Raw genomic sequence first — 57,671 nt, 5'->3', positions numbered from 1 at the left:
TGTTTCTTGGAATATTATTTCGAAATTCCTGCCTTATGTAGATCATTGGTTAGTAGACTTGAAGTTTATCAATGCAGAGAAACATAAAAAATGGACCTTTACAGATAATCAAAAAGTGTTGTCTAACATTACACTGTTGGATAATCAAAAAGTGAGTTATGAATTAAGAACTCCTTTAATACCTACTGCCAATAACATTAAAGAAGAGCTTGTTGCCATCAATGATTTTGTCAATCAGCTTTCTAACTGTAAGCAGTTTAAGCTCAATCCTTATCATAAACTAGGGGAGCAGAAATATAAAAACTTGGGTTTGGAATATAACCTAGCACACATAAATGAAATGAGTCATTCTGAGTTCCAATATTGGTCTAGTTTGATAAAGAAATAAATGGAAATGAAAGAATATTACTTACAAAAAATTGAGAACCTGAAAAGAGCGAAAGCACTTCAAACCAAGGAGAAAATTCGAAAAGAAGGTCTTTTGGATGAAGATGATTATGGCAGAATTGCTGTACCTGACAAGGGGTGGGAGATTATCCCAAATCACAGTGATGGCTCTTTTTATGGCATACAAGGTTGGACGGATAACTTCTGTGATTTGATGGACAACCATCCAACTTATATTGATGGGAATGATGCTTTTGCAGGACGCTGGATTTATTTCATGTCAAAAATGCGTCCCAACAAATGGAATCCATCGTACCCTTTTACCCATCTTATAGCAAATCAAGAAAAGTATGATATTATTCATGGCATTGGCGATGATGCTCACTTTGCACCTGATTTTGAATTAGGCTTGCAATTAGGTTGGGGTGGATTATTAAAAAAGATAGAAACTTCTGCGGCCATAAATCAAGGAGAAGAGCAAGAAGTATTTTATCAAGCCCATAAAAGAGCAATTGTCAGTATTCAAGGTTGGATCAAAAGACATATTGATGAGTTGGCATTGATGATACAAAAGGAAGAAGATCCTTTGTCAAGAGAAAACCTTCTCAAGATGCGAGAGACCAATAGAGCTATTCTTCATCATCCACCAAAAACATTGCGTCAAGCTTGCCAATGGATTATTTGGTTCCACCTTGCCTCAAGGACGTACAACCGAGATGGAGCCGGTGGACAAATTGATACGCTTTTACAGCCGTATTTTGAAAATGATATAAAGAATGGAATCATTGACAAAGAAGAAGCTATTTATTATTTGTCATGTTTTCTAATCAACGATCCTATTTACTGGCAATTGGGAGGGCCTGACGGTAATGGAGGCGATGTATCTTCTGAGATTTCTTTTTTAATTCTTGAAGCAGCAGACAAGATCAATACCTCATTAAACATTACTGTTCGTGTGCATGATCATATGAATCAAGAATTGTTTGACCGATCATTGGACTACTTGATTAAGCATAAAAATGCCTGGCCACGTTTTTCAGGGGACAAAGGATTGATTAGTGGCTTTATGAAAAATGGATATTCAGAAGAGTTAGCAAGAAAAAGAATTGCAGTGGGATGTAATTGGATGTCTTTGCCGGGTTTGGAATATACCATGAATGACCTTGTGAAAGTCAATATGGCTAAAGTATTTGAGGTGGCTTTTGAGGAAATAATGGCAACTTCAGAAGTCAAAAGTACTGCTGAACTTTGGGGTAAATTTACAGCTCATTTAGCCAAAGCGGTAACTACGGCGGCTGATGGAATTAAGCATCATTTGAAGTATCAAAAATACAACGAGCCTGAACTGATTCTGAATTTATTGTCTTACGGACCTTTGGAAAAAGGGAGAGATGTCAGTGATGGTGGTGCAATGTATTATAACCTCTCCATTGATGGAGCTGGAATAGCAATTGTTGCCGATTCATTTGCAGCTATTGAGCAAAGAATTGAAGAAGAAAAGCGTTTGAGTTGGGAAGATTTACAATCTCATCTCAATTCTAATTTTGAAGATGAAAATGGGGAGAGAATTCGAACATTGCTTCAAAACAGTGAAAGATATGGGCAGGGAGACACCAAAGGTGACAAATGGGCAAGTTTAATTGCAGAACATTTTTCAGCCTTAGTTAAAAATGAATCAGATGCAGAGCAAAACCATTGCTTTATTCCAGGGCTTTTCTCTTGGGCCAATACCGTCGGTCTTGGCAAAAAAGTAAAAGCAACTCCAAACGGAAGAAAAGGAGGAGAGCCAATCAATCATGGAGCGAACCCTACACCTGGTTTTGTAGTGGATGGAGGCTCACTCGCTTTAGCGTCAGCAATTGCCAAAGTGCAACCGGGGTATGGAAATACGGCTCCAATGCAATGGGAATTGGATCCATCTTTAGCCAAAGAAGAACACGCAGAGATCATAGGTGCTATTATTAAAACCCACTTTGAATTGGGAGGAACTCTGATCAATGTGAATATTATGGATAAAGAACAAGTATTGGCCGCACACGAAAATCCTGATCTATATCCTGATTTAGTGGTGAGAATTACAGGTTTTACCGCTTATTTTGCGATGCTTTCTAAAGAGTTTAGACAGCTTGTTGTAGACAGAATATTAGAGAATTAAGTATGAATATTACAGAAAGATATACACACGAATCAGAAGGTTATAATCCTTTCCTGATTCGAGAAGGTTGGCAAGTAGCTCAATTGAATTATTCAGAAGGAGCAAAGCCCGAGAATATCAAAAAATTGGATATTCATTACCAAACGGATGAAGCTTTCTTATTAATAACAGGAAAAGCAATTTTGGTAGCCGCTTCTATCGAAAATGATAGTATCCATTATGATATGGAAGAGATGAAAGAAGGTGTGACCTATAATATTCCTAAAAATGTATGGCATACCATCGCATTGCAAGAAGGGGCAAAAGTCTTAATTATTGAAAAAGATAACACACATTTGGGTGACTTTGAGTTTTATGATTTTAATGCATCACAAGAAGCTCAATTCTTAAATGAGATCAATAAAATTTGGAAATAAATTATCTACTTAAGTACTCGTACTTATTATAACCATTATCAAGTAAGGAAAATGAAAACTACCATCAAAAAATCATTAGTAGCCTCAATTTTAGTGGCATCAACTACACTTTTAGGAACTTCATGTACAACTGCTACTAGTGTTTCAAAAGAAACAGTTACAGAGGAAATTTCATCAAAGGAGAAACAGCAATACCAAGAGAGAGTTAAAACGGCATTTAAAAAAGGGTGGAGAGCCTATATGAATTATGCAAAAGGATTAGATGCGGTGAACCCTATATCAGAAAAAGGGCATAATTGGTATGCAGAGTCGCTATTAATGACGCCTGTAGATGCTTTTTCTACCATGTACTTAATGGGATTAGAAGAGGAAATGAAAGAATGTAAGGATTTAATTTTCTCTGAATTAGATTTTGATAAAGATTTAGACGTACAACAATTTGAAATTGCAATTCGAATTTTAGGCGGTTTACTTTCTTCATACCAATTGGATGGTGATCCTAGATTCTTAGAGTTAGCCAAAGACCTTGGTGATAGAATGATTCCTGTTTTTGATTCACCTACTGGAATTCCTTACCGTTTGGTAAACCTTCGTACAGGTAAAGTAAGTGGTCAGGGCACAAACCCATGTGAAATTGGTTCAATGCTATTGGAATATGGTGTTTTATCGAAATTGACGGGAGATGATAAATACTATGAATTGTGTAAAAGAGGTATCAAAGCTTCTTATGATCGAAGAGGTAAGACAGGATTGCAAGGTTCGTGGATTGATCAAGATACAGGAGAATGGGCAGACACAAGAGCTCATATCTCAGGAGGTATTGATGCTTACTATGAGTACTTATTAAAGGGTTATTTGTTGTTTGGTGATGAAGACTTATTGGAGTGGTACAACGTTTCAAGAGATGCAGTCAACAAATATTTAGTCGATACAACTTCTGTAGATGGTGAGTTCTGGATTGGTTGGGCAGATATGAATTCGGGGGAAAGATTGAGTACTCGATTCGGTGCATTGGATTGTTTCTGGAATTTATGTTATGTATTGGATGGCGATTTAGACAGAGCCGAAAAGTTACAAGCATCTATCAATAAAATGTGGTTCAAAGACGGCATTGAGCCAGAGGCTGTAGATTATACTACAATGCAACCATTTTATGAAGGAGCTGAATACTATATGATGAGACCAGAGGCAATTGAGTCTACTTATTATGTATGGAGAGGTACTGGCAATGACAAATACTATGAGCAAGGCAAGAAGATGTTTGAAAGCATTGAAAAGTACTGCCAAGTTGAAAATGGTTATGTTCAGCTGAAAGATGTGAAGACAAAAGAGAAATGGGATACTTTGGAAAGTTTCTTCTTTGCGGAAACCATGAAATATTGTTACTTATTCTTCGCTCCATCAGAAGTATTTGACTTAGAAAAATATGTGTTGAATACGGAAGCACACCCATTAAAAAATACTTGGGATAAAGGATGGAAAGGAAATAAAATTGGTTTGAAATAACCCTTTATTTTCTAATCAATGGAAGAGCTAAGCTGTTAAGGTTTAGCTCTTTTTTTGTGTTCAATGGACTGTTCCTTAAAATTAAAACGTCTATATTCGCAGTTAACTATTACAACAAACAAGATGACCAAAGAAATCATATTAAGTAGAGGTCATTATTTTTCGACAATTAAACCAACTGAAATTGAAAAATACTTCCGCATTCCGATCACCGATGTACAAGTTTTTGCTTGTCCTATCTATTGCAACAGCATTAGGTTTTCAAGGCTGGCGTACATTGTTCAATAATTTTGCTGTCGATGAAATTGGCTTAAATGGTTTTGATATTGGAGCCATACAATCTTTCAGAGAAGTTCCAGGTTTTCTTGTCGTGACAGCCTTATTCTTCTTGATGTTTATTAAAGAAGACCGATTTGCTTCTATATCTATTATTGTGATGGGAATTGGTGTTGGACTGACAGGGTTATTTCCTTCATTTTGGGGATTGATGATGACCACTTTGATCATGTCAATTGGTTTTCATTACTATGAAACTTCTAATCAGTCACTCACATTACAAAGTTTTTCAAAAGAAGACAGTCCCCATGTTTTGGCAAGACTGAAAAGTGTTATGGCATTTACGAATATCGCTATTGGTGGAGCTATCTATGGGTTGACTTTTGTGGCTTCGTATGAAATTATTTACTTGTTGATTGGTGTTGTTGTTGTATTGGCAGGAGTTTGGGCATTGTTTCAAAAACCAATTGAGGAAGACGCAGTTATGCAACATAAGAAGATGATATTAAAGTCGAAGTACTGGCTTTTTTATGTTTTGAATCTTCTAAGTGGTGCAAGAAGACAAGTTTTTGTAGTATTTGCGGTATTGCTTTTGGTGGAAAAATATAATTTCTCTATTAAGGAAATTACCATTTTGTTTGTTTTGAACAACATTGTTTCGATGTATTTCAATCCAATTATTGCAAGAATGCTCAATAAATATGGTGAACGAAAAATGTTGAGTTTTGAATACATTAGTCTTACAATCGTTTTCCTGGCATATGCATTAATAGAAAATCGATGGGTAGTGGCAGGACTTTATATTATAGATCATATTTTCTTTAGTTTTTCAATTGGCATCAAAACATATTTCCAGAAAAATGCAGATCCAAAAGATATTGCTCCTTCAATGGCAGTAGGATTCACGATCAATCATGTAGTGGCGGTATTCCTTCCGTTATTAGGAGGTTGGATTTGGTTAAAAGACTGGACGATGCCGTTTTATGGAGGTGCAATTCTCTGTGTTATCTCCCTTATTTTTGCTCAATTTGTTAAGGTTCCTTCCCTTAAGAAATAATTTCATTGTATTATATCAAGTAATGTGAACGATCTATGAAAAAATTGAGCTATAGAATAAAATAACTGCCTTCATTTTATTAATTTAATATTTAAGTTTTACAATATTATCATTGTTAAATGAGGCAATACATTAATTATATAATCAACCTAATCATTCAATTATTCGTATGGCAGAAAACCAAACTGTAGCACAAGAGTATATCGATAATGCTTTTACTTATGAAACATATAGAGAAGCACTGGATAACCTATTATCTGATGAACCTACAATTATCAGCTACGATGATTCTCAACTAGTAGATTATACTCGTTTGAATGTTACAAGAATGCAAAGGATTGACAAAACCAATCGTCTTTTAGATCCTTTGAGAGTGGCAGGAAGAGCGGTAAACACAAGTGTTTACTGGCTGGTATTGACTGAAGGGTGGTGTGGAGATGCTGCTCAAAGTATACCAATCATTGCTGAGGCCGCTCAGGTTTCACCAAAAATAGAATTGAGATTTTTATTGAGAGATAATAATCAAGACCTTATGGAGCAGTTCTTGACTAACGGTTCAAGGTCTATTCCAAAATTGATCATGATCGATCAAAAGACGAATGAAGTGTTAGGAGAATGGGGACCTAGACCGGAAGAGTTGACAGCCTTAATTCCAGAATTCAAGAAAGAAGTAGGAGAGGATAAACAGCAGTTTTCAATGAAAGTCCAAAAATGGTATAACAAAGACAAAGGGAAAGCTATTATGAAGGACCTGCAGAAATTATTGGAAACCTTGAAATAAATCTCAAAAAATGCCATAAATTCGATACTGTAATTTATGGCATTTTTTTGTTTTACTATTTTATGTCTTCACATCACATTGTCAGAGATGATCAGGAACCTGCCGTTTTAGTGGGCAAGGTAGATGAATCTCAATTTCCACTTTTATTTTCATTGTTGGAATGGAGTCCAATTGTAATTGCTACAGCACAGTCTTATGAAAAATTATTATCCTTGGATATCAAGATTGATATTATCTTTTATCAAGAGCATAAAGAAGAAATCAATAAAAATATGACAAGGCAAAATGAATTTTTTGAGTTGGTGCATTACCATGACGCATTGTTGGAGACGGTACTGAAGTGGTTGTCATCCCAAAAACACTTTGCATTGAATTATATCACCAATGTATTGGATACCTCAAGCCAAGAACTGCTGAAAGACCAAGAGTACATCAATACCCTTGTAGTTTTTGCTGATGATTTTAAATACGTATTAAATAAAAATTCCCCTTTTGAAAAATGGATACCAAAGGGCGTTGAAATAACTTTTGATGGTGCCGTTCAGGAGTCTGAAAATATTGAATTACAAAAAGAAGGAAAATATACAGTCATCAATGATGGAATCATAAAAGTTATGCATCAAAACAAACTTATCATTGGTGAAAAAATGAAAGTGGCATATGACCGATAAATAGTGTTTTGATAGTGTCAACTATTGTTGAAACAAATATTTTTTAGTGATTCACTATTTTTTTTCAAAACATCCATTAAATTCGTAGGTCGAAGAATAATAAACACAATGAATACTTACAAAATTCCATTCGAAACAGCCGGTTTATACGGAAAAATGTTTCTAGATTACCTTTCAGAAAAAGAAGAGATTAAACCTTTATATCAATACTCACCCCAATTATCATCATTTGATCAAATTATTGAAAATCGAAGTGATTTTACGGATGCATCGAGACAAAGGTTAGTACAATCTTTACATGATCAATATAGTAAAATAGAGGATTATCCATCAGCACAAGTTGATTTACTTTTAGATAAAAATACATATACAATTATCACAGGACACCAATTGAATATCTTCACAGGTCCTTTGTTTTTTGTATATAAAATTGCTGCCACCATTAATTTGTGTAAGCAGCTGAAAGAAAAGTACCCAGATAAGAATTTCATTCCGGTGTATTGGATGGCAACGGAAGATCATGATTTTGAGGAGATTGCCTCATTTCAGTTAGGAGGAAGGAAATATACTTGGGAACATCCTAACCCTTCCGGACCTGTAGGAAGGTTGTCGTTGGAAGGAATGGATCAGATTCTTGATAGAATCAAAGATATGCCAGAGTTATTTGTGAAGGCATATACGGAAAGTGAAAATCTCACAGAAGCTACTAGAAAGATCGTTAATACGCTTTTTAAGGAATTTGGATTGGTTTGTGTAGACGCGGATCATAAAGCTTTAAAAGAGCCTTTCAAAGAAATTATCAAAAAAGAGCTTTATGAAAGTGTGAGTTTTGAGAAAGTGTCTAAGACCAATGCTTTAATTGAAAGCCAAGGGTATAAAACGCAGATCTTTGCAAGAGAGATAAACCTTTTCTTTATGGAAGATGGAGTCCGTTTGCGATTAGAAAAAACAGCAGAAGGATTTCAAACTGTGGGAGGTGAATTTTCATGGACTTCAGAAGAAATGGACGTTCTAGTAGAGGAGAGTCCAGAGAAGTTCAGTCCTAATGTAGTATTAAGACCTGTTCTTCAAGAAGTCTTATTACCTAATTTAGCTTATTTAGGAGGGCCTGCAGAAGTAATTTATTGGTTACAGTTGAAAGAAGCTTTTGAGGCTTACAATGTTCAGTACCCAATGGTATTACCAAGGGGTTTTTGTTTGGTTTTAGACGGACATTTCAGTGAGAAGTGGCGTAAATCAGGTTGGCCTTTAGAAGAACTTCTTCAACCGAAAAGAGCTATTGAAGAACAGATTCTTGATGGAAATGAAGATGTTGATACAGATATTACAGCGGAGTTGGCAAAGATTGAGCTGGCTTACAGTGAAATCTTAACCAAAGCCAATGCTATTACTCCTAATCTTAAAAAGCATGTTGATGCTGAAAGAACACGAATGTTGAAACGTGTAGAGCATACCCAAAGTAAGCTGAGAAAAGAGGGTAAAAGAAAAATCCAAGATGATATTGAAAGAGTGCTATGTATAAGGGAATGTTTATTGCCAAATAACGCTCCGCAGGAAAGAATTGTCAATTTGATGGAGTTTTGGCCTAAAAATGTGAATTTTATTCACGAACTTATAGGAGAGTTAGACCCATTATCCTTTAGTTTAAATGTGATGGTGGGTGATTAATCCTTTAACCCTTACATAACTATTTTATAATGGATATTTCTTCATCTTCAATTAATGAAAAAAAATCTAACGAAAAGAAACTATTTAAGAACCCTATACTAGAAAAACTTACCCATACACACGCAGCAGTGCCCATATCAATGTATCTCATTTTTGGAGCAGGCTTGCTTGTGTATGGTCTTTATTATCAACTCGTAACATTAAGTCTCACTATTGCTCTTTTTCTTGTAGGATTGTTACTTTTCACTTTGGTGGAATATGTTATGCATCGTTTTGTATTTCATATGAACCCTACCACACCTTTAAAAAAAGATATCACGCACAAATTCCATGGGGTGCATCATCATCACCCTAAGGATAAATCAAGGTTAGCTATGCCTCCTATCGTTAGTGTCTTATTGGCTTCTTCCTTTTTTTATCTGTTTTATTTAGCATTAGATGACTATTGTTTCCCTTTCACTGCAGGTTTTCTAACAGGATATGCCTTATATTTGGGAGTCCATTATATGATTCATGCTATGCACCCTCCAAAAAATTTTTTAAAGATTTTATGGATCCATCATAGTATCCATCACTATAGAGATGACACTAAGGCGTTTGGAGTCTCATCACCCTTATGGGATTTCATTTTTGGAACAATGCCTGATTGATTATTAATCAGTTTGACTTTTTAAATACATATAACATGACTAAGTACATCGAGGAGAATAAGGATAGATTCCTATCTGAACTTTTTGATTTATTACGTATTCCTTCTGTAAGTACCGATGTGGAATATCAACCTGACATCAAAAAAGCTGCGGCATTTATTGCACACAAACTAACAGAAGCAGGAGCGGATAAAGTTGAGATTTGTCCAACAAAAGGTAATCCTGTGGTTTACGGAGAAAAAATTATTGACTCTTCATTACCAACTGTAATTGTATACGGACACTATGATGTACAACCTGCTGATCCATTAGATTTGTGGGACACTCCTCCATTTGAACCTACTATCAAAAACGACAGTATTTATGCAAGAGGTGCATCAGACGACAAAGGTCAGATGTATATGCATATAAAGGCTTTTGAGTCAATGATGAAAAACAATACATTGGCTTGTAATGTGAAGTTTATGCTGGAAGGTGAGGAAGAAATTGGTTCTGTAAACTTGGGCGATTTCATCCGTGAGAGAAAAGAAGACTTGAAAGCAGATGTAATTTTGATCTCTGATACAGGGATGATCTCTGTAGATACACCTTCAATTACTGTAGGTCTGAGAGGTTTGAGCTATATGGAATTAGAACTAACAGGACCTAATAGAGATCTTCACTCAGGTATGTATGGTGGTGCTGTTCAGAATCCATTGAATGCTCTTTCTGAAGTGTTGGCTGCATTAAAAGATAAAGACGGTCACATTACAATTCCTGGCTTCTATGACAAAGTTGAGGTATTGACAGAAGAGGAAAGAGCTAAAATGGCTAAAGCTCCTTTTGATTTAGATGCTTATAAAAAAGCATTGGATATTGATAAAGAATTTGGAGAGAAAGGATTCTCAACAAACGAAAGAACAAGTATCCGACCTACTTTAGATATCAATGGTATGTGGGGTGGATATATTGGCGAAGGTGCTAAGACTGTTATTCCGTCAAAGGCATACGCTAAAGTTTCTATGCGTTTGGTGCCTCACCAATCATGGGAAGAGATTTCTGACTTATTTGCAAAACATGTTGAGTCATTGGTTCCTGACGGTATCAAAGTGAAAGTGACAGCACATCACGGAGGAACACCAGTAGTAATTCCTACAAATTCTACTGAATATCAAGCAGCAAATGATGCATATGCAGAGGCATTTGGTAAGGAGCCTATTCCAGTAAGAAGCGGTGGATCTATTCCAATTGTTGCACTTTTCAAAGAAGAACTAGGATTGGACTCTGTTATGATGGGATTTGGTTTAGATTCTGATGCGATTCACTCACCAAACGAAAAATTTGGAATTTTTAATTTCTTGAAAGGAATTGAAACAATTGAATTATTTTACAAGCATTATGCAAAATTAAAAAAATAATGCTTTCAAAATATTGAAGATTAGGAGCAGTTAGGCGTTACGCTTAATTGCTTTTTTTTATGAAATAGATAGATTAAAGAGAGCCTGTTAGGTGTTTTGAATCAACAATAAAAAAGGGTTATCTAGAAAGACAACCCACAATTATTTAAATTCTTTAAATAAGTTAAGGCTAAGGTATACAGTCATGAAAAAAAATACCCATAGTAACACAACTTGAGGCGGAGTTGTGTTAGCAACTTTAACGTTTGTAAATATAATTATTCTAGTGTATAAATTGCATTTAATGTAGTTTTTTTTTCAAATTTCTGTAATAATCATCTTTTTAAAAGAATTGAGAAACTTTTTGATGCTAAAACTCAACTTTCTGAAATTTATATCTTAATTTTGCAATTTAGAACCATACTAAATAGTGTTGTGGACTTTTTCCATTTAAAATAGTAGGTTTCTAATGAACAAATCAGTTATGTTTTCAGTTATAGATGGAAACATATCAAATACAAAGTAGAAATTAGACAACGTAGAAAACGTTTTACATAATGAGTGCAGATCAGGATAATAAAATATTAGAAGACTTTACGTCCAAAGAATATGAGCACGGTTGGACTGTTGACATTGAAGCAGATCAAGCTCCCAAAGGACTAAACGAAGAGATTGTAAGATTCATTTCTGCTAAGAAAGAAGAGCCAGAATGGTTGCTAGAGTGGAGGCTTAGTGCTTTCAGAGAATGGCAAAAGATGGAATGCCCAGAGTGGGCTAATGTTGTCTATGAAAAAGTAGACTACCAAGACATCATTTACTATTCTGCTCCAGTACAGAAAAAGGCTATCGAATCATTAGAAGAAGTAGACCCTGAACTATTAGCTACTTTTGAAAAATTAGGTATTTCTCTTGACGAACAAAAGCGTTTGACAGGAGTAAAGGATTCAAACATTGCAGTTGATGCAGTTTTTGATTCAGTATCCGTTGCTACTACTTTCAAAGACACTTTAGCAGAGAAAGGAATTATTTTCTGTTCTTTCTCAGAAGCAGTTAAAGATCATCCAGAGTTAGTGAAAAAGTATCTTGGATCAGTTGTTCCAGTAAAAGATAATTTCTTCTCGGCGTTAAACTCAGCTGTATTCTCTGATGGTTCATTCTGTTACATTCCAAAAGGAGTTCACTGTCCAATGGAATTGTCAACTTATTTCAGAATTAATGCATCAGGTACAGGTCAATTTGAGCGTACTTTAATTATTGCTGAAGATTCTTCTTACGTATCTTACTTGGAAGGATGTACAGCTCCTCAACGTGACGAAAACCAATTACACGCAGCGGTAGTTGAAATTTTTGTTCATGAAGATGCTGAAGTGAAGTACTCAACAGTACAAAACTGGTACCCTGGAGACGAAAATGGTAAAGGTGGTGTTTACAACTTTGTAACTAAGCGTGGTATCTGTGATGGTAACAACTCTAAGTTATCATGGACGCAAGTTGAAACAGGTTCTTCTGTAACTTGGAAGTATCCTTCTTGTATCTTGAAAGGTGATAACTCAGTAGGAGAGTTCTATTCTGTGGCTGTAACAAATAACATGCAACAAGCAGATACAGGTACTAAAATGATTCACATCGGTAAAAACACTAAATCTAGAATTGTTTCTAAAGGTGTTTCTGCTGGTAAATCTCAAAACTCATACAGAGGATTGGTGAAAGTGAACAAGAACGCAACAGACTCAAGAAATTTCTCTCAATGTGATTCATTGTTGATGGGTGACCGTTGTGGTGCTCATACATTCCCTTACATTGAAGTAGATAACCATACATCAAAAGTAGAACACGAGGCAACAACCTCTAAAATTGGTGAGGACCAAATCTTCTATTGTAATCAAAGAGGTATCGACACAGAACAAGCTGTCGCTCTAATTGTAAACGGTTACTGTAAAGAAGTATTGAACAAACTACCAATGGAATTTGCTGTGGAAGCTCAAAAATTATTGGCTTTATCACTAGAAGGTTCTGTAGGTTAATCGTTCTACAACAAGAATTACACAAGGCCACCTCTGCAAAGGGGTGGTCTTTTTGTATAATACAATGTGCATAATTCATTACACTATTTTAGGAATCTTGATAAGCAATGATTGAAAGTACATCAAGATTTAGTATTTTAAATAAGTGGTAGAAAAGTAAGTAAGGAGATGTACTTCTTAAGAATCTCATTGATTCGAATATTACAATTACACCTTGTGAAATTGACTGTAACTATCACAATACTATTTTGAAAAATTATTATCCCTACTAAATGTTTAACCTAAAAATCAAAAGTCAGTACAAGACATTCTACAAATTGTGAATTCAAAAAGAATACATAGAGAACAAAGAGTAAGTATAAAAGACCTAAGAATATTTGTTGATGCTATACCCACACCTGTTGTGATGCTTGATCAATCAAAAAGAATTGTAGCATACAGCAATATGTGGCCACAATTTTTTAATATCAATGAAGATATTCGTGGTGATGTATTCACATTTCATTTTAAAGATTTACAGTTAGATGAAAAAATTGATCAAGCCTTATTGCTTGTAGAAACGGTAGTCATTCCTTCCTTTGAATTTCATATTAATGGAGTTTTAAAATATCTACATATCAAAATCAATCCTTGGACAAGTGCAGAAAACGATATTGGTGGAGTGATGATTATGCTGGAGGATATAACAGAGGTAAAAGAGAAAGAGATTGCACTGCAAGAACACAATAATGAACTGAAGCAGTTTGCTTATATCACTACGCATGATGTGAAAAGTCCAATTACCAATATTAATAGTTTTTTACACTTTTTGAAAGAAGATACATCAATCAATGATCCCTCTTCATTGCAGGCTATTCATTGGATTGAAAAATCAATAGATAAAGCAAATACTAAAATCAATGACTTAGTGAAAGTGATTGAGCAAAGGGAATCCTCTGTTCTTTTAGAAAAGATTGAACTAGAACCATTAATTGAAGACCTTAAAAAGAGTATTACAGTGGATGAACTCTCTTTGAACGACTACCTAAAAGTTGAATTTTTAGGAGAACCTTACTTGAAGAGTTCTCAGAAACAATTAATTACTATCTTAGAAAACCTTTTAACTAATGGCTTGAGGTATAGAAAAAATACAATTATTCCTCAGCTTAAATTATCAATTGATACCACATCTGATAAACAAACAATAATCAGTGTTACTGATAATGGTGTGGGCATCGACTTAAGTGTACATAAGCAACGTATCTTTGGAATGTTCAAAAGGGCTAATGATGTAATTGATGGAAACGGTTTGGGATTATATTTAGCCAAACAAGCTTGTGAACAACTTAAGGGGAAAATAGAGGTGATAAGTGAATTGGGAGAGGGAACAACTTTCTTTGTCTACTTGCCAAAATAAAATTAAACTATGAATATTCTTTTAATTGATGATGATGAAGCATCTAATGCTTACACTGAAATTATATTAACTAGGTCAGGACTTTTATCAACACTTAATGTTTTCAGAAATGGAGAGAAAGCTTTAGGCTTTATTCTTGAAGAGGCTTCACGCCAAATCGATTTAATATTGTTGGATATTAATATGCCTGTTATGAGCGGACATGAGTTTTTGGAAGAATTGCATCAAAATAAAAAAAATATTGCTGTGGTGATGTTAAGTACTTCCATTATTGAAGAAGATGAACAAGCGGCATTGCAATACTCTTTTGTAAAAGGGTATATGAATAAACCTATTTCTTTTGAAAATCTTCAAAAGTTGATCTAAACGAGCGTATGATGTTGTAGGAAGTGTGCACTTAATACAGCACCACCATATCCACTGAGCAAGCCAATCAGTGCTCCGGCTAAAATTTGATAATAGGTGTGTGCTTTTAAATACAATCTTGCTGTCATTGCTACTCCAAGTAAAATAATACTGAATCCAAATGCATCAAACAAGATGATATTGGGTTCCGCTTCTGCTTCTCTAATAAAATAGTATAGAATGCCAGTCAATCCGGCTAACCCCACCGAATGAAGACTGATTTTATCTACAAAATTGGCAATGTTGGCATTGATCAGTGTTATAGTGACAGCGCAAAACGAAATGCTTAATGCTGTACTGACATTGATTTTTACGATAAGTAAATAGCACAATATTGCCACTGATAAAATCATGATTGATAGTGCAAAAGCACGTTCTTCTCTATGGTGCATTTGCGGACTTTTAACCACTCCAAACCTTTGCATGATTAAAAGACAACTAATAGGCATTAAAGTGGTGATGGTGGAAATCAAGCTAAATAATGACCATCTTGCTTTGGCATCTAGCCAAGGGGCTTCATTTACTCCAAAAAGAAATAACCCCGCAATAATGCAGGGTATAAATATGGGATGTAAAAGAACTGATATAATCTGAAATACTTTTTTTGTTTCAAGCATATTAAAGTTCTTTTCTCATTCTTGCTACTGGGATGTTCATTTGCTCTCTGTATTTCGCTACAGTTCTACGTGCAATGTTGTATCCTTTAATTCGAAGTAATTTTTCAAGTTTGTCATCAGAAAGAGGTTTTTTCTTATCCTCTGTTTCAATCATCTCTTTCAAGACAGATTTTACTTGTTTGCTACTTACATCTTCTCCGCTTTCTGTAGAAATACTTTCAGAGAAGAAGTATTTTAATGGATAAATACCAAAGTCAGTCTCAACAACCTTACTGCTTGCTACTCTTGAAACGGTAGAGATATCCATTTGAATAATCTCTGCGATATCCTTAAGAATCATGGGTCTCAACTGCCCTTCATCTCCACTGAGGAAAAATGGCATTTGATAATCCACAATGGCTTGCATGGTTCTTAGTAAAGTATCCTGACGCTGTTTGATGGCGTCAATGAACCATTTGGCAGCATCAAGTTTTTGCTTTACAAAACGCACTTCCTCTCTCATTTTCTTCGTTTTCTTAGGCGTTTTGTCGAAAGCATCAATCATATCTCCGTACTGACGGCTTACTCTCAAATCAGGAGCATTTTTACCGTTCAGAGAAATATTGATTCTACCATTTACTTCTTTTATAATAAAATCGGGAGTTAAGAATTGAGCAGATGCGGCGTTGCTATTCACTCCACCAGGTTTTGGATTGAGGTGAATAATCATTTCGATGGCATCTTTCATTTGCTCATCATCAATTCCCAGTCTTTTCTGAATTTTAGTGTAATGTTTCTTCTTGAATTCCTCAAAACACAGCACAATCATTTTGATAGCAATTTTGACAATAGGGTCATGCGTGTCTTTTTTCTTGAGTTGTATTTCAAGGCACTCCTGTAAAGTTCTAGCCCCAATACCTGGAGGGTCAAACTGCTGGATTTTCTTTAATACCGCTTCAACATGATTGAGGTCTGTTTCTACATTCTGCAAAAACGCAAGGTCATTGACAATTGCTTCTAGCGGCCTTCTAATGTAGCCGTCACTTTCAATACTGCCAATTAATTGTTCTCCAATCTGTTGTTCTACCTCATTTAGATTGAGGAAGCTCAGCTGTACGAGTAGAGAATCACCTAAAGTGTCCATCATTGGGATAGGGAGTTCTTTTTCATCAGAAACATCACCATCACCATACATTTTATAACCTGCTACATCATCTCTATTGACGTAGTCATCTAAATTTACTTCATCTATTGGGTCAATTTCAGGAATATCATCAAATTCGTCGTTGGTGTCGTCAGTAGTTGAGGCGTCATCACTTCCGAACTCTTGTTCTTCCCGGTCAGACTCCTTCCCTTCTTCAAGAACGGGATTTTCTTGAAGTTCTTCTTGGATTCTTTTTTCCAGCTCTATAGTAGGCACCTGCAAAAGTTTAATAAACTGAATTTGCTGTGGTGATAACGTCTGTGTCTGCTTGAGCTTCTGCGCCTGTTTTAACATGGTACTTGAAGTCAGTAATTAAAAAAATACATTTCAATACTTATATCAATAAGCAAAGAAATAATAACATATTCCTGATCAGTAAAGATCATAGCTTTTACCTAAAATTTGCACAAAAATCTATTGATTCATTAACTTGTGAAAACTTTAAACACTATGGTTATAGGTATAAGTCAATTATAGTACACGAAAAATAACATATTTTGTTGTGGAAATGAAATTAAAATCGTGCCATAAAATTATTTATACTGAAAATCAGTTATTTATATTTTTAAAAAATAATTTCTAATGAAAAACTTCTTCATCTTACTTTTTGTCGGAATTACATTTTTTTGTGCTTGTAGTAGAGCTGTAAACAATGAGCCTCAAGTGTCAGTGTCTGATTTTGTGAAAGTTAGGCAAGAAAATCCAAGTTCAGTTCTCTTAGATGTAAGAACTCCAGATGAGTTTAATGCAGGAACCATGGAAGATGCAATTAATATAAATGTAATGGGAGATTCCTTTTTGGAGGAAGTTAAAAATTTAGACAAAGAAACCACAGTTATGGTTTTTTGTAAATCTGGCGGGAGAAGTGCTAGAGCAAAACAAAAATTATTGGATCTAGGTTTTACTAAAGTAGTAGACCTTGAAGGCGGAATTACAGACTGGAAAAAGGCAGGAGGAAAAGTGATTGTTCCTCAACAATAAAAAAGGTCTATTGGTGCATAAACTTTTTTGATTGGACTAAGTGTACAATCAATCGTAAATTGCATTTAATTAATACAGAAAAAACAATATAAAGATATATTATTATGAAGTTAGTGGTTTCCCCGGCAAAGAGTCTAGATTATGAAACTCCATTTTCAACTGAGATTGTTTCTAATCCAAGATTTATGGATCAATCTGAACAACTGGTCAAATCATTAGCCAAGTTATCTTCTGAGGATATTGGGAAATTGATGAACATTAGTCCAAAGCTGTCAGATTTGAATAAAGACAGATTTATGGAATGGAAGAAGGAATTTGATCCGAATAATGCACGTCAAGCTGTTTTTGCTTTCAAAGGTGATGTGTATGTTGGTTTGGATGCTTATTCTTTAACTGGAGATGAGCAAGAATATCTTCAAGATCATTTGAGAATTTTGTCTGGACTTTATGGAGTATTGAAACCAATGGATTTAATGCAACCTTATAGACTTGAAATGGGGACTAAATGGGGTGTAGAAGATCACAAGAACCTTTATTCATTTTGGAAAGAAACGGTAACGGCTTCTTTGAATGAAGAATTGGAAGAGGGGGAGATGTTAGTAAATTTGGCTTCAAATGAATATTTTAAAGCTGTAGACAAGAAGAAATTAAAAGCGGATATTGTAACACCTGTATTCAAAGACCATAAAAATGGTGCTTATAAAGTCATAAGTTTCTTCGCGAAGAAAGCTAGAGGTTTGATGGTAAGATATATTGTTGACCACAAAATTGAAAGTATAGAAGGGTTGAAAGGGTTTGACTATGAGGATTATACTTTCAATGAAACATTGAGTAAAGGAAACGAACTTGTTTTTACAAGAGGATAAAAAATGTTATATCATTCATAAAAGCCACTTTAGATTATTCTAAGGTGGCTTTTGTACTTATATTTAGACTAATGAATAAGCAATGGTTATTTTCTAAGAAACTAGACCTCCTTTTTTTATATCTGCCCATTTTTATAACCTGGGGTTTATGTTTTCAGTTCGACAGCACATTTACAGATATGAAAATCCCGCTTCTGGTATGGGTGTTTTTTGTGTTAGGAGTAGATGTGTCACATGTCTGGAGTACTATCTTCAGAACCTATTTGTCAAAAGAGGAACGGAATAATTACAGTGGTATCATAAAATTGGCACCCATTATTGCTTTCCTTTTCACTTTTATTTTTTCATGGTATTCAGAAAGCCTTTTTTGGAGGGTTTTGGCCTATTTTGCTTTATATCATTTTATCAAACAACAATACGGCTTTTTAAAACTCTACAAAATCAAATCATCAATCAACGGGAAAATCTTTAAGGATGAGGTCATGATCTACCTAGGTACTTTGTATCCAGTATTTATTTGGCACTTTTTAGGAGATCGAAAGTTCAATTGGTTCAGCACCGATGATTTTATCACCTTTCCAATTCTTTCTACAACAATCGTAGAGATACTCAATGTCATTTATTTTGGTGTTTTGGTAGCATGGGTTGTTGAATTACTTCTTCTATCAAAGAATAGAATCAAGGAATTTCCGATAGGTAAAGTACTTTGGGTGTTCTCAACATTTGGTACATGGTGGTTAGGAATTGTGTACTTCAATTCAGATTTTTCATTTACCATTACCAACGTGATAGCACATGGCATACCGTATATGTTTTTAGTGTTTTATTATGTTGAAGAGAAAAAAGTAATACAAAATAATGATAATCAGTCCTTTTCAAAGGTTTTTGTGAGTGTGTTATGGATGTTGCTGATCTGTTTATTTTTAGGATCTTCAGAGGAATTGTTCTGGGATATTTTCATCAACAATGAAAGAGTAGACTTATTTGGAAATTGGCCTAATTTATATGTAGATCATCAGTTTTTTAGAGCATTAATTATTGCCGTTTTATCCCTTCCTCAAATCACACATTATATATTGGACGGTTTTATATGGAAAGGAAAAGATAACCCTTATCTCAAAAATATTTTTACAAGATAAATGAAAAGAAGACATTTTCTTCAGTTGTCCTCCACTGCGTTATTAGGAGTTCTTGCCGGTTGTAATACCAAAGAAGAAGACTATTTGTTTGAGATAGAAGTAAGGTCTGACGATAAAGTAGGGCACTTGGTCTATCAGAGTAAATCTTTTCCTAAAGAAACAGCAGGAAAGACAAAAACAATTATCATTGGTGGTGGTGTCGCTGGCTTAACTTCTGCTTATCGATTAAGAGAGAAAGATTTTTTATTATTTGAATTATCCGACCGATTTGGTGGCAGTTCGTCTTCAGAAACACACGGTTCCACTGTTTTTGCTCAGGGAGCTCATTATGATATGACTTATCCTGAAAAATTTGGTGGAAATGTGATGCAGTTATTAGAAGAACTGGATATTACTGAAAAGAATGGAGCCTTCTATCAATTTAAGGAAAAGGAGTATATAATTCCCGAATCATTTCTGACGACCTCAAAATATAAGGGAGAGTATTATAATGAAGTTCTTTTTTCAACGGATGAAACCAAGAAATTTTATGATTTAATTCAGCCATTCTATTCCAAAATAACGTTACCTTCAAGACTCTCAGCAGAAGAAACAAAAGTATTGAATAAAATAGATTTCAAGACCTGGCTTTTGGAGCAGGGGATCAACTTGACTGAACAATTAGTTACGGGATTGAATTATCATTTGATTGATGACTTTGGTGCTGGAATTGAAAAGGTTTCAGCTTTTGCTGGAATAGCCTATTATGCTGTGAGGCCAGAGTTTGGTGAATGCTGTGCTACTTTTTCTCCTCCAGAAGGAAATTATTATTTCATTAATAAGTTCTTAAAACATATTCCATCTGAGAAATTGAAGGAAAATCATCTTGTGACTTCTATTGAAAAAAAAGAGGGGCAATTTGAGATTACAGTTGTGGATGTTGCTGAAAAGAAAATTAAAGTACATCACGCAGAGGAAGTTATTTATGCAGGGCAAAAACATTCATTGAAATATATTTTAAAAGGTAAACAACCAGCTCTTTCAAACCTAGAACAAGCTCCTTGGATGGTAGTGAATATTCTATTGAAAGAGGGAAATACTATTCCTTTTGGTGCTTGGCAAAATGAAGACTTATCCAATGAATCAGAATTTATGGGTTTTGTAGATTCTACAACTCAAACCTCAAAAGGAGATAGAGTCCTGACAGCCTATTATTGTTTTGCTTCCTCTGACAAGCATCAATTGACTAAAGTTCCAGAGCTTAGGAAAGAAATTGTAGCACAAACATGTCAGAATATTTCTTCCTTTTTTAACCTCAAGGATGAAGAATTAATTTCTCAAATTGAAAAAGTATACATAAATTTAATGGGGCATGCAATGCCAATTCCAATACCTGACTACCTTTTTAATGATCTGAATGACAATAGAGAACATGAAAAGCTAGTGTATGCAGGAGTGGATAACGGAAGATTGCCCTTTTTAACTGAAGCCATTGATTCAGGTTTAAAAGCTGTTGAATTATTAGGGCATAAATAATCTTATTGATTCCATAAAACTAGACAATTATGAAAGAACTACTATTAGAAATTCTCACAGAATGGGGAATGAGCTGTATCTACATCCTCATTTTTGCCGTGATCCTTTTAATTTCAAAATTCCTCAAAAAAATCATTTACAAAGATAATGTAGATGTACAATTGACAGAGAAAGACAATGTGGCGTATGGAATTTCAATAGGAGGTTATTTTGTAGGTGTTTTTGCCATTTATATTGGAGCTTTAGTAGGTCCTTCGGTAGACCTTCTTCATGATATTATGAATGTAAGTATCTACGCACTTGGCGGAATTGCTGTTATGTTTCTATCCTCATGGATCAATGATCATTTGATTTTCAGAAGAGTATCAGTTCGGAAAGAAATTAAAGAAAAGCATAATATTGCGGCAGCTATTGTTCAGTTGGCTTCATTACTGGCTTCAGGTTTGATGATTGCAGGTGCCATTAAAGGTGAAGGTGGTGGACCTTTGCAAGCTTTTGTATTCTATTTTATTGGGCAGATATTTCTTATTCTATTTACAAAAGGATATATCAAATTTATGTCTTATGATATACAAAACCAGATTCATGAAGGCAACATCGCTGTAGCGTTTAGTGTGGCTGGTAAAATGATCTCAATTGGTATTATTGTGATGATGGCAATTGGTCATGATTTTCTGGGTTGGAATAAAACCTTTATCATGATTTGTATGGATGGAACGATTATGATTTTCTTACTACTTATTGTAAGTTATTTCTTTGATAAATTGATCATTCCAAAATCAGACCTTGATTATGAGCTGGTGGAAGATAAAAATATAGGAGTGGGAGTGCTGGATTTTTGTGTCAACTTAATGGTATCCCTACTTGTTCTATTTCTTTTTTAAAAGAAGATAGTTGAAGACATTTGAAGCACAATGGTGAATTTATTCGTCATTGTGCTTTTTTGTGTTATTGAAAAATAGTTAGATTTCAAATAAAATAAAATTCTCTTAATTTTTTCGTGGAAATATTAAAATATTCAATGTTAATGGTAATGTCATTTAATGGTGCTTACTGAGTAAGTGAATCTGACGTAGTTTTATATCAAACTAATAAATGTATTGATCCGTGAAAGACTACCTTTTTGTAATATTATTATCTTTTGGTTTAACCACCATTACTCAAGCTCAAGAAAGCGACATTACAACACAGAATACTAATTCCAATGACCGTTATGAAATTGGAGTTAATATTAAGATTGTAGATGGTAATGCTTTGGACGCTTTACAATTAATTCCAGCTGTAGATGTGGATGCCGATGGTATTGTTAGCTATAGGGGAAGTGAAGGTGTTCAGGTGTTTATCAATAACAGGCCTGCTAGCCAGTCAGGAGAATACGGGCCTATTTTGGAGCAAATCCTCATTCAAGACATAAAATATATTGATATTATTTCCAATCCGTCTGCTCGATATGACGCTGACGGTACTGCTGGTATTATAAATATTGCAACGAATACTAATAACCTGAAAAACACTTCAGCTAATGTAATGCTAGGATACGGTAGTGGTGAAAAGTATGATGGTGGAATCGGTTTTCAAAAGCAAGAAGGAAAATTGTCGATCAATTCATCTTATACTTTCAAAGAAGAAAATCGTTACACTTCAATGGATGCCAATCTTCAAAACTTTGGAGAAGATGAGCCTTTCAAAAATACAGATCAAGGTTATTATGGAGACAATAATTTCAAAAAGCATAATTTCCAATTAGGTGGGCAATATGACTTCAATGAACACAATAACCTTAGTGTTTCAACCAATATTGTAAAAATTGACTGGTTAAGAGATGGTGACCTTTGGACAGAAGTAACAGAAGAAGGAAATATGCCTCATAGGTCTATACAAACTAATACTGTAGATGGAAGTAAACTGAAAGGTGAAGTAAGAATGGATTACTTACATACAACCGACCGGGAAGGCGAAGAACTGGCAATTAGCACAGCTTATGCGGCAGGAGATGTAGGAATTTTTAAGGAGTTAGGAGTATTAGAACAAAACTATAAGGATGCCACTTTTTCCAATTTTTCGTTTCAAACTGATTATGCCAGACCAATTGGAAATCTCACATTTGAAACGGGTGTTAAACAGACAGTAAGAACAAAAACAGAAGGGTTTAATGTTTTGAATTATGATGAGAATTCAGACGATTTCTTACCAAATGAAGCAAGAAATAATATTTTCCATTACAATGAATATGTATCTGCAGGTTATGTGATGATTTCTGGTGCACACCGAAAATTTTCATATCAGGCAGGAGTGAGAGCTGAACAGACATTTATTAGAACAAATTTGGCCTCTGATCCAACGGACATTTATGAGAATGATTACTTCAAATTATATCCCAGTATCAATCTAAAACAGGGACTTTCGGAATATGATAATGTATTCTTCACCTACACCAAAAAAGTAGAACGACCAAGTATGAGAATGATTAACCCTTTCGAAGATCATTCAAATCCCAGTTATATTAATAAAGGAAATCCGGAGTTAGATGCATCATTTATCAATTCATTTGAATTAGGATATAATTTGAATAAAGAAAAAGTAAGCTTCAAAGGTTCTTTATATTATAGACTTTACCAAGACCCTGCAAGGTGGTACACTACTGAAGGTGACGATGGTGTAATGGTCAATTCTGTAGAGAATATGGATAAAGGTTCAGATGCTGGGGTTGAATTTATTGTAGATACTGAGTTAAAGAAATGGTGGAATGTCAACGCCAATGTCAATGTGTTTTATAATATGATTGATGGCAGGAGTATAGATCCCAACGTCTATCAGACAAGTCTCAATTGGAGAACAACAGTTACTTCGAATATGAGGTTATGGAAAGGGTCTCAGTTCATGATTGCAGGAACTTACCTTTCTCCTCAAAAAAATCCACAAGGAGATGTAGCTGGAAGGTATTTTATTAATGCCTCTATTTCACAATCTGTATTAAAAGGAAAAGGAAGTTTAGTGTTGGTCTTGGATGATATGCTAAATACACAAGAATATATAATGACTAGAGATCAACCAACTTTTTCAGAGGATAAAACTTATGGTTGGGAGTCAAGAGTAGTCAGATTGACTTTCAGGTATAGAATAGGAAATGCTTCATCAAGCAAGAAAAAGGCCTCTAGTGTATCAGAAGACGCCACTGATTCAATTTTTAATTAAAATATCGTTACTGTAACTGTGTAAAATATTGTTAATGTTTAAACTTAAACAATATAAATGCGGTATAACATAATATACGTCATAATGAAAGGTGCATATTCTAATGAATACACCTCGTATTACTACTATTATTTATACTACATTGATATTGATTATGAAAATTCAAGAACTATTAAAATTTATAGCTTTAAATATTTTAGTTTTAGCATTATTCTCATGTTCACATGACGAATTGGATGATTCACCATCCACTTTACCTATTCAAGTAAATACATTCGCAACCTATTCTATAGCATCATTTTCAAAAAGTGGCCGAGTGGACATTGAAATGGATGAAAATGATAAAATTATTGTTAGAGTAAATCTCAATCAAGCTGTTACGGAAGAGAATGCTGTAAAAATATACAATGGCTTATTTGATGGGACAGAACAAGAAGTTTATCTTACTTTAAACCCAATTCCAGCAGGTCAGACCAGTAGTGTTACGGAAGTACACCAAAGTGATAATGGGGAATCAATTCAGTTTGAAGACCTTGTTAAAGCCAATCGCAACCTTAGAGTGTTACTGAATAGCGAAGAGCCTTATTCAATTAATGTTTTTACTGATTTGGGTGAAAATGCTTTTGTTCAGTCTGGTGAGAAGAATTACCCACTTTATGATAAAGATTCAAGTATTGTAGCAGAAACAGTAATGTTGCCTCGTGAAAATGCAAGTCAAATGTTGGTTGCAGTGAAACTTATAGAAAAAGAAGACAGTAAAGAATATTACCCAAGTATTATTACAGGTAGTGCCGCAACAGGTTCGCTCATTAATGAAGTAATTGTAAGTCTGCCTCCTATTTTAAAATTTGGGAATGAGACAACGGGAAATATTTCTTTTGCCAATCTTTCTGACTTCACTGACCCTATGGCTATTGACAATGGTTTTATGACCGTTACTGAAGAATCAACTGCTGGATTAGAAATCGGCAGGGGAGATGTAGGTGGTAACGAATTGACTGGTAGTTACAATGATTATGTTTTTGACAACGAGAAAAATAAAAGCTACAAAGGTACGGTCCGCTTGCAGGAAAGAAGAAATGGTTATACTCTGATTGGATATCAAATGCATTCAGGTGATCATAACCCTTCACAAAACTCTTCAGTAGGATTGTATATATCAAATCATATTCAATACAACGAAGGTGAGGTGACGCAATTGGTCGAATATCAATCTAAAAGTGAGTCGGTTTTTTACTCAGATGTTCGTCAATTAAAATACAATGAATTATTAGTTTCTGATTACCACATCAGAATGTTCCAAGGAACAGAAGATAAAGGTGGAGATTACTATGTTGTATCCAATATTGGTACTGCTGCTTATACAGGAACAACATCTGAAACTTCTATCACTTATTTTGAAGATATTATTGCGGAACCTTTAAAAGTAAAATTGAAGCAGAGAGTTAATGGACAAACAGAAGGTGTAATTGAATTTGCTTCTTCTATTAATCCAGAAGAACGTTATGAAATCACAATTTATAAAGGCACTGATATCAATGAAGAGCACCCAACTGCTTTGGTCAATTTACTATCTGTAAAAAGTTCGGATGGTAATGTTTCTTACAGAGATCTACATTCAGATGCTAATGGAAATTCAATCGATTATATTGATATGGTAGGTGGTCAAAACCATTATAGAGTGAAAAGAAAAATTGATGGAGGAACTTATGAATATATCGGTTATGGTATAGTAGAATAATCAGTTCCCAAAAATGTTTGAAGGGTTATCATTATTGAATGGTAGCCCTTCATGTTTTTAAAAAATCTTCTTGTTATATTAGCTTTTCGTTTTAATTGAAAATGCTTAATTGATGAATAAACCCTACAAAATTATAACCACTACTGTTGATGCTGTAAAAGGGGAACTAGCATTGTTGGACGGTGAGGAATTGAAACGTTATAAAAGATTTATATCTGATATAAAAAGAGAAGAGTTTTTGACTGCCAGGACTTTTTTGAAATATACGCTTGCTAAAGAATTAGGCGTTGAACCCAAGCAGATCTCATTGTCTTATTCTGAAAATGGAAAGCCATTCCTTTCAAAAATATACGGAGAATTTTACTTTAATTTATCTCATAGTAATGGATACATTGTTTTAGCAATTTCCAATAATGAAGTAGGGGTAGATTTAGAGCCTATTTCTGCATTAGATGAAGAGAAATTAAAATGGTTTTTATCGACGCAAGAATTGAAAGAAGTAAAGTCAATAAAAGATGACGCACAGAGAAAACTTGCCTTATTTCAATTATTTACCATGAAAGAAGCCTTCATCAAAGCAACAGATAAATCGTATTTGCTTGATACATTTACTTTTTGGTATATAGATGGACAATGGGTGCTTCAAATAGATGGGGAGAATCATTGGAAGTTTGATTTGAAAACAATAGGAAATGAACTGGTTGTTGCTATTTGTTTTCAATAAAAATCATCCTAGAAAAATAATGGATGAAATCCTAAATATGAAACCATAATCTTGGCAATACTGGCCAATAAGAAAGTTGTGATTAAAAATGAAAGTGCCACAGCTTCTAACTTATCTAAACCTAGATATTTGAATAAAGAAGTAAACTGTATAGTTCCTAAACTAAGCAATGTGAGCACAATTAAGCCAATGATGAATTTTTCCATTTATTTATAATAATGAATCCTAAAACTGTTACAATTACAAAAATAAAAAAACGATGTTACTTAAATTTTACTTTTCTATAGTATTTTTCATTTCTATTAACATAAGATTGCATTGTAGCTTGTTATAGAGATGATTTTTGTTTCGGATGATGAATTTTTGGCTTGAAATAGAAATGCGAACAATAGCTATGTCTACTGTAAAAACCGATGAACGAGCTTCGGTTACAGGTATTTCTTTAGGATGTTTAAAACAAAAACTTTAATTAACAATGATGATGCTTATAAGATAATTTATTATTAACTTCTACGTTAGAAAATAAAGAATCAATCTATTACTGCTTTTCAAGAGGTTTATCTTGAATTTAAATTACTAATTGAATAAACTACTAGCATGGAGAAAATTAAAGTAATCATTACAGGAGCTACAGGGATGGTAGGCAAAGGCGTTTTATTAGAATGCCTTGATAGTAATGATGTCGAAAAAGTTTTGATTATTGTTAGAGAGACAACAGGAATCAAGCACCCAAAATTACATGAAGTAATCCATAAAGATTTCTCAGATTTTTCATCTGTCATCCCACATATGTCAGGCTATAATGCTTGCTATTTTTGCTTAGGTATTTCATCGGCAGGTATCTCCAATGAAAAGTACCATCAAGTGACATATGATCTTACACTTCATTTTGCAGAAATTGCCTTACCGCTTAATCCAGATATGACTTTTTGTTATGTTTCTGGAGCTGGAACCTCAACGGAGGAAAATTCATCAATGAATTGGGCCAATGTGAAAGGTAAAACTGAAAATGCAATTTTAGAAATGCCTTTTGAGAAAGCATTTATGTTTAGGCCTGGGTTTATACAACCTGAAAAAGGAGTATCTTCTAAAGTACCGTTGTATAAAATGATTTACTCATTTATATCACCTTTCTTTCCTGTATTGGATAAACTATTTCCAAGCAGTATCACTACAACATCTAGATTGGGTAAAGCGATGATCTCAGTAGTGAAAAATGGGTACTCAGCAACTCATTTAGAGAATCATGATATCAACAAAGCAGCCTTATATTAGGTTGAGAATTTTTGGTGGAAAAAAAGGAAGTCGGCCGGGTTGTAATTATTCTAGCAGTGAAAAGTTGGCCAACATTCCTTTTTTGTGTGTAGTTATCAGATTATTAAAAGTTCCAAGGGGGAGGTTAACTTGCTTTTTCAATCTCATTAGCCGCCTCTTTCATTATATTCGTCAAAACCGAAAAAATATTACTCCAAGCATCATCAACTTCACTTGTCCACTTCTCTTGAAGTACGGTTTGTAATGCATAAAATAAAGCCTTTTGGACAGCTTCATAATGTTTTTCCTGTATATTATATTCTACATGAGTTCTTCCGAAATCCTGCAGGATAGGTATTATCAACTCAAAATCTACCAGGCCATTTACAACAGCAGACAACATAGGAATGAGTCTGCGTTCTTGGTCCTTTGGGTCAACCATTAACGAAGACTCCAAAGAACTGTCAATTTTAAATAGCTTTGAGAAAAATAATTCTGAAACCTGTCCTCTATGTGGTGTTATTAAAGTAAAAGAGTTTTGAACGAGTTCAATCTGTTTATTTGAAACTAAATCTTTTGGACTGTTCTTCTTTTTCCCTAATAGTGAGCCTATAAAACCCATGTTATTAGTTTATTAAAGTAGTGAGGAATCTTAATTTATGCCGTAGCTTGACTGATTGAAGGAATATAGACAGCTTGATTAAAATTCTCCGTGAAATAATGGGTTTCCTCACTAATAATACTTTCTACTTGCGGGATTGTTCTTTTCCTTTTTAGAATAGTATGATCCGTCTGCTGTCCTAAATCATCCACGTTTAAAAGCTTTGTACCTAAACTGCAGATCTCAGTGGAAACGGTTCTAGGAGAACAAAGGTCAATTACAAGTTGAGGTGGTTTATTATTAAAGTGTATTGATTTATAAGAATGGGCCTGCTGACGAGCAGTGGTCAATACAATGTCAAACATGTGGAGTTTTTTGGAATGTAAACCATAATCAATACAATTAAAACCATAAGTTCTGCTCATTTCCTTAGCTTTTTTCATAGTTCTATTTGTAACCCACACATTTTTAGTGTTGAATTTGTTTAAGAAGTAACAGACATCACTTCCCATTTCTCCCACACCAATAATTAATACTTTCTTATTTGAATTCTTATTGTACTCCTTCTGAATAATATTAGCCGCTGCGTACGAGTTGGAAGTTATACCATAATTGTACTCTGTTTCTGAAGATACTCTCTGGTAGAAATGAATAAAACGATCCATCAATCTGCTCAACACCACTTTGCTCATTCCTTCTTCTTTGGCTATTTCAAAAGATTTTTTGAGTTGACCAAAAACTTGATGATCACCCAATAAAGTAGAGTTTAAGCCAATACCAGTACACAACAAGTGTTTGACAGTATCTTTACCTTCTTTCACTTCTACGTATTCCTTATACTTCTCTGAAGGAATAAGACATTTATACGCACAAAGTACTTGTAAAATGTCATTGGTTTTTAGGGTATCAGAACTGTAATATATCTCAGTACGGTTACACGAACTATAAATCATTGCTTCATTAATGGAAAGAACAACTTTCAGCTGATGAAGTAAATGTCTAATTTCTTGGTTATTAAGGGCAAATTTTTCACGGATATCAACATTTGCTTTCGCATGTGAAATAGAAAAGAGTTTTAATTCGGCTGTCATGGTATAATAATTTTAGTGTGAGAAGTATGGTATAAGAAAGTAGTGTAATAATAATGTTGCAAATATTTTTATTACTCTACAAAGGTAGATGTCCACCTTCTGCTTTACTATGCTATATTTCAATAGGCATTGAGTTTTATATGGGGTTTTAAACTGCTTTTTCGCAGAAATTGTTAATTTGCATATTTCCAATAAAAAGACCTATTGTTGATGCTTTAACATTTTTTACGAGTGAGTGAATAAACATTTATTATTAAACACTCGTTAAAAACCCTCAACTACGTCTTTAAGCCTCTTAATAAGATAGAAGAGGCCATTATAACTTAACTCTAAACAAATTAACTATGAGCGTGAAACCGTCAAATGCGTATGTGATTTCTTCATGGGTAGCCACTGGAATTGGTGTATTGGGCTATGCAATTGGATTATTTAGAGCTGAAATGGAATTGAATGAAAAAGGGTATTACCTAGTAGTTTTACTGTTTGCATTATTTTCAGCCATCTCAGTCCAGAAATGTGTAAGAGATAAACAAGAATTTATACCAATGACCAATGTTTATTTTGGTTTCAGTTGGTTTTCATTGATCGCATCAATATTGTTGTTAGGTGTAGGGTTGTTCAATGCGGATTTATTGCCAAGTGAGAAAGGTTTCTACGCTTTTGGCTTTATTCTATCCATATTTGGAGCTATCACAGTTCAGAAAAATACCCGCGATATTGCAAAATATGAAAGTTCTTAAATAGTATAAAAGGTTACTCTTCTTTAAAAGAGTAACCTTTCTTTTTTATAGGTTGACCAAAATACCTTTATCCTTCATAGGAGTAAATTTCTCCTTATATTTTTTCTCAAATTCTATCATGTTATCTGATAGGTTAACCATTTCAAGCTTTTGTAATTGGTTTAGTTCCACTGGAAAAGAAGTGATTTTATTGTTTGAAAGATCAAGATCAATGAGCATTTCCAGCTTCAATATTGAACTAGGGAAAACATCTAGTTGATTATTTTGAAGATGTAAAATTTGAAGTTTTTCAAAAGCACTTAGATCAAAAATGTATTCAATTTGATTGTGGTGAAGATATAGCTTTTCAAGCTTTGTAAGTTGTTGCATCTCTTCGGGTAAATCTTTAATCTTATTATAAGACAAGAATAGAGTATGTAGATTTTTTAACTGACCGATTTCCTTTGGGATAGTTTGAATTTTGTTATGGTAGATGTCGAATTCCTGTAACTGTGCTAATTGAAAGAATGTGTTTGGTATTTCTTCAATTTCATTGTGATATACAACGATATGCTTTATTTTTTTCAAATTACCTATTTCATTTGGTATAACACTGATTCTATTATGAGCAAGTACAAGACTTTCTAGATTTTCCAGTTCTTGTATCTTAGACGGAATTTCTAAAAGCTCACATTCATTCATGTTCAATTTTTTCAGCATCTTGAGTTTACATATACTGTAAGGATCAAGGGGTACTACAGTTTTGTTTAGATTTAAACTTTCAAGATGTTTTAATTTTTGTATTCTTTTAGTGTCTTGTAATGGATTATTAGACAAAACGAGTGTTTTAAGGTTCTTTAATCTTCTTAACTTTTTAGGTAACCTTTCCAAATTACATTCACTAAGGTTGAGGTATTCTATGTGCTTAAGTTTTGAAAATTTTAATCTTTGTCCAGAAAAATCATTTTTTGAAAGGTCTAAATATTTGAGATTTTTCAAATACTTGAATCTTTTAGAAATAGATTTTAATTGGTTATCTGTTAATATCAAAGTATCTAGATTTTCAAACTGAGTGAGTAATTCAGGAATTTCAGACCAATTAGAGTTAACTAATCGTAATTTTGTGGTGTCCCGATCAAGAGTATCAAGAAGCTGAGCGTACAATAGTTTTTTCTCTTCTCTTTTCTTGATGTCAGCTAATGAATCAGCCTTAGCCGTTTCTATGATTTGACGAAAATTCTCAGGATTTTTTTCTTTTAAAAAGTTATGGAATCTTGTTATACTATTGTTAAATTTTGCATCTTTTTCGGCTTTAAAAGCTAATTGTTTTTGATGGATTAATTGGACTTCTTTTCTACTTTGTGCGTTAGTAAACAAAGGAAGAAATAGAATGAAAAGAATTAGTTTATTCATGGTTGTAATATTAAAAAGCAGAACACTTTGGGTAGGTGTTCTGCGTAATAAAAATAGATTTCTGATCCAATCTATAAAATAGTTTGAAGCTAAGTTTGCCTATGCCTTATAATTTAAATGAAATTGGCATAATTAATCTTTGTTTAACAATTTTACCATCATTATTAGCAGGTGTCCAACCTTTCATTACAATTGAAGCTACCCTTAAAACTTCCTGATCTAGTAACGGATCCACGCTTTTTGCAATTTTGAAGTCTTGACCATTTCCTTCTTCATTAATAATAAATTCCAAAAACACTTTTCCTTCAATACCTTTTTCTTTTGCCTCTTTTGGGTACTTCATTACTTCTCCAATTTTCTTTTGTAATTCGGCCATCCCGCCAGGATATTCAGCTTGGTTTTGAGCTTCATCAAAGACCTCATCATTATTGGATACGTTAATTTTTTCTTTGGGAGTGAAATCTGAATTCACTGTCAATATCAACTTTGTTGAAGGAAGCTTCTTCATTTTTTCAATTAATGAGACTTGAGAATCATTTTTAAAATTGACAACAATTACACCTTGAACACTTCCATTGAAGAAAGTTGGTGTTTGATTTCCTTTTAATACATTGATGGATTGAATTTCATCAGGATTTAAATCTTCTGAATATGAATTATTTACGTCCCAATAAGTTCTTTCATCAATTTGATAGCCATAAACAATTTCAGTGGATACTTCAGACAGTTGAGAGTCAAAATCTACAATATCGAATTCATCCTTTACACAAGCTTGAAGAAAAATAATACTTGAAACTAAGATTGAAAAAGTGAAGAGACTCGATACTCTTTTCCATTGATTTGTACGTTCTTTTTTTAGCATTTTAATTCTGGATTTTACAGTTGAAAATTGAAAACCGTGGCCTACATTCAAAGAAATATCTTCAAAAAGAGACCTGATCATTAATTGACTGTATGATGCATCGTTAGTCATTTGGTTTGCCTTTTGATCGGCAAGGTATTCATGCTGCGTGCGCAGTGCAGCATCAATGAGGTATATAGCTGGATGGAACCAAAAGATGATCTTGAGGATTTCCATCAGAAAAATATCGAAGGAGTGGAGTTCTTTTATGTGCGTTCTTTCGTGTTGAAGAATCAGTTCTTGTTCAGTTTCAGTAAGCTTTGTTGTATTGTCCCAGAAAATATATTTCAAGTAAGCAAATGTTGGATATTTGCCTTCAGTATAAACAAGGGTACTTCCTTTAAATTGTATTTTCTTGTGAATTTGAATAAAACGGAACAGTTTAAAATTAGAAATAGTAAATCGAAGAGCTAAAACGGAAAAGATAGCCACATAAATTAGAAGTGTACTATTAATCCAAGTCCATTGGGTATCTGAATATTGGATTTTAGTTTGATCACCAATAGTCAATTCAGGTAAATAAATCGTTGGCAATGCCTCTGTTATTATTATCTGTTGCTGATCAGACAGAATATTGAACAAAGGAAAAATCAAACTGACCGTTACTCCTAATAATAAAGTGATTCTATTTTGTTGAAAAAAAGTTTCATTCTTATGAAATACAAAATAGAATAGTGATAAAACTAATAACCCTGTAGAGGATAATAATAGGTAACTAATCATCGCTTTCTTCTTTTTTAACTTGATCAATATCTTTTAGCATATCTTCTAGTTCGTTGAGATCAACATCTTCCTTTTTTGCAAAGAAGGAAACCATATTTTCAAAAGAACCACTAAAGAAACGCCCCACAAAACTTTTTAAATATTGATGTGAGTATTGTTCCTTAGTGACCAATGGGTAGTATTGGTGACTTTTTCCAAAAGTATTATGTCCCACAAATTCTTTTTGTTGTAAAATTCTAATGATCGTCGATACTGTATTATAAGCAGGCTTTGGTTCCGGCAGTTCTGCAATTATTTCTTTTACAAAAGCTTTATTGAGTTGCCATAATACTTGCATGACTTGCTCTTCAGCGGTAGTTAATTTTTTCATTATGATAGCATTTATATTTTGTTTGATGTCTGCAATTTATGAACTAAAAATTTAGTTTTCAAATTTATCAACTAAAAAGTTAGTTTAAAAACTAAAAATTTAGTTTGAATTAAAGTTTAATCATCATTATTAAATATGTAACATTTAGTTAATATTGGAGTGTTTTTGAGTTGTTGTTCTTTTTTGTGAAATATTTACCCTTTTTATCATTTGAGTGTGAAACTTTACACAATAAACTAGCGTTATAATGCTGTATGTGATGATAATCATCAAAAAAACTTAAGTGTACTTAGTACATTATTCAGTTTAATCCATCATCTTTATATTACATTAATGTTAATCAAAAGTAACATTAATGATTTTTAAATCTAAAAAAGTAAAGTCATGAATATTAAAAATATATTATTACCAGTAGCATTTATTTTCGGATTAGTAATTAATGTAGTAGCAAATAATCCAGAAGACGACAAGCCATTATTTACTTACCAACAAGCTAAAGTAGTGAATTATGAAGCTGTAACAGCAGAGATAAATTACCCAAAAATGGGAAAAGACATGGGTATTGAAGGTCAGGTGAAAATTAAGGCTTATGTAAATGCTGAAGGCGAGGTAACAAATTACAAAGTGATCAAAGGAAGTGAAATGCTTGCAGCATCTGTAGAAGAGGCAATTATGAAATTAGAATTTGAGCCAACTTTAGTGACTAATACAATTACAGGTGAAGTTCAGGCTGTTCCATCTTGGGTGGTTGTTCCTTTCAACTTTTCTTTGAATTACTAAAAGTTGAGAAATTAATTATAGATAGTTAAAATATAAACACCTCATTGAATCAATTATCAGTGAGGTGTTTTTTTATGTCTACTTGAAATGTATTCTACTGGATTTGTATTGTAGTAGAATAGTTCAATTTATCTTCTTTTCTTTTTTCTTCTATTAGAAGCTTTAGATTGTCCCATTTTCATCTCTTTAGAAGAGGTTGTTTTTCCTTTATGATGTGAAGTTGAACCACTGCCTGCTCTTTTAGGTTTGGAGCCTGATGTGGTATTTATCCTTGCTTCACGTTCATCCCTCTTGGCTTTAGCATGGTACTTCAATAAATCCTCTGCCATTTTAGAATTGCCACTTTTACGGAGCGTTTCTCTGATCCAAGATTGATTTTCTTTTTTGTACCAGAAGAAGAATTTATTCTGATCCTTTTTCTTTCTTGGGTCCTTTACTGTATCAACAGGTTTTAAAGTATAAGGATGCACTCCTGAATAATAAATTACCGTTGCAACAGTCATTGGAGTAGGAGTGAAGTCCTGAACTTGTTCCAATTGGAAGCCCATTTCTTTAGTCTCCAAAGCAAGATTAGCCATATCTTTCATCTCACAGCCAGGGTGACTTGATATAAAATAAGGAATCAAAGGTTGTTTTAATCCGTGCTTTTTGTTGATCTGATCAAACTTCTTTTTGAAAGTATGGAAATGCTTAAAAGAAGGCTTTCTCATAATTCTCAATACAGGGTCAGAAGTATGTTCAGGTGCAACTTTTAATCTACCTGGAATATGTCTTGTGACTACTTGCTCCATATATTCATGTAAACTTTTCGTCTCATCAGATTTATTATAATCACTGACTAAAAGATCATATCTGATACCACTGCTCACAAATGCTTTTTTGATTTCAGGGTGTTTATCTACTTTTCTGTAAAGTTGAGTCATCGCTTTATGTGAAGAATCTAAGTTGTCACATACTACAGGGTGTATACACGACGGACTTACACATTTATCACAAATTGACTGTACTTTACCTTTCATTTTGTACATATTAGCACTTGGTCCACCAAGGTCACTCAGATAGCCTTTGAAGTCAGGCATCGTTGCTACTTTGTCAATCTCTTTTAAAATAGAAGACTCTGAACGGCTTGCAATCATTTTTCCTTGATGTGCCGAAATTGTACAGAATGAACAGCCACCAAAACAACCTCTATGCATATTGATCGAGAATTTGATCATGTCAAAAGCAGGGATTGCACCTTGGTTGTTATATTTTGGATGTGGTAAACGAGTATAAGGTAAATCAAATGAAGCATCTATCTCCTTCTCCTTCATTGTTTTATAAGGAGGATTGATTATCAATCTGTTTTCACCAATAACTTGAGTTAAACGGTCAGCATATTGCTTATTTGATTCTCTCTCAATGTGTTTGAAATTCGAAGCAAACTTAATTTTATCTTCTTGACATTCTTCATGAGAGTGAAGGTCAATTGTATTCCAGTGTACACCTTTAGGAAGATCCTCTTCAACAGGTTGTAAGATGGCTGTTTGTTGAATTGTTTTCAACGAACGCATTGGCACGCCCTTTTTTACAAGCTTGATGATTTGCCTTAAAGGTTGTTCTCCCATACCATAAACTAAAATATCAGCTTCTGATTCTTCAAGAATAGAAGGTTTTAGTTTGTCAGACCAGTAATCATAATGTGTAACTCTTCGTAGAGAAGCCTCAATTCCACCAATAAGAACTGGAACATCTGGATACAGTTCTTTTAATACCTTTGAATAAACTATTGTTGCATAATCAGGTCGTTGACCAGATTCACCTCCTGCGGTGTACGCATCATTGGAGCGTCTTCTTTTTGCTGCAGTATAGTGATTTACCATTGAATCCATACAGCCACCAGTCACACCAAAAAATAGATTTGGTTTTCCTAACTGTTTAAAGTCGCTCAAGTCTCCTTTCCAGTTGGGTTGAGGTATGATTCCTACTTTCAGTCCTTCAGATTCAACAAGCCTAGCAATTACAGCAGCTCCAAATGAAGGGTGATCAACATATGCATCTCCTGATATAATAATGACATCCAGGCTATCCCACCCTCTTAATGCCATTTCTTTTTTAGTGATTGGTAACCAATCAGATAATTTATTCTCTCTTCTAATCATTCTATCTCAAGTTCGGGGTACAAATTTCGTAAGAATGTTACTAGAAAGTAAATTTTACGATAAAGTATTTCTGAAATGAAAGTGAATTTTTTGTTTATAAACTGATTTCTAATGTTTTTGTTCTTTTTCTGAGCAGATATTACTTGAGTAATAGATTGGGCAATGTGAATTGTACTACAAGAAATAATAGGATAATTTTGAAATATACTTAGCAGAAGCTATTTCCTGTTAGACCTAATTTTTTTATCATAATCATTAAATGAAAAGTGGAACCGGTTTTCGGTTCCACTTTTTAGTTTAGAGCAGTGATACCTCACTGTATTACATTCATTTATATTAAAATCTCTTTGTGATCCATCTTGGTAGTACTATGGCTCCTATTCCTAAATAGGCATAATAAGTAAATAACCTCCAGAAAAGAGCAACTATTAGAACAATACCGCCATCATTGAAGAATTCTTTAAAAAATTCTCCAAAGAAAAATTCTGCCGTCCCTGCACTACCTGGAGTAGGTGAAATCAGCATGACAATCCACATAATTACCTGTCTACCGAAAATCAAACACTGATCTAAGAAATCTTGATGACTTAATCCAATAAGGTCGATATGTAAGAAGGCGTTGATGAGGCAATTCAACATAGCATATCTAGCAGACCAGATGAATATTGTCGAAAAAATTACTTTAACCCAATAGCTTAAAGGATGTCCTCTAAGTTCCCTAGAGGCAACAATCATTTCGTTACCACTTTTTACAGCTCCTCGTCTCCATCTTTTTGTAAATCGAGTGGAAGTAATTTTCCATAGGAATTTTTTGAAAGATTTAGGGCCAATGAATAACCCCCAAGCCATGAAAAGTGTGTATAGAGTAATCAAGGATACACTGACAACAAAGATTTGTTTTAAACCTAAAGTAAAGCCAAGAATCTCTGTAGTATAATTATTTACAGGGAAAATACTTCCTGGAAAAAGAGCAATGACTAATAATGAGGCAAATACAAAAAATAAATTGTCTAGAATGGCTGTAAGCATTACAAAACTCAACGCTTTACCAAATGGAATTTTTTCTTTATTCATGATGAATACAGCAACCGTTGTGCCTCCAACTACTGAAGGAGTTACCGCTGATGCAAATTCCCATAACATGATTACAAAGAAACTTGAATTCCAATTTAATTTATTGTCAGTTAATGCTCGTATTCTTGACATGTACCCAAAATCTCTCGCAAATAAGACGATAAAGGAGGCGATCACCCACCATATATCCATTTGTGAAAGATTATTTTTAATGACATCTGCATTTATGTTGTCATCTGTCAATATCATATAAAATAAAACCCCTAGACCTACCAAAATAGGTAGTACAATCCTAGTTGGACTAAGATTTTTTAGCATTTTTTGCTGTTGGGTATCCATAGTGTTTGTTTCTCCTTTTGCTCTTTTAAAAAATCAACGTCTCGATGACTCAATCGCATATACACATTTACTTGGCGAAGTCAACACACAAAAATACCCTTAAATCTTAGAATCACTTATGATGTAACCTTTTTTTAATCTTTTAGTAAGATTTTTTTTCAATTAGGGTGAGCAATTTAGAAAGAAGTGTTTCGGGGTCAAAAGGTTTTGAGGCAAATCCATTAAAACCTTTCCGTTCAATTTCAGTAATATTTTCGCTTGCCACATCTGCACTCAATGCCACTATAGGAAGGTTTTGGTAATAATCGTCTCTTTTTTCTCTTATGATTTTAGTGGCTTCATACCCATTCATGACGGGCATTTGCAAATCCATCAGAATGATATCAATACTTTTCTCTTCGTCGTGAAGTTTAATAATAGCATCTTCCCCATTTTTGGCGGTAATATATTCCGCTTCCCATCTATTCAAAAACTCAGATGCAATAAGAATGTTGAACTCGTTGTCATCCACCAACAAAACTTTCTTTCCTTTTAAATTGCCATCTACAATTTGGAAGTTATCCTTTTTCTTGTCTGATTCTTGATTTTCGGCAATAGTGAAAGGGAGACTAACTTTAAAAGTACTGCCTATTCCTTCTGTACTTTCTAAAAGTAACTGTCCATCTAGTAAGTCAACGAGTTTCTTGGTGATATTTAATCCTAATCCTGTACCTCCAAACTTTCTTGTTGTACTTGTGTCCGCTTGCGTAAAGGCTTCAAAGATAGAATCAATGCGATCTTGAGAAATGCCAATACCTGAATCTTTGATAATAAATTGATAAACAACTGATTTTTCATCTTGATAAGTACAAACAACATCAAAAGATACTGCACCTTCTTCAGTAAATTTAATGGCATTGGAAATTAAATTCAACAAGATTTGTGACAGTCGCGTAGGGTCTCCCATTACAAAATTTTTGGGCAGAGAAGTAGTCTTTAACTCATATCCAATATTTTTATTTTCAGCTTGAAGTGCATACATCATAAACAAGTGTTCCATCGTGTCAGCCATTGAAAAACGAATCTTTTCAAGACTTACTTTATTGGCTTCAAGTTTATTGAAATCTAAAATCTCATTGATTAGACGCAGTAAATTGTCAGCAGCAAATCGCATCATTTCTAGTTTTTTAGATTGATACGGATTAAGTTGTGTATCAATTAAAAGGTTGATAGAGCCAATAATAGAGTTCATAGGAGTTCTGATTTCATGGCTCATTGTCGAGAGAAACTCCATTTTTTGTTGTGCTGACTTTTCTGCTTTTTCCTTTTCCTCCTTAAGCTTGTTTTCTATATTTTTTCGTGTGGAAATATCAATAGCGTAAACATAAACTACATTTTGCTCAGGTAAAGGTTTTATAGTTATAGAATAAGGAGTATCTAGAATAATTTGTTCATATTCTTTTGTTTGATATGCTGAAAGGCATTCTTTAAACATATCAGCATAGACCCATTTTAATTCTTCAAAGTGTGTTTGAATTTTCTTTGCAGAATGATTTAGGAAAAGAATATTAGCTTCTTTGTCAAAACGTAAAGTAGGATAGGGGCTTTGAATATTATGTTTTGACGTAGAAAAGGTTTGTAACCTTTCCAGTTTCAGTGTATTGATCAAACATTTTGAAAGAAGATCAATTGTAGAATTCAATCCATAGATACTGTCAAAACCAAAATTAGTTTTCTGAGATTGGATGACCATAATGCCCTGATCCCCAATTTTTGAAATATAAAACGACTTGTCCCCTTTTTCAAACACATGATTTGATTGATCCAGACTTAAAAAGTTTTCAATAAAATAGACATGTGGGGGATAGTAGTTGTGATTTGTGTACGTGTACGCTAACCCAAAATTTTGAATAAAAGGAGGGTTGAGAGTTACATGATGTTCTTCTTTCTTGAAAAATAAAGAGACATTGAATTGATTTAATATCGTAGAATAAGCATCAAAGAACAAATCAAGACTTTCTTTGAAGTTTTGTCCCTCTCCAATTTTCGAGGCGAGAAACAAACTAGTCTGAGCATCTTGATTGGATAGTAATTTGATTTGTTTTAGCTTCATAAGGATAATAAGAGTAGTTAATTGGGTACTGAATTGACTACTTTCAACCTTTAACCTTTAGGTCCTTAGCTTCTGTAGCAACTCCTTGCTGAATGATCTTTTTAGCTTCTTTTACCATAGGGTCTTTGGTGTTCAATACCTGATAATACCCTTCATCTCCCCAAAGTGCTCTTGCAATAGTAACTTTGATTCTATGAACTAATTCCTCGTCAATAAGATCAGGATTATGATGTTTTGATTTTCTGAAAACACCATTTATCTCTGAGAACTTTTCAAGTTGAGAAATTATTGAAGTGTCACTTTCAAAATTAGTAATGAAATGTGCCAAACCATGTTCTTGAAGATTGATGTAATGATCATTGGCATAGTTCAACGCAAAATCTCTTAGCAAATCAGTATGCTCTAAGGTATAATAATAGATGCCTAAAGATGTTGTATCTAAAGGTACAAAGTTGTCGGGAATAATTCCACCACCGCCGTAAACAATTCTGTTGTTGTCGGTCTTGAATTGCGGCATTTCTTCTAGTTTTATACTGTCTTTGAAGAAAAGTTCACCGCTTTCATACCTTTCATTAATATCATTGTTGTAAGATATACCATCTCCATAAGGTTTTTGGATGCTTCTACCGCTTGGAGTGAAGTACCTTGATATCGTTAACCTCAATAGAGAATTGTCTTTCAAACGAATTTGTCTTTGTACTAACCCTTTACCATAGGTTCTTCTTCCTACTACTACTGCTCTGTCGTGATCTTGTAGTGCACCAGTTACAATTTCAGAAGCAGAGGCACTTCTTTCATTGACGAGCACAACAATTGGTCCTGTAAAATCAGCAGGTCTTATACTGTATTCTTTCTCACTGAATTCATTGCCTTTGCCTTCCGTGTAGACAATCAAGTCATCTTTCGGCAGTAAGTCATCGGCAATTTTTACAGCTTGTCCTAAGAATCCTCCTCCATTATCTCTTAAATCAAGCACTAGGTTTTTCATGCCATCTGATTTGAGATTTAAAAGAGCATTGTGGAATTCATCATATGTTTTAGTGGCAAAACGAGTAATTTTGATATAGCCTGTAGCTTCATCAATCATGTAACTTGATTCCACAGATGGGGTAGGGACTTTATCTCTTGTAATTGAAAAAGAGAGTAAATCAGGTTGGCTACGTCTTTTAATACCTACTTCTACTTTAGTTCCTTTTTTTCCTCTAAGTTTTTTGACGATTTGAGAGTTGGAAAAATTCTGGCCTGCAATTGTATCACCATTAACGGTAATGATTTTATCGCCAGCTCTTATTCCAGTTTCAATAGAGGGGCCACCTGGCATTAATGAAACTACTTTTAAAGTGTCATCAATAACTCTGAATTCAATACCTACACCTTCAAAACCATCATCAAGCCTTGAAGCCATGATATCTGCTTCTGCAGGTGGAACATATACAGTATGTGGATCAAGATCCTCTAAAATGTGATCAATTGCTTTTTGGGTAAGCTGATCTACATTCACACTGTCAACATAATATTTGTCGACATAATTAAGTAGACGTTCAAATTTGGAAGCATTGGAATCAACTGCCATACGTTTATCATCAACACTCGGACCTCTGAGGTGTGTTCCAATAATTACACCTAGCCCAATAGATAGACCTACTATTAAAGGTATCCAAGCTTTAACGCCGTATTCTTTTGTTGATTTTTCTTCTGTCATTCCGGTTTAAACATCTGTAAAAAAAAGTTACTGAGCGTTTTTCTTATTGAAAACAAAACCTCTCTCATCTCTACGGTCTTCAAAGTCTACTTCAAGGTCAATTAAAAACATCATTTGACGCTTTTCTATGACAACAGAAATACCCTTGGTAGTGTAAGACATATCAGTTTCTTTTTCTTTATCAAATCCTAAAGTAAAAGTAGCGCCGCCACATCCGCCTCCGCCTTTTACTCCAATTCTTAGAAAGTAGCCCTCAGGAACTTTTTTCTGGGTTAATATATTTTTTATTTCTTCTGCCGCACGATCAGTGATGGTGATCGGATTTTCAATAATCATACTTCTACTAATAATTTATGGACTTGTGAGATGAAATGCAAGGTAATAGACATCAAATTCAATGGAATAGTATTGAAATCTCTTAAAATCTTGATTGCACACAACTATATATATGTTGTGTTACTTTTCATGAAGATTTAATTGGATGTGTCTTATTTTGGTAAGGGTGTGGGATTTATAATTGTACTAAATAATACAATTCTTCATCAGAAATGATTTAGTATTATAATCCAACTTTCCGAATTTTATCAATAATGGAAGTAGTAGAAAAACCTTCAACTAAGGTAATGGTTTTTACTTCGCCGCCATTAGCCATTACTTCTTTGGCTCCAACAATATTATCAATGGTATAATCAGCACCTTTCACTAAAACGTCTGGCATTAAATCGTTGATAAGGTGAATTGGAGTGTCATCGCTAAATAAAACGACCATGTCGATGAATTCAAAAGCTGCTAACAAACGCGCTCTAGCATATTCATTATTAATAGGGCGTTCTTCTCCTTTTAGCTTTTTAACTGAGCTGTCAGTATTTAACCCTAAAATCATTTTAGTACCTTGAGCTCTTGCTTGCTCCAGGTAGTCAACATGACCAAGGTGCACGATGTCGAAACAACCATTGGTGAAAACTACTTTCTCGTTGTTGTTTTTCCATTCCGTTCTTATTTCTATTCCTTTCTGAAGGTCTACTATTTTATGTTTAGATTCCATTTTGTTGCGTTTGTTCGATAGGTTCAGGAGACTTCTTTAAGTTGGCAATCAATGTGCTGACCCCTCCAATTGTAAGTACTGAGATAGTCTGAGAGGTATGCATTAATAATGCAAAAGCAATAGCGTCTGGTTCAGCGACACCATAAATCAGAAGGGTTTGAGTAGCAAAAAAATGGTAAGATCCAGTGCCACCGGGCGTTGGTAAAACCATTCCTAATCCTCCCATCATCATCATTACAAAGCCTACTACTGGAGATAACATTGAAGTGCCTTCAATTGCGAAGAATAGGATATAGCACATATAAAAATAAGTGATCCAAATTAACGCAGTGTAAAGGAAATAAGTTGCTAAATCTTTACTGCGAAGTTTGAAAACACCTGCCATACCTTCCAATATTCCTTGAATAAAACTATAGAATTTTCGGAATAAAGGAGTTTTGAAAAGTCTTTTACGTATTTTGAATAAGATACCCAAAATGAATATTCCAATTATGCCGACAATCGCCAAAAGCATGAACTTGCCTTTTAGAGCGTCTTCATTTTGAGTGAAATGGGGCATAATCATATTGTGCAATTTTTCAAATTGACTGAAAAATGCAATGGAAAAAAGGATGATGAAAATAACAAGATCAATGGCTCTTTCTGCTACAACAGCACCAAATGAAGTTTTAGCAGGGATCTTTGTTAGTTTTTGAAGTATTCCGCATCTGAAAAACTCGCCAAACCTTGGGATGATCACATTTCCAGCATAACCGGTCATTGTGGCCATAAAAAGATTGGGCCCTGAAGCTTTGTAATTGAGAGGTTTTAGCATCAACCCCCATCGAAGGCCTCTAATGTAATGACTGGTTAATGAAATTAATATGGAAGTGAATAAAATTCCCCAGTTTAAGTCTTCAAATGAAGTGGCTACTTCTTGTATGTTTTGCTCTTTTAATACGTACCAAAGTAAAAGTCCAGCTAGTACAAATGAGAAAACATACTTAAGAATTTCTTGTATTTTCATAAAGTCCTCTGTTTACGAGGGTATCCAAAAAAAACGAGCCAACCCAAAAGATTTTTTACAATTGAGTTGGCATAGTTATCTATTATCTTTAAAAATTAATCTTCCAATTTATTGTCGTCATTTGGGAAGACAAGTTTTGGACGATATTCGGTTGCTTTTTTCTGTTTCATATAAGCATAAGAGATGATGATAAGAATATCACCTACTTGTACTTTTCTAGCAGCAGCGCCGTTCAAGCAGATTGTACCACTACCTCTTTCACCAGTGATAACATAAGTTTCAAATCTTTCTCCGTTATTATTGTTTACGATTTGAACTTTTTCGCCTTCAATAATATTTGCAGCGTCCATAAGATCCTGGTCTACAGTAATACTGCCCACGTAGTTTAATTCTGCCTGCGTAACCTTTACTCTGTGTATCTTTGACTTTAAAACTTCTATATACATAGCTGTATTTTAAATCTTTTATCTTTTGCTAATGACATACAAAAAGCTTTTACAAATATCTTTAAGAATAGAAGAATATACAAATTATTAGAAGCTTGATATTCAGTTTATTAAAATGTTATCTGTTGTGCTTTTATTAAATATGCGTGCAAAAATAAGATTATTTTAGAGAACGAACAATAATATTAAGTATCCTTACAAAAGATTTAATGACTGCTCGTTCATTAATTTATATGTGATATATATGTATAAAGTGCTAGAGTATAGGCACTCATGTCCATGAATTCTAATTTATTCATTATTATATGATAACATTTCTATAGAAGAAAACTTTACAATTTTTTAGATGAAATCACATAACAATATACTCTAGTACTTTTGATATTATAATCTGATTTCAACGCCCTCTTCTCTTAAATGAGATTTTAAATGAGGAATTCCAATTTCTTTGAAGTGGAAAATACTTGCAGCTAAAGCAGCGTCAGCGGCATCTTGTTGAAATAAGTCGATAAAGTGAGATTCTGCACCTGCTCCCCCTGAAGCAATGACAGGAATATTTAATGACTGGGAAATTTCTTTCGTTAGTTCAATGGCAAAACCATTTTTGGTGCCGTCATGATCCATTGATGTTAACAGGATCTCTCCAGCTCCTCTTTCTTGGCATTCATGAACCCAAGGGATAGTTCTTAATTCTGTTGGAGTACGTCCACCTCTCACGTGAACAATATGTTCGCCTTCCACATATCTTGTGTCAACGGCAACAACAACGCATTGACTGCCAAATTCATCAGATAACTCATTGATCAATTCTGGTCTTTTTACAGCTGAAGAGTTGATAGAAACTTTGTCCGCACCAGCATTCAATAAAGCAGAAACATCTTCAATACTTGAGATGCCACCACCTACAGTAAATGGTATATTAATCTGAGAAGCAACTCTTTGCACAAGTTCAATTAATGTTTTTCTTTTTTCTACAGTAGCTGTAATATCAAGAAATACTAATTCATCGGCTCCCTCGTTGCTGTAGATTTTAGCGAGTTCTACAGGGTCTCCGGCATCTCTTAATTCTACAAAGTTGACACCTTTTACAGTCTTGCCATCTTTGATGTCCAAGCAAGGAATTATTCGTTTTGTTAGCATATAGGCGATTTTTAGAAAAAGTACAAAGATAGATGAAGAATTTGTTAAATCTGAGTAAAAACAACTTTAATTTTTTAATCGAATAATATTGTTATTTTAATAGGGATTTTAAAGTTTTCTATATTAGTTTTGCATCCCGAGTGTTAAGTCATGTTTTAAACGAGATAGCAAAATGCCTAGAAAGAAGCACATTAAGTCGGTACTTATCATCGGAAGTGGTCCAATTATTATCGGACAAGCTTGTGAGTTTGATTACTCAGGAACCCAAGCAGCACGTTCACTAAGAGAAGAGGGTATCGAAGTTACTCTGATCAACTCTAATCCTGCAACTATTATGACGGATCCGGTTACTGCGGATAACGTCTATCTCCTTCCTTTAGAGAAAAAATCTCTAATCACAATTCTTGAAAAGCATGATATTGATGCGGTACTACCTACAATGGGTGGTCAGACTGCATTGAACCTAGCGATTGATGCTCAAGAAGCAGGGATCTGGGAGGACTTTGGTGTAGAGATTATCGGTGTTGATATTGATGCGATCAATACGACAGAAGATAGAGAGCTGTTTAGACAAAAAATGCTTGAGCTAGGCGTAGGTGTATGTAAAGGACGTACAGCTAAATCTTTCCTTCAAGGTAAAGAGATTGCTCAAGAAATTGGATTCCCATTAGTAATTAGACCATCATTTACTTTGGGTGGTACTGGTGGTGGTTTTGTAAACACGCCAGACGAGTTCGAAAAAGCATTATCAAGAGGATTGGAAATGTCTCCAGTTCATGAGGTGTTGATCGAACAATCTATCTTAGGATGGAAAGAATACGAATTGGAGTTATTGAGAGATGATTTAGGAAACGTAATTATCATCTGTTCAATTGAGAACTTTGACCCAATGGGTGTTCACACTGGTGACTCTATCACAGTGGCACCTGCACAAACATTACCAGATACTGTATACCAAAGAATGAGAGATCTTGCGATCAAGATGATGAATGGTATCGGTATGTTCGCTGGTGGATGTAACGTTCAGTTCTCTGTATCTCCTGATGATAGTGAAATTATTGGTATCGAGATCAACCCTCGTGTATCAAGATCGTCAGCGTTAGCCTCTAAAGCTACTGGTTATCCAATCGCTAAGATTGCAGCCAAATTAGCTATTGGTTATAACTTAGATGAATTGAAAAACCCAATTACAGGTACTACTTCAGCGTTCTTTGAGCCTGCATTAGACTATGTAATTGTAAAAATCCCTCGTTGGAACTTTGATAAATTCAAAGGTGCAGATACTAAACTTGGTTTACAGATGAAAGCTGTAGGTGAGGTAATGGGTATCGGACGTACATTCCAAGAGGCTATACAAAAAGCTTGTCAATCATTAGAAATCAAACGTAACGGTATTGGTGCTGATGGTAAAGAGATTACGAAGCAGGATGAAATTCTTGACAAATTAGAAAATCCTTCATGGGATCGATTGTTTAGAATTTGGGATGCCATGAAATTGGGTATCGCTATGAGGACTGTTCGTAACCTTACAAAAATCGACAAGTGGTTCTTACGTCAAATCTTAGACTTAGTATTAGTTGAAAAGAAAATCAGCGAGCAAACGATTGATACAATTTCTTTTGAATTAATGCGTGAAGCAAAAGAAAAAGGTTTCGGTGACCGTCAAATTGCACACATCTTAGGATGTCTTGAGTCTGAAGTATTCGAGAAGCGTTACAATGAGATGGATATCAAACGTCAGTGGAAACTGGTAGATACTTGTGCAGCTGAGTTTGAAGCAAAGACTCCTTATTTCTACTCTACATTTGACAGCCAAAATGAATCGAAACCTTCTAAGAAGAAGAAAGTAGTTGTATTAGGTGCTGGTCCTAACCGTATCGGTCAAGGTATTGAGTTTGATTACTGCTGTGTTCACGGTGTCTTAGCAGCAAAAGAAGCTGGATACGAAACAATCATGATCAACTGTAACCCTGAAACGGTTTCTACTGACCCTGATATTGCAGATAAATTATACTTCGAACCTGTATTCTGGGAGCATATTTACGAAATCATCTTACACGAGAAGCCAGTAGGCGTAATTGTACAGTTAGGTGGTCAGACTGCTCTTAAAATTGCTGAGAAATTAACGAAATATGGCGTTAAGATCTTAGGTACAAGTTATGAGGCACTTGATTTAGCAGAGGATAGAGGTAGCTTCTCAACATTGTTGAAGGATAACAATATTCCTTACCCTAAATTCGATGTGATTGAAACTGCTGATGAAGCATTAGAGAAATCTGAAGATTTAGGATTCCCTCTTCTAGTAAGACCTTCTTATGTATTAGGTGGTCAGAAAATGAAGATCGTGATCAACGAGGAAGAGTTAGAGCAACATGTTGTAGAAACGTTGCGTGATATTCCTGGTAATAAAGTTCTACTAGATCATTACTTGGACGGTGCAATTGAAGCAGAAGCAGATGCAATCTGTGACGGCGAAGATGTTTACATCGTTGGTATTATGCAGCATATCGAGCCTGCAGGTATCCACTCTGGTGACTCTTATGCAGTATTACCTCCATATAACTTAGGTGATATGGTGATCGAGCAAATCGAAGAATACACGAAGAAGATTGCAGTGGCCTTGAAAACAAAAGGTCTATTGAATATTCAGTTTGCAATCAAAGATGATAAAGTTTACATCATTGAGGCAAACCCTCGTGCATCTCGTACTGTGCCATTTATCTGTAAAGCATACCAAGAGCCATATGTGAATTATGCTACTAAGGTAATGCTTGGTGATAAGAAGGTAAAAGACTTCGATTTCAAACCAGTGAAGAAAGGATATGCTATTAAGATTCCTGTATTCTCATTCAATAAGTTCCCTAACGTAGATAAGCAGTTAGGACCTGAAATGAAATCTACAGGTGAAGCAATCTACTTCATTGACAACTTGAAAGATGATTACTTCTTAGATATTTACTCAAGAAGAAATCAATACTTAAGTAGATAATTCGGATAAATTCCGTAACTATATAAAGCTCTGTATTACGGTACAGGGCTTTTTTTATTTTTTTGAAACAATTAATTATAACAGTAAAATAATATTATGAGCAGTATGGAAAGAGCACAAGAGTTTGATTTAGCTTTTATGAGATGTGCAGAGTCAATTGCTGAATTAAGCAGATGTACGCGATTGAAAGTTGGGGCAATCATTGTGAAGGATGGAAATATTATCTCAATGGGGTACAACGGTACACCAAAAGGTTTTGACAATTGTTGTGAGGTTGAGGTGAATAAGTGGAATGAAGAGTTGCAAGAGGAAGAGACTGTTTTAGCAACAAAAGAAGAAGTGTTGCATGCAGAAGCAAATGCGATTACTAAAGCGGCAAAGTCTACTTATTCAACAGATGGAGCATCATTATACTGTACAGATAGTTGTTGCTTTGGATGTGCAAAACTAATTGTTCAGGCAGGTATCTCTTCTTTCTTCTATAAGAGAGCATATAGGGATCAATCTGGGCTTGATTTGTTACGTAAAGCAGGTATAAAGGTTACGCAAGTCACCTACTAAAGTGTAATTGTATCTTACTGTAAATCAATCTATTCATATAAAATATCGAATTTAGTCATCAAAAAAGTATGATATATATCATCAATGTAAAAATACTTTAATATATTTGATGGAATTTTATGCGAACTTATTTTTCTCAATAGAGAACTAAGACGATAAATTGTCACAATAAAGTATATCACGAACTTACACACTATCAGAAAGGTATGACAACGGCTTTACTTTTTGCCACGGGAGCGATTTTAATCATAGCAGTACTTGCTTTGGTTTATCGTATCATTACTCTTGTAGGAATCGCTAAGGGCGACCAGAAGAAGACGAAGGTTACGACAAGTAACAAGATTAATGCAGCATTATTTCCAATTGTTTTGATTGTTGGATCAGGTTTAATTATGTGGTCTTTTAATGATGCAAAACAATTTTTCTTACCAGAAGCTGCATCGATTCATGGTAAAGAGACTGACCATTTATTTTGGATAACAATGGGTATTGTGTTCACAGCTTTTGCTTTGACTCACTTATTATTATTTACATTCCCATTCTTATTTCAGTTCTCAGAAAAGAGAAAAGCAGATTTTAACCCACACAATGACACATTAGAGATTGCATGGACAGCAGTTCCTGCAATTGTAATGGCAGTTCTTGTAATTTTTGGTTGGAGAGCATGGGCTGATATTACAGCACCTGCAACTGAAGATGCTATTCAAGTAGAATTAATGGGTAAGCAGTTTGCTTGGGAAATTCGTTATCCAGGTAAAGATTTAAAATTAGGTCGTTATGATGTTGCTAACATCGACAATACTAACTCTATGGGTGTGGATTATGATGATGTGAATGCCCAAGATGACTTTACTGCTAGAGAAATTTATCTTCCAGTAGGTAGAGAAATCGAATTAAAGATCAGAGCTATTGATGTTATTCACTCTGTATTCTTACCACACTTCCGTGTGAAAATGGATGCTGTACCAGGTATGCCTACTCGTTTCAAATTTACGCCAACAATTACTACGGCTGAAATGAGACAAAAAACAAACAATCCTAAGTTTAACTATGAGTTAGCTTGTACAGAGGTTTGTGGTTACGGTCACTTTGGTATGAGAAAGTTAGTGAAAGTTGTTACTCAAAAAGAATATGATGAGTGGTTGATGAAACAAAAACCTTGGTTAGAGAAGAATCCTGACTACTTATCACAATGGGAAGCAAAGAAAGCTAAAACAGCTTCAGTAGCTAAGTCTCACTAATCCTTTTCAATTTAGATTCAAACTCAAAAAAGATAAATAACATGTCAAGTGTAGCATTAGACGTAGAAAGCAAAGACGTTCACTCGCACGATGATCATGAGCACCATGGTAACTTTTGGACCAATTATGTGTTTTCATTCGATCATAAAGTTATTGCAAAGCAATATTTGATTTCTGGTATTTTCTGGGCAATCATTGGTGGCGGTTTATCATTATTATTCCGTATTCAATTAGGTTTTCCTGAAGCTAACCTAGAATGGTTAAGACCTTTATTAGGAGACTGGATTACTGAAAGCGGTAAAATGGATACTACTTTCTATCTAGCGGCAGTTACAATGCACGGTACTATTATGGTATTCTTTGTATTGACAGCCGGTTTGAGTGGTACCTTCTCCAATTTCTTGATTCCTTTACAAATTGGAGCAAGAGATATGGCTTCAGGTTTTATGAACATGCTTTCTTACTGGTTGTTCTTCTTAGCATCAGTAATCATGTTTGCTTCATTATTTGCTTCAACAGGTCCTGCGTCAGGTGGTTGGGTAATTTATCCTCCATTATCGGCATTACCTCAAGCGGTGTCAGGTTCAGGTATTGGTATGACATTATGGTTGGTATCAATGGTATTTTTCATTGCTTCTTCTTTATTAGGTTCGATCAACTATATTTCTACAGTGATCAACTTAAGAACAGCAGGTATGTCTTTCGCTAAAATGCCACTTACAATCTGGTCATTCTTTATCACAGCGATCATTGGTACTTTATCATTCCCTGTATTATTTGCAGCAGCATTATTATTAGTATTTGACCGTAGCTTTGGTACATCATTCTACTTGTCAGATATCTACATTCAAGGAGAATTATTAGAGCACTCAGGTGGTAGCCCTATCTTATTCCAGCACTTATTCTGGTTCTTAGGTCACCCAGAGGTATATATCGTATTATTACCAGCTTTAGGTTTAACTTCAGAGGTAATTTCTACGAACTCAAGAAAGCCAATCTTCGGTTACAGAGCGATGATCGGTTCAATGTTAGGTATTGCATTCCTTTCATTTATTGTATGGGCTCACCATATGTTCGTATCAGGTATGAACCCGTTCTTGGGAACAATCTTCATGTTCTTGACATTGATCATTGCGGTACCTTCAGCGGTAAAAGCCTTTAACTATATTACAACATTATTCAGAGGTAATATCATCTTTACGCCTGCAATGTTGTTCTCAATTGGTCTAGTTTCATTGTTTATCTCAGGTGGTGTTACAGGTATCATCCTTGGTAACTCAGCGTTGGATATTCAATTACACGATACTTACTTTGTAGTAGCCCACTTCCACTTAGTAATGGGTTCTGCAGCATTCTTTGGTATGATGGCTGGTGTTTATCACTGGTATCCAAAAATGTTTGGTAGAATGATGAACAGTGCAATGGGTTATGTTCACTTCTGGTTAACTTTCATCGGTGCTTACATGGTATTCTTCCCAATGCACTATATCGGTATTGCTGGTTTCCCAAGAAGATACTATTCATTCACAAACTTTGATGCATTCTCTACTTTCACAGATTTGAATACATTTATTTCAATTGCAGCAATCTTAACAGTAACTGCTCAATTCATCTTCGTATTCAACTTCTTCTGGAGTATGTTCAGAGGTAGATTGGCACCATTAAACCCTTGGAATGCAACTACTTTAGAGTGGACAACTCCAAGAAAACCAGGTCACGGCAACTGGCCAGGTGCTTTACCAGTAGTTTATCGTTGGCCTTATGATTATTCTAAGCCAGATGCTGATAAAGATGGTTTCACTGACTTTATTCCTCAAAATGTTCCGCTTTCAAAAACCGAACATTCTAATACTCCTGAGGAAAAAGTATTAGCTCAATTAGATGAGAAATTCGATCAATTAGGTGAAGAGAGAGAGAAGAATCCTTTCATTTAATCAACGAAATCTATTTATAGATATACTTTTATCAGAAAGTATCCGGGGTATAGACTTTATGTCTATACCCTTTTTTATTATTGAAAGGAATATGTAATTTGATTTTTTATATCTTGCATATAGAACAGCAAAACTCATTATGAAATTAAGAGAAACCCTATATTTTTTTCTGTTAGCTTTTTTTCTCCAAGCTTGTAATGATACCATTACAGATCCAAATTACCATTCTGGAACGTCGTATTATCCTATCGAAGAAGGATGGTATATTCATTATCAAGTGGATAATAAAGATTTGACTAATGAAGAAAATAGTACAACCTATCAGCTAAGAGAAATTATAGGTAAACCTTATGATGATGGTTTTGGAGGAGAGAATTACCCTCTTTACCGTTACAAGAGAGATAATGAGGATGTGGAATGGGAATTGGATTCTGTATGGTCGGTTGTTTATAGAAATAACCATCTTATAAGATATGAAAATGCAATACCTTTATTGAAACTGACCAACCCTTTAATAGAAGGCAGTAGATTTAATCAAAATACTTACAATGGCTTGGATGCAATTACGCCAAGCGGACAAGACTTAAGGTATGAGGTTGAAACTGTTGGTCGAGATTTTACTTTTGAAGATCAAGTATATATGAATACAGCTGTTGTATTAGAAGTAAATAATTCTAGTTTGATTACTAACTCAGAGGAAACACGCAGGGCAGTATATCAAAAAGATATTGGTCTAATACTAGTTGATCATAATAGTATTTCAAAGGTTTATTATGAATTTAATACCACACAGCCTTCATTAGCGGGTAATCCTTACTGTGGAGTGAACAGCAATAGACAGGTAATTGATCTGGATAATGGTGATAGGGTAGACAATCCATTTTTTGAATTAGATAATTGTGAAACTAATCCCATCTTTGGAGTAGATGATGATAGTGTTAATCGATGGATCACGAAGTGGGAAAGTTCAGCAAATTCTCCTATTGTTGAAGCTAGAGATGGGGATAATGGTACAAAGATTCTTCTCCTGATCAATCCTAATGAATTTAATGGTTACAGAGAACAAGGGTCAGCAATGACTCAAAAAATTATTGGATATGGAATAGATAAGACTGTTGACTAATATTCTTTTATGAATACCCCTTAATACTTTTTTCTTTTTGGAATACAAACTCTAAATTGCAGTCCAATTTTTTCTAAAACACGTACCATTCAAAATTTATGGCATTTACGGCAGATTCTATAATGACAGAAATGAAAGCTGGCAAGTTTTCACCTTTGTATTTTTTACAGGGGGATGAGCCTTTTTTTATTGATCAAATCACTGCTTACATTGAGAAAAATGCACTGACTGATGCCGAGAAAAGTTTTAATCAAACAATTTTGTATGGTAAAGACACTACACTGACACAGGTTTTAGAAAGTGCAAGAAGATTTCCAATGATGGCCATGCGTCAAGTAATCATTGTTAAAGAAGGGCAGGACTTACCGGATTTAGCTAGAAAAGCTAGCTTGGATATTTTAAATAAGTATGCTGAAAATCCAGTTCCTTCCACAGTGCTAGTCATCGCTTTAAAAAATAAAAAATTGGACGGGCGTACCCCTGTAAAGAAGACCATTGAGAAAAATGCTGTTTTTCTGGATGCAAAAAAAATGTATGATAATAAGGTTCCTGCATGGGTAAAACAATATTGCAGAACTGAGGGGTACAAAATCAAAGACCGTGCTGTGAATCTAATCACTGAATATATTGGGAATGATCTGGTTCGTATTACAAATGAACTGGAAAAACTTATGCTCAATTACAATAAAGAAGCTACCGAAATTACAGAAGCATTAATTGCAAAGCATATTGGAATCAGCAGGGAGTATAATGTTTTTGAATTACAAAATGCTTTAGGGACAAAAGATATATTGAAAGCGAACAGAATTGTAATGTATTTCAATGACAATCCTAAGAGTAATCCTTTTGTAGTGGTAGTAGGTACTTTATATGCATATTTTTCTAAGCTGTTAATGCTACATGAGAATTTTAGTAAAGGTGATCAAGAATTAGCTAAAATATTAAGCGTTAACCCTTATTTTATTAAAGATTATCGATTAGCGGTCAGTAATTTCTCTTATAATAAGGTTCTGCAAATTATAGAGCACCTCCAAGAAGCTGATTTAAAGGCAAAAGGAATAAGAGCGTCACTTTCTGATGACGAAAATCTTAAAGAACTGGTGTTTAAAATCCTTCATTAGGCAATTTTATATCATTTATCTTTGCGTGATTTTTATTAGAATTAATACGTAAAGATGAAAATATTCAAATCATATACATTCGAAGCGGCGCATTTCTTACCTCAAATGCCTGAGGGACACCCGTGTAGAAGAATTCATGGTCACTCATGGAAAATGGAACTTCATTTTGATGGAGAATTAGTTTACCCTTATGAGTGGGTGATTGATTTTCATGAAATTGATACTGTTGTAAACCCTATTTACAAAGTATTAGATCATAATTTTTTAAATGAAATAGAAGGTTTAGAAAACCCAACTTCAGAAGTTATCTCAATGTGGGTTTGGAACAAGATCAAAAAAGAACTACCTGCTTTATATAAGGTCGTGATTTTTGAAACTCCAGAAGCTGGTACAGAATATTTAGGTGAATAGAAGACTTACTCTTTTATTCCAGTCTTATACATAGAAAAAGCCTTAGGTTTATCGTTGAACATTAATTTTGTTTTCTTCCATGTTGTTTGGAAAAAATCAGACTGACGATATGCTTCTAAGGCTTTTTCATTTTCCCAAATACTAAACGTCATAAATTGACATTGTATTGTTGCGTCTTGAAGCAACTCTACGGATTGACATCCCTCAAAACTTTCAATAGTTTCCCTTATTTCTAGGAACATATTCTGAAATTCCTCAACACATTCTTGTTTAAACGACATTCTTACAAATCGATGTAACATAATTAGTCTGAATTCATGAAAAATATTACAAATTGTCCATGAAAATATGCAACTTTGTAGGATAATAAAAATCACTTTAAGTTATATTTTTTAATAATGAAAGAGTCTAACATCAGAGTAAAGGTAGAATTGGATGAAAACAACGTTCCAGAGAAAATTTTCTGGAAAGCAGACGATTCTGATCAAGCGGGACTTCAAGAAACGCGTGCTTTTGATTTAAATATATGGGATCATGAACGTAAAGAAACTTTACGAATTGGTCTTTGGGGCAAAGAAATGACAGTTGACGAGATGAAATTCTTCTACATTGATACCATGGGAGGGATTGCTCAAAACATTTTCAATGCTACTGGAGATGAGAAAATGGCTCAGGAAATTCATGCAATGTGCAAGCGTTTGTCTGATCATGTGCATGAAACAAAAAATAAAGGAGAGTAATCTCAATACAAAGAAGACAATTGATTGCAATATTGATTGTCTTTTTTTCATTTCTAGCCCATTAGTTTAAATGCTCACACCAACATTACTCATTTGTCTGACTGTTTTTAGTCTCAGCCTTTGGAAAGTTTATTTAGGAGCCGTTATCTCTAATATCATAGGGTTCAACTACCTTCAAATGCTTTTATTGAACCTTTCAGCCGTATCTATGTCTTCCATTCTTACCATTTTTTTAGGACAAAGAATAAGTGATCTATTAGTCAGAAAAAAGAAAGGTGGTTATAACAAGAACCTTAAAAAGGTACTTATCCTTTGGAGACGGTACGGGTTTTGGAGTGCAGTAACCTTAGCTCCAGTATTACTTGGGGTACCAACGTATATTCTTATCGGCCTGCGGTTGAAAGAATCAAAACTTTCTCTATTGTCTTCTATTTTGATTTCCTCAACAATCTGGCTTAGTGTCTGTTATTTTCTTATGGATGTCTGGGATTTCTCTTCTTATCTTGATGTGGAAAAATATTTAACCTTTGCGTAGTTTATTCTAACTTATGTTAAAGTACTTTTAAAAATTTCTCATTCATTTTCTCAAGCTTTTATTTTGTCTTTATACTAGAAGATTAAAATACAACTAAAATATAATGAAACACCTCTTTTTATTGTTTATCGCTTTACTTTTAAATACCTCTTTATACGCTCAAGAAGAACCTTTGTCCAAAACTGAAGCAGAAGAAAAGTTTAGGCAAATAATGATGAGCAGTGATGTGAATATTGGAGGGTTATCTGAATTACGATACTATATTGAAACTGGCAATGTAAATTTTGATGATTATATCTATATCGCTCAATTATTGCGGGAATATCCAGCCTATACTGTTACACTTTTAGAGACAGCTCGTCAAATTTCCTTTTCTAGAAGAGAGACTACACTTTATAAAAGTTTGATTGAGTTGCCATTTTTAGATTTGGCCTCTAAGTATAAGTCTGAAATTCATAAATTTGTATTATTGGCACTTCGCTCAAAAAATGTAGAGGAAGATGCTAAACTTCAAGCTCAAATTGATAACCTTATCAATAAGTGCCATTACAAAACTATGGAGGCTTTTAAAGAGGGACAGTCGAACTAAAAAACAAGAACATGTGTATGGATTTTGGACGATTAAAAGATATCTCAGGAGTCAACTTTAAACTTCCGGAGCAGGATCATTATTCTAAAATGATGCTTCGAAATCATCCAAACTTTATCAATTTATTTAATTTCAGAATTGGAGCACCTGCTTGGTCTTGTTCTGAATGGAAAGGGAAAATATATCCTGATAAAGCACCACCCAATACCTTTTTACATTATTACAGTCAGCATTTTGATACCATAGAACTAAACTCCACCCATTATGGGATTCCAAAATCTGATACCTTGATCAAATGGAAGTCTACCGTTCATGATTCTTTCAAATTCAATCCGAAATTTCTACAGTCTGTAAGTCATAAAAAAAGATTACTTCACTGTAAAAATGATATTTATGAATTTACAGAAGAGATGCGGTTGTTTGAAGATAAGTTAGGGTATACATGGTTACAAATGCCACCTGATTTCACAACCAAAGAATCACTTCCTTTGCTGAAATTTATAGAAGCCTTTCCTGATGATATGAAGTTAGCATTGGAGCTTCGTCATTCTTCATGGTTCACTGATGAGCAAAAGTTGGATGAACTATCTGAGTTGTTGACAGCAAAAGGCTATGCAATGATCATTACTGATGTGGCTGGCAGAAGAGATGTGCTTCATATGAGAGTGACAACTCCTACGATTATGGTGAGGTTTGTTGGTAACGAAATGCACACGACGGATTTTTCAAGAGTGGATGATTGGATGAAAAGAATTCAATCTTTCAAACGACAAGGTTTACAAGAAGTCTACTTTTTTGCTCATCAACCAGAAGATATTTTATGTCCGGAGTTGGGGCATTATATCGGAACTCAGGTGAAAA

At 34.3% G+C, this 57,671-nt stretch carries 53 protein-coding genes (2 of these 53 running past the window's edge); 35 read left to right on the top strand and 18 right to left on the bottom strand.

Features of this window, described 5'->3' with window-relative positions; all coding sequences use genetic code 11:
• From AVL50_RS02545 to AVL50_RS02485, 13 genes are all read left to right on the top strand, one after another.
• Positions 1–388, top strand: the 3' portion of a protein-coding gene (locus AVL50_RS02545; RefSeq protein ID WP_172826747.1) for a glycyl-radical enzyme activating protein. The gene continues 479 nt to the left of window position 1, outside the view; 388 of the gene's 867 nt are visible here — the last part of the coding sequence; its start codon lies off the left edge, out of view; it ends in the stop codon at positions 386–388.
• Positions 389–394: 6 nt separating this feature from the next.
• On the top strand, positions 395–2,542 hold the full coding sequence (locus tag AVL50_RS02540; protein WP_062615048.1) for a pyruvate formate lyase family protein: 2,148 nt from the start codon (positions 395–397) through the stop codon (positions 2,540–2,542).
• A gap of 2 nt (positions 2,543–2,544) precedes the next feature.
• Entirely contained in the window at positions 2,545–2,958 is a 414-nt protein-coding gene (locus AVL50_RS02535) for a hypothetical protein (protein ID WP_062614906.1), read from the top strand.
• Between the two features lie 51 nt (positions 2,959–3,009).
• A complete protein-coding gene (locus AVL50_RS02530; protein WP_062614905.1) occupies positions 3,010–4,464 on the top strand; it encodes a glycoside hydrolase family 47 protein in 1,455 nt (484 codons plus the stop codon).
• Positions 4,465–4,678: 214 nt separating this feature from the next.
• Complete coding sequence (locus AVL50_RS02525) at positions 4,679–5,797, top strand: MFS transporter (protein ID WP_062614904.1); 1,119 nt, start codon at positions 4,679–4,681, stop codon at positions 5,795–5,797.
• A 169-nt stretch (positions 5,798–5,966) separates the two neighbouring features.
• Positions 5,967–6,578, top strand: coding sequence for a thioredoxin family protein (locus AVL50_RS02520; RefSeq protein ID WP_062614903.1), 612 nt, complete (start codon positions 5,967–5,969; stop codon positions 6,576–6,578).
• Between the two features lie 62 nt (positions 6,579–6,640).
• Positions 6,641–7,249, top strand: a complete 609-nt coding sequence (locus AVL50_RS02515) for a hypothetical protein (RefSeq protein ID WP_062614902.1) — start codon at positions 6,641–6,643, stop codon at positions 7,247–7,249.
• A gap of 108 nt (positions 7,250–7,357) precedes the next feature.
• Positions 7,358–8,917, top strand: coding sequence for a bacillithiol biosynthesis cysteine-adding enzyme BshC (gene bshC / locus AVL50_RS02510; protein WP_062614901.1), 1,560 nt, complete (start codon positions 7,358–7,360; stop codon positions 8,915–8,917).
• 29 nt (positions 8,918–8,946) lie between these two features.
• Positions 8,947–9,567 (top strand): sterol desaturase family protein, encoded by a 621-nt coding sequence (locus tag AVL50_RS02505; protein ID WP_062614900.1) that lies wholly within the window; start codon positions 8,947–8,949, stop codon positions 9,565–9,567.
• A gap of 35 nt (positions 9,568–9,602) precedes the next feature.
• On the top strand, positions 9,603–10,964 hold the full coding sequence (locus AVL50_RS02500) for a dipeptidase (protein WP_062614899.1): 1,362 nt from the start codon (positions 9,603–9,605) through the stop codon (positions 10,962–10,964).
• Between the two features lie 536 nt (positions 10,965–11,500).
• Positions 11,501–12,967, top strand: a complete 1,467-nt coding sequence (gene sufB, locus AVL50_RS02495; RefSeq protein ID WP_062614898.1) for a Fe-S cluster assembly protein SufB — start codon at positions 11,501–11,503, stop codon at positions 12,965–12,967.
• Positions 12,968–13,286: 319 nt separating this feature from the next.
• On the top strand, positions 13,287–14,363 hold the full coding sequence (locus AVL50_RS02490; protein ID WP_157491110.1) for a PAS domain-containing sensor histidine kinase: 1,077 nt from the start codon (positions 13,287–13,289) through the stop codon (positions 14,361–14,363).
• A 9-nt stretch (positions 14,364–14,372) separates the two neighbouring features.
• Positions 14,373–14,729 carry a response regulator gene (locus AVL50_RS02485; RefSeq protein ID WP_062614896.1) on the top strand — a complete coding sequence of 119 codons (357 nt, stop codon included), beginning with the start codon at positions 14,373–14,375 and terminating at the stop codon, positions 14,727–14,729.
• On the opposite strand, the gene AVL50_RS02480 is transcribed toward AVL50_RS02485, so the two are convergent.
• Entirely contained in the window at positions 14,726–15,193 is a 468-nt protein-coding gene (locus AVL50_RS02480) for a hypothetical protein (RefSeq protein WP_062614895.1), read from the bottom strand. The genes AVL50_RS02485 and AVL50_RS02480 overlap by 4 nt on opposite strands.
• Before the next feature lie 193 nt (positions 15,194–15,386).
• Entirely contained in the window at positions 15,387–16,862 is a 1,476-nt protein-coding gene (gene rpoN, locus AVL50_RS02475) for an RNA polymerase factor sigma-54 (protein ID WP_062614894.1), read from the bottom strand.
• Between the two features lie 288 nt (positions 16,863–17,150).
• On the opposite strand from rpoN, the gene AVL50_RS02470 reads away from it, so the two are divergent.
• From AVL50_RS02470 to AVL50_RS02435, 8 genes are all read left to right on the top strand, one after another.
• Positions 17,151–17,549, top strand: a complete 399-nt coding sequence (locus tag AVL50_RS02470) for a rhodanese-like domain-containing protein (RefSeq protein WP_062614893.1) — start codon at positions 17,151–17,153, stop codon at positions 17,547–17,549.
• 104 nt (positions 17,550–17,653) lie between these two features.
• Positions 17,654–18,415: a peroxide stress protein YaaA gene (gene yaaA / locus AVL50_RS02465; protein ID WP_062614892.1), complete on the top strand. Its 762-nt coding sequence runs from the start codon at positions 17,654–17,656 to the stop codon at positions 18,413–18,415.
• Positions 18,416–18,594: 179 nt separating this feature from the next.
• Positions 18,595–19,554: a hypothetical protein gene (locus AVL50_RS02460; RefSeq protein WP_062614891.1), complete on the top strand. Its 960-nt coding sequence runs from the start codon at positions 18,595–18,597 to the stop codon at positions 19,552–19,554.
• Positions 19,555–21,069, top strand: a complete 1,515-nt coding sequence (locus tag AVL50_RS02455) for an NAD(P)-binding protein (RefSeq protein ID WP_062614890.1) — start codon at positions 19,555–19,557, stop codon at positions 21,067–21,069.
• Between the two features lie 29 nt (positions 21,070–21,098).
• Positions 21,099–21,953, top strand: coding sequence for a DUF350 domain-containing protein (locus AVL50_RS02450; protein ID WP_062614889.1), 855 nt, complete (start codon positions 21,099–21,101; stop codon positions 21,951–21,953).
• A 223-nt stretch (positions 21,954–22,176) separates the two neighbouring features.
• A complete protein-coding gene (locus AVL50_RS02445; protein WP_062614888.1) occupies positions 22,177–24,264 on the top strand; it encodes an outer membrane beta-barrel family protein in 2,088 nt (695 codons plus the stop codon).
• Positions 24,265–24,418: 154 nt separating this feature from the next.
• Positions 24,419–26,005, top strand: coding sequence for a hypothetical protein (locus AVL50_RS02440; protein WP_062614887.1), 1,587 nt, complete (start codon positions 24,419–24,421; stop codon positions 26,003–26,005).
• Positions 26,006–26,117: 112 nt separating this feature from the next.
• A complete protein-coding gene (locus tag AVL50_RS02435) occupies positions 26,118–26,729 on the top strand; it encodes a 4'-phosphopantetheinyl transferase superfamily protein (protein WP_062614886.1) in 612 nt (203 codons plus the stop codon).
• Between the two features lie 8 nt (positions 26,730–26,737).
• Here AVL50_RS02435 and AVL50_RS02430 read toward each other — a convergent pair whose 3' ends face one another.
• Complete coding sequence (locus AVL50_RS02430; RefSeq protein WP_062614885.1) at positions 26,738–26,935, bottom strand: hypothetical protein; 198 nt, start codon at positions 26,933–26,935, stop codon at positions 26,738–26,740.
• Positions 26,936–27,326: 391 nt separating this feature from the next.
• On the opposite strand from AVL50_RS02430, the gene AVL50_RS02425 reads away from it, so the two are divergent.
• Entirely contained in the window at positions 27,327–28,004 is a 678-nt protein-coding gene (locus tag AVL50_RS02425) for an NAD-dependent epimerase/dehydratase family protein (RefSeq protein ID WP_062614884.1), read from the top strand.
• A 124-nt stretch (positions 28,005–28,128) separates the two neighbouring features.
• Here AVL50_RS02425 and AVL50_RS02420 read toward each other — a convergent pair whose 3' ends face one another.
• Positions 28,129–28,605 carry a globin domain-containing protein gene (locus AVL50_RS02420; protein ID WP_062614883.1) on the bottom strand — a complete coding sequence of 159 codons (477 nt, stop codon included), beginning with the start codon at positions 28,603–28,605 and terminating at the stop codon, positions 28,129–28,131.
• A 35-nt stretch (positions 28,606–28,640) separates the two neighbouring features.
• Positions 28,641–29,675, bottom strand: a complete 1,035-nt coding sequence (gene hemA, locus AVL50_RS02415; RefSeq protein WP_062614882.1) for a glutamyl-tRNA reductase — start codon at positions 29,673–29,675, stop codon at positions 28,641–28,643.
• A 344-nt stretch (positions 29,676–30,019) separates the two neighbouring features.
• On the opposite strand from hemA, the gene yiaA reads away from it, so the two are divergent.
• Positions 30,020–30,415: an inner membrane protein YiaA gene (gene yiaA, locus AVL50_RS02410; protein WP_062614881.1), complete on the top strand. Its 396-nt coding sequence runs from the start codon at positions 30,020–30,022 to the stop codon at positions 30,413–30,415.
• A 45-nt stretch (positions 30,416–30,460) separates the two neighbouring features.
• Here yiaA and AVL50_RS02405 read toward each other — a convergent pair whose 3' ends face one another.
• The 3 genes from AVL50_RS02405 to AVL50_RS02395 all read right to left on the bottom strand — a co-directional run bounded on the left by AVL50_RS02405 (position 30,461) and on the right by AVL50_RS02395 (position 33,801).
• Positions 30,461–31,807, bottom strand: a complete 1,347-nt coding sequence (locus AVL50_RS02405) for a leucine-rich repeat domain-containing protein (RefSeq protein WP_062614880.1) — start codon at positions 31,805–31,807, stop codon at positions 30,461–30,463.
• Between the two features lie 106 nt (positions 31,808–31,913).
• Complete coding sequence (locus tag AVL50_RS02400) at positions 31,914–33,431, bottom strand: M56 family metallopeptidase (protein ID WP_062614879.1); 1,518 nt, start codon at positions 33,429–33,431, stop codon at positions 31,914–31,916.
• Positions 33,424–33,801, bottom strand: a complete 378-nt coding sequence (locus tag AVL50_RS02395) for a BlaI/MecI/CopY family transcriptional regulator (RefSeq protein WP_062614878.1) — start codon at positions 33,799–33,801, stop codon at positions 33,424–33,426. Before AVL50_RS02395 ends, AVL50_RS02400 begins: the two co-directional genes overlap by 8 nt.
• A 384-nt stretch (positions 33,802–34,185) precedes the next feature.
• On the opposite strand from AVL50_RS02395, the gene AVL50_RS02390 reads away from it, so the two are divergent.
• The gene (locus AVL50_RS02390) at positions 34,186–34,581 is read left to right on the top strand and encodes an energy transducer TonB (protein ID WP_062614877.1); all 396 of its coding nucleotides are present in this window, start codon (positions 34,186–34,188) and stop codon (positions 34,579–34,581) included.
• 128 nt (positions 34,582–34,709) lie between these two features.
• On the opposite strand, the gene AVL50_RS02385 is transcribed toward AVL50_RS02390, so the two are convergent.
• From AVL50_RS02385 to hisF, 9 genes are all read right to left on the bottom strand, one after another.
• On the bottom strand, positions 34,710–36,722 hold the full coding sequence (locus AVL50_RS02385) for a YgiQ family radical SAM protein (RefSeq protein WP_063850513.1): 2,013 nt from the start codon (positions 36,720–36,722) through the stop codon (positions 34,710–34,712).
• Positions 36,723–37,058: 336 nt separating this feature from the next.
• A complete protein-coding gene (locus AVL50_RS02380) occupies positions 37,059–38,114 on the bottom strand; it encodes a lysylphosphatidylglycerol synthase transmembrane domain-containing protein (protein WP_253764245.1) in 1,056 nt (351 codons plus the stop codon).
• Between the two features lie 163 nt (positions 38,115–38,277).
• Positions 38,278–40,227, bottom strand: coding sequence for an ATP-binding protein (locus AVL50_RS02375; protein ID WP_062614875.1), 1,950 nt, complete (start codon positions 40,225–40,227; stop codon positions 38,278–38,280).
• Positions 40,228–40,270: 43 nt separating this feature from the next.
• On the bottom strand, positions 40,271–41,929 hold the full coding sequence (locus AVL50_RS02370; protein ID WP_062614874.1) for a S41 family peptidase: 1,659 nt from the start codon (positions 41,927–41,929) through the stop codon (positions 40,271–40,273).
• Positions 41,930–41,956: 27 nt separating this feature from the next.
• Positions 41,957–42,265, bottom strand: coding sequence for an iron-sulfur cluster assembly accessory protein (locus AVL50_RS02365; RefSeq protein WP_062614873.1), 309 nt, complete (start codon positions 42,263–42,265; stop codon positions 41,957–41,959).
• A 223-nt stretch (positions 42,266–42,488) separates the two neighbouring features.
• The gene (gene rfaE2, locus AVL50_RS02360) at positions 42,489–42,974 is read right to left on the bottom strand and encodes a D-glycero-beta-D-manno-heptose 1-phosphate adenylyltransferase (protein ID WP_062614872.1); all 486 of its coding nucleotides are present in this window, start codon (positions 42,972–42,974) and stop codon (positions 42,489–42,491) included.
• A complete protein-coding gene (locus AVL50_RS02355) occupies positions 42,964–43,980 on the bottom strand; it encodes a lysylphosphatidylglycerol synthase transmembrane domain-containing protein (protein WP_062614871.1) in 1,017 nt (338 codons plus the stop codon). The genes rfaE2 and AVL50_RS02355 overlap by 11 nt, the downstream gene beginning before the upstream one ends.
• Before the next feature lie 95 nt (positions 43,981–44,075).
• Entirely contained in the window at positions 44,076–44,426 is a 351-nt protein-coding gene (panD, locus tag AVL50_RS02350) for an aspartate 1-decarboxylase (RefSeq protein WP_062614870.1), read from the bottom strand.
• 384 nt (positions 44,427–44,810) lie between these two features.
• Positions 44,811–45,566: an imidazole glycerol phosphate synthase subunit HisF gene (gene hisF / locus AVL50_RS02345; protein ID WP_062614869.1), complete on the bottom strand. Its 756-nt coding sequence runs from the start codon at positions 45,564–45,566 to the stop codon at positions 44,811–44,813.
• Between the two features lie 172 nt (positions 45,567–45,738).
• Here hisF and carB point away from each other — a divergent pair, with 172 nt between their 5' ends.
• From carB to queD, 7 genes are all read left to right on the top strand, one after another.
• Complete coding sequence (carB, locus tag AVL50_RS02340) at positions 45,739–48,555, top strand: carbamoyl-phosphate synthase large subunit (protein ID WP_062614868.1); 2,817 nt, start codon at positions 45,739–45,741, stop codon at positions 48,553–48,555.
• A 105-nt stretch (positions 48,556–48,660) separates the two neighbouring features.
• Positions 48,661–49,116: a dCMP deaminase family protein gene (locus AVL50_RS02335; protein ID WP_062614867.1), complete on the top strand. Its 456-nt coding sequence runs from the start codon at positions 48,661–48,663 to the stop codon at positions 49,114–49,116.
• Positions 49,117–49,322: 206 nt separating this feature from the next.
• Positions 49,323–50,357 (top strand): cytochrome c oxidase subunit II, encoded by a 1,035-nt coding sequence (locus AVL50_RS02330; RefSeq protein ID WP_062614866.1) that lies wholly within the window; start codon positions 49,323–49,325, stop codon positions 50,355–50,357.
• A 41-nt stretch (positions 50,358–50,398) separates the two neighbouring features.
• A complete protein-coding gene (locus AVL50_RS02325; RefSeq protein WP_062614865.1) occupies positions 50,399–52,291 on the top strand; it encodes a cbb3-type cytochrome c oxidase subunit I in 1,893 nt (630 codons plus the stop codon).
• Positions 52,292–52,430: 139 nt separating this feature from the next.
• Entirely contained in the window at positions 52,431–53,414 is a 984-nt protein-coding gene (locus AVL50_RS02320) for a hypothetical protein (protein ID WP_062614864.1), read from the top strand.
• 98 nt (positions 53,415–53,512) lie between these two features.
• The gene (gene holA / locus AVL50_RS02315) at positions 53,513–54,535 is read left to right on the top strand and encodes a DNA polymerase III subunit delta (RefSeq protein WP_062614863.1); all 1,023 of its coding nucleotides are present in this window, start codon (positions 53,513–53,515) and stop codon (positions 54,533–54,535) included.
• Positions 54,536–54,589: 54 nt separating this feature from the next.
• Positions 54,590–54,946 (top strand): 6-carboxytetrahydropterin synthase QueD, encoded by a 357-nt coding sequence (gene queD, locus AVL50_RS02310; RefSeq protein WP_062614862.1) that lies wholly within the window; start codon positions 54,590–54,592, stop codon positions 54,944–54,946.
• A 5-nt stretch (positions 54,947–54,951) separates the two neighbouring features.
• Here the strand turns inward: queD and AVL50_RS02305 are convergent, their stop codons facing one another.
• The gene (locus tag AVL50_RS02305) at positions 54,952–55,248 is read right to left on the bottom strand and encodes a putative quinol monooxygenase (RefSeq protein ID WP_062614861.1); all 297 of its coding nucleotides are present in this window, start codon (positions 55,246–55,248) and stop codon (positions 54,952–54,954) included.
• A 96-nt stretch (positions 55,249–55,344) separates the two neighbouring features.
• Between AVL50_RS02305 and gldC the strand changes: the two genes are divergently transcribed.
• The 4 genes from gldC to AVL50_RS02285 form a co-directional block, all read left to right on the top strand.
• A complete protein-coding gene (gldC, locus tag AVL50_RS02300) occupies positions 55,345–55,686 on the top strand; it encodes a gliding motility protein GldC (protein ID WP_044201750.1) in 342 nt (113 codons plus the stop codon).
• 70 nt (positions 55,687–55,756) lie between these two features.
• Positions 55,757–56,221, top strand: coding sequence for a hypothetical protein (locus tag AVL50_RS02295; protein ID WP_062614860.1), 465 nt, complete (start codon positions 55,757–55,759; stop codon positions 56,219–56,221).
• Between the two features lie 103 nt (positions 56,222–56,324).
• Positions 56,325–56,810 carry a hypothetical protein gene (locus tag AVL50_RS02290; protein ID WP_062614859.1) on the top strand — a complete coding sequence of 162 codons (486 nt, stop codon included), beginning with the start codon at positions 56,325–56,327 and terminating at the stop codon, positions 56,808–56,810.
• A gap of 17 nt (positions 56,811–56,827) precedes the next feature.
• Positions 56,828–57,671: the 5' portion of a DUF72 domain-containing protein gene (locus AVL50_RS02285; protein ID WP_172826746.1), read on the top strand. Its footprint extends 68 nt past the window's final position; the window shows 844 of its 912 coding nt (coding positions 1–844); its start codon is at positions 56,828–56,830; the stop codon falls past the right edge of the window.

It is taken from the genome of Flammeovirga sp. SJP92 (assembly GCF_001583495.1).
Taxonomy (GTDB): domain Bacteria; phylum Bacteroidota; class Bacteroidia; order Cytophagales; family Flammeovirgaceae; genus Flammeovirga.
This window is presented reverse-complemented; position numbering and strand designations above follow the sequence as displayed.

Excerpts from the sequence above, each read along its gene's own strand:
- AVL50_RS02540 (WP_062615048.1), top strand. The coding sequence starts at position 395 with ATGAAAGAATATTACTTACAAAAAATTGAGAACCTGAAAAGAGCGAAA.
- AVL50_RS02535 (WP_062614906.1), top strand. The coding sequence starts at position 2,545 with ATGAATATTACAGAAAGATATACACACGAATCAGAAGGTTATAATCCT.
- AVL50_RS02530 (WP_062614905.1), top strand. The coding sequence starts at position 3,010 with ATGAAAACTACCATCAAAAAATCATTAGTAGCCTCAATTTTAGTGGCA.
- AVL50_RS02525 (WP_062614904.1), top strand. The coding sequence starts at position 4,679 with ATGTACAAGTTTTTGCTTGTCCTATCTATTGCAACAGCATTAGGTTTT.
- AVL50_RS02520 (WP_062614903.1), top strand. The coding sequence starts at position 5,967 with ATGGCAGAAAACCAAACTGTAGCACAAGAGTATATCGATAATGCTTTT.
- AVL50_RS02515 (WP_062614902.1), top strand. The coding sequence starts at position 6,641 with ATGTCTTCACATCACATTGTCAGAGATGATCAGGAACCTGCCGTTTTA.
- bshC (WP_062614901.1), top strand. The coding sequence starts at position 7,358 with ATGAATACTTACAAAATTCCATTCGAAACAGCCGGTTTATACGGAAAA.
- AVL50_RS02505 (WP_062614900.1), top strand. The coding sequence starts at position 8,947 with ATGGATATTTCTTCATCTTCAATTAATGAAAAAAAATCTAACGAAAAG.
- AVL50_RS02500 (WP_062614899.1), top strand. The coding sequence starts at position 9,603 with ATGACTAAGTACATCGAGGAGAATAAGGATAGATTCCTATCTGAACTT.
- sufB (WP_062614898.1), top strand. The coding sequence starts at position 11,501 with ATGAGTGCAGATCAGGATAATAAAATATTAGAAGACTTTACGTCCAAA.
- AVL50_RS02485 (WP_062614896.1), top strand. The coding sequence starts at position 14,373 with ATGAATATTCTTTTAATTGATGATGATGAAGCATCTAATGCTTACACT.
- AVL50_RS02480 (WP_062614895.1), bottom strand. The coding sequence starts at position 15,193 with ATGCAAAGGTTTGGAGTGGTTAAAAGTCCGCAAATGCACCATAGAGAA.
- rpoN (WP_062614894.1), bottom strand. The coding sequence starts at position 16,862 with ATGTTAAAACAGGCGCAGAAGCTCAAGCAGACACAGACGTTATCACCA.
- AVL50_RS02470 (WP_062614893.1), top strand. The coding sequence starts at position 17,151 with ATGAAAAACTTCTTCATCTTACTTTTTGTCGGAATTACATTTTTTTGT.
- yaaA (WP_062614892.1), top strand. The coding sequence starts at position 17,654 with ATGAAGTTAGTGGTTTCCCCGGCAAAGAGTCTAGATTATGAAACTCCA.
- AVL50_RS02460 (WP_062614891.1), top strand. The coding sequence starts at position 18,595 with ATGAAAATCCCGCTTCTGGTATGGGTGTTTTTTGTGTTAGGAGTAGAT.
- AVL50_RS02455 (WP_062614890.1), top strand. The coding sequence starts at position 19,555 with ATGAAAAGAAGACATTTTCTTCAGTTGTCCTCCACTGCGTTATTAGGA.
- AVL50_RS02450 (WP_062614889.1), top strand. The coding sequence starts at position 21,099 with ATGAAAGAACTACTATTAGAAATTCTCACAGAATGGGGAATGAGCTGT.
- AVL50_RS02440 (WP_062614887.1), top strand. The coding sequence starts at position 24,419 with ATGAAAATTCAAGAACTATTAAAATTTATAGCTTTAAATATTTTAGTT.
- AVL50_RS02435 (WP_062614886.1), top strand. The coding sequence starts at position 26,118 with ATGAATAAACCCTACAAAATTATAACCACTACTGTTGATGCTGTAAAA.
- AVL50_RS02430 (WP_062614885.1), bottom strand. The coding sequence starts at position 26,935 with ATGGAAAAATTCATCATTGGCTTAATTGTGCTCACATTGCTTAGTTTA.
- AVL50_RS02425 (WP_062614884.1), top strand. The coding sequence starts at position 27,327 with ATGGAGAAAATTAAAGTAATCATTACAGGAGCTACAGGGATGGTAGGC.
- AVL50_RS02420 (WP_062614883.1), bottom strand. The coding sequence starts at position 28,605 with ATGGGTTTTATAGGCTCACTATTAGGGAAAAAGAAGAACAGTCCAAAA.
- hemA (WP_062614882.1), bottom strand. The coding sequence starts at position 29,675 with ATGACAGCCGAATTAAAACTCTTTTCTATTTCACATGCGAAAGCAAAT.
- yiaA (WP_062614881.1), top strand. The coding sequence starts at position 30,020 with ATGAGCGTGAAACCGTCAAATGCGTATGTGATTTCTTCATGGGTAGCC.
- AVL50_RS02405 (WP_062614880.1), bottom strand. The coding sequence starts at position 31,807 with ATGAATAAACTAATTCTTTTCATTCTATTTCTTCCTTTGTTTACTAAC.
- AVL50_RS02400 (WP_062614879.1), bottom strand. The coding sequence starts at position 33,431 with ATGATTAGTTACCTATTATTATCCTCTACAGGGTTATTAGTTTTATCA.
- AVL50_RS02395 (WP_062614878.1), bottom strand. The coding sequence starts at position 33,801 with ATGAAAAAATTAACTACCGCTGAAGAGCAAGTCATGCAAGTATTATGG.
- AVL50_RS02390 (WP_062614877.1), top strand. The coding sequence starts at position 34,186 with ATGAATATTAAAAATATATTATTACCAGTAGCATTTATTTTCGGATTA.
- AVL50_RS02385 (WP_063850513.1), bottom strand. The coding sequence starts at position 36,722 with ATGATTAGAAGAGAGAATAAATTATCTGATTGGTTACCAATCACTAAA.
- AVL50_RS02380 (WP_253764245.1), bottom strand. The coding sequence starts at position 38,114 with ATGCTAAAAAATCTTAGTCCAACTAGGATTGTACTACCTATTTTGGTA.
- AVL50_RS02375 (WP_062614875.1), bottom strand. The coding sequence starts at position 40,227 with ATGAAGCTAAAACAAATCAAATTACTATCCAATCAAGATGCTCAGACT.
- AVL50_RS02370 (WP_062614874.1), bottom strand. The coding sequence starts at position 41,929 with ATGACAGAAGAAAAATCAACAAAAGAATACGGCGTTAAAGCTTGGATA.
- AVL50_RS02365 (WP_062614873.1), bottom strand. The coding sequence starts at position 42,265 with ATGATTATTGAAAATCCGATCACCATCACTGATCGTGCGGCAGAAGAA.
- rfaE2 (WP_062614872.1), bottom strand. The coding sequence starts at position 42,974 with ATGGAATCTAAACATAAAATAGTAGACCTTCAGAAAGGAATAGAAATA.
- AVL50_RS02355 (WP_062614871.1), bottom strand. The coding sequence starts at position 43,980 with ATGAAAATACAAGAAATTCTTAAGTATGTTTTCTCATTTGTACTAGCT.
- panD (WP_062614870.1), bottom strand. The coding sequence starts at position 44,426 with ATGTATATAGAAGTTTTAAAGTCAAAGATACACAGAGTAAAGGTTACG.
- hisF (WP_062614869.1), bottom strand. The coding sequence starts at position 45,566 with ATGCTAACAAAACGAATAATTCCTTGCTTGGACATCAAAGATGGCAAG.
- carB (WP_062614868.1), top strand. The coding sequence starts at position 45,739 with ATGCCTAGAAAGAAGCACATTAAGTCGGTACTTATCATCGGAAGTGGT.
- AVL50_RS02335 (WP_062614867.1), top strand. The coding sequence starts at position 48,661 with ATGGAAAGAGCACAAGAGTTTGATTTAGCTTTTATGAGATGTGCAGAG.
- AVL50_RS02330 (WP_062614866.1), top strand. The coding sequence starts at position 49,323 with ATGACAACGGCTTTACTTTTTGCCACGGGAGCGATTTTAATCATAGCA.
- AVL50_RS02325 (WP_062614865.1), top strand. The coding sequence starts at position 50,399 with ATGTCAAGTGTAGCATTAGACGTAGAAAGCAAAGACGTTCACTCGCAC.
- AVL50_RS02320 (WP_062614864.1), top strand. The coding sequence starts at position 52,431 with ATGAAATTAAGAGAAACCCTATATTTTTTTCTGTTAGCTTTTTTTCTC.
- holA (WP_062614863.1), top strand. The coding sequence starts at position 53,513 with ATGGCATTTACGGCAGATTCTATAATGACAGAAATGAAAGCTGGCAAG.
- queD (WP_062614862.1), top strand. The coding sequence starts at position 54,590 with ATGAAAATATTCAAATCATATACATTCGAAGCGGCGCATTTCTTACCT.
- AVL50_RS02305 (WP_062614861.1), bottom strand. The coding sequence starts at position 55,248 with ATGTTACATCGATTTGTAAGAATGTCGTTTAAACAAGAATGTGTTGAG.
- gldC (WP_044201750.1), top strand. The coding sequence starts at position 55,345 with ATGAAAGAGTCTAACATCAGAGTAAAGGTAGAATTGGATGAAAACAAC.
- AVL50_RS02295 (WP_062614860.1), top strand. The coding sequence starts at position 55,757 with ATGCTCACACCAACATTACTCATTTGTCTGACTGTTTTTAGTCTCAGC.
- AVL50_RS02290 (WP_062614859.1), top strand. The coding sequence starts at position 56,325 with ATGAAACACCTCTTTTTATTGTTTATCGCTTTACTTTTAAATACCTCT.